This window comes from Streptomyces virginiae (assembly GCF_000720455.1).
GTDB lineage: Bacteria > Actinomycetota > Actinomycetes > Streptomycetales > Streptomycetaceae > Streptomyces > Streptomyces virginiae.
This window is the reverse complement of record NZ_JOAK01000005.1, coordinates 1-57,671: the sequence shown is the minus strand read 5'-3', so window position 1 is coordinate 57,671 and position 57,671 is coordinate 1. Positions and strand designations below refer to the sequence as shown.

Sequence of the window (57,671 nt, the reverse complement as noted above, 5' to 3'; positions counted from 1 at the left end):
CACGGCCTGAAGGCCCTCGCCGACTCCCTGCGCGGCGAGGAGCGGGCCAACGGCATCCGCGTCACCTCCGTCTACCCGGGCCGTACCGCCAGCCCCATGCAGGCCAAGGTGCACTCCCAGGAGGGCAAGGAGTACGACCCCGCCGCCTGGATCGACCCCGAGTCGGTGGCGACCACCATCGTCATGGCCGTCGACCTGCCCCGCGACGCCGAGGTCAACGACCTGTCCGTGAGGCCGGGCCGATGAGCGCGGGCGCGACCGGCGTCGGCTCGCTGCCCGGCGGCGACGCCCGCGAGGCCGCGAAGACCGCGACCGGCTCCTTCGAGGACTTCCCGTACCTGCCCGAGCTGCCCGCCCGCGGCCCCGGCGCGGACATGATCGGCCGCTCGACCGGGCTGCTCGTCGACATGTTCGCGCACGTGGAGCCCAGCGGCTGGCGGATCAGCGACCGGCCCGGACGCGACACGCGCCGGGCCCGGTCGTGGCTGGGCGAGGACCTGGACGCCCTGGAGGAGTTCACCCAGGGCTACACCGGCAGGCTCAAGGTCCAGGCGGTCGGGCCGTGGACGCTGGCCGCCGCCCTGGAGCTGCACGGCGGCGAGGCGATGCTGCAGGACGCCGGCGCCTGCCGGGACCTGGCCGGATCGCTCGCCGAGGGCCTGCGCGAGCACCTGGCCGACGTGCGCAAGCGGATCCCCGGCGCCGACGTCGTGCTGCAGCTCGACGAGCCGTCCCTGACGGCCGTCCTGCTCGGCCGGGTCCGCTCCGCGAGCGGCTACCGCACCTACCGCGCCGTGGACCGGCAGGTCGTCGAGGGCGCGCTGCGCGACCTGTTCGCCGTCCACGACGGCGAGGTGATCGTCCACTCCTGCGCGCCCGAGGTCCCCTTCGGCCTGCTGCGCCGGGCCGGCGCCACGGGGGTGTCGTTCGATTTCTCGCTGCTCACGGAGCGCGAGGACGACGCCATCGGGGAGGCCGTCGAAGGCGGTACGAAGCTGTTCGCCGGAGTGGTGCCCGGCACCGACGGCCCGTTGTCGGACCCGGGCGGTAGCGTCATGGGTGTCAGGAAGCTCTGGCGCAGGCTGGGGCTGGCCCCGGGGACTCTGGCGGAGTCCGTCGTGGTCACTCCCTCGTGCGGTCTGGCGGGCGCCTCGCCCGCCTACGCCCGCGCGGCGCAGGCGCATTGCGCCAGAGCGGCGAGGTCGCTCGCCGACAACCCTGAGTGACGGTCGAGACGGGCCACGGGAGGACACGGCATGGCAGCCGAACAGCAGGACACGGCAGTACCGGCGGCGGTGCGCGAACAGCACCAGCTGCTGGCCGAGCAGGTCGAGGAGCACCGCTTCCGGTACTACGTGAACGACCAGCCGGTCGTCAGCGACGCCGAGTTCGACAAGCTGCTGCGTTCGCTGGAGGCGCTGGAGGAGCAGTACGCCGAGCTGCGCACGCCCGACTCGCCCACCCAGAAGGTGGCCGGGGCGTACGAGACGGACTTCGCCTCCGTCGAGCACCGCGAGCGCATGCTCTCCCTCGACAACGCCTTCGACGACGAGGAACTGTCCGCCTGGGCCGAGCGGGTGGCCCGGGACACGGGCACCTCCGACTACCACTACCTGTGCGAGCTGAAGGTGGACGGCCTCGCCGTCAACCTCACCTACGAGAACGGCCGCCTCACCCGGGCGGCCACCCGCGGCGACGGCCGCACCGGTGAGGACATCACGCCCAACGTCCGCACCATCGCCGACATCCCCGACCGTCTGTCCGGCGACCGGATCCCGGCCCTCGTCGAGATCCGCGGCGAGGTCTACTTCCCGATGGAGAAGTTCGAGGAGCTGAACGCGAGACTCGTCGCGGCGGAGGGCAAGCCCTTCGCCAACCCGCGCAACGCCGCCGCCGGTTCGCTGCGCCAGAAGGACCCGAAGGTCACGGCGAGCCGCCCGCTGCACATGGTCGTCCACGGCATCGGCGCCCGCGAGGGCTTCGAGATCGAGCGCCAGTCGCAGGCCTACGAGCTGCTGCGCGAGTGGGGCCTGCCCACCGCCCGGCACAACAAGGTGCTCTCCTCCCTCGCCGAGGTCCGGGCGTTCATCGCGGAGTTCGGCGAGAACCGGCACTCGGTGGAGCACGAGATCGACGGCGTCGTCGTCAAGCTCGACGAGATCGCCCTGCAGGGGCGCCTCGGCTCCACCGCCCGCGCCCCGCGCTGGGCCATCGCCTGGAAGTACGCGCCCGAAGAGGTCAACACCAAGCTGATCGACATCAAGGTCGGCGTCGGGCGCACCGGCCGCGTGACCCCGTACGCGCAGGTGGAGCCGGTGACGGTGGCGGGCTCCGAGGTGGAGTTCGCCACCCTGCACAACCAGGAGGTCGTCAGGGCCAAGGGCGTGCTCATCGGGGACACCGTGGTCCTGCGCAAGGCGGGCGACGTCATCCCCGAGATCCTCGGGCCGGTGGTGGACCTGCGGGACGGCACCGAGCGGGAGTTCGAGATGCCGGCCGAGTGCCCCGCCTGCGGGACCGCGCTGCGGCCCATGAAGGAAGGGGACATCGACGTCCGCTGCCCCAACGCCCAGACCTGTCCCGCCCAGCTGCGCGAGCGGCTCTTCTACCTGGCCGGCCGGCAGTCCCTGGACATCGAGAACTTCGGCATGGTCGCGGCCGCCGCGCTCACCGGCCCGCTGGAGCCGGCCGAGCCGCCCCTGCTCGACGAGGGCGACCTCTTCGCCCTGACCATCGAGCAGCTGCTGCCCATCAAGGCGTACGTCCTGGACCAGGACAGCGGCCTGCCCAAGCGCGACCCGAAGACGGGCGAGGAGAAGATCGTCACGGTCTTCGCCAACCAGAAGGGCGAGCCGAAGAAGAACGCCCTGGCGATGCTGGAGAACATCGCCGCGGCCAAGGAGCGCCCGCTCGCCCGCATCATCAACGGCCTGTCCATCCGCCACGTCGGACCGGTCGCGGCCGAGGCGCTCGCCCGCGAGTTCCGCTCCATCGCGGCGATCGAGGCGGCGACCGAGGAACAGCTGACCGCCACCGACGGGGTCGGCGCGATCATCGCCGCCTCCCTCAAGGAGTGGTTCGCGGTCGACTGGCACCAGGAGATCCTGCGCAAGTGGCGGGAGGCCGGGGTGCGGATGGAGGAGGAAGGTTCCGCCGAGGAGGAGGGACCGCGGCCCCTGGAGGGCCTGACCGTCGTCGTCACCGGCACTTTGCAGAGCCACACGCGGGACGGCGCCAAGGAGGCCCTGCAGAGCCGCGGCGCCAAGGTGACCGGATCCGTCTCGAAGAAGACCTCCTTCGTCGTGGTCGGCGACAACCCCGGCTCGAAGTACGACAAGGCCGTCCAGTTGAAGCTGTCCATCCTCGACGACGCCGGTTTCGCCGTGCTGCTGGAGCAGGGCCCGGACGCGGCACGCGAAGCCGCGCTCCCGGTGGACGGCGCCGCCGAAGGGGAGTAGTACCCGTAGGGCAATCCCCGAGGGGGAGTAGCGAAGGCGAACGGATGCGTGGCGTGCGGCCGTACGGGCGGGCGCACGCCAGGCGCGGCGGACGGTGGTAAACGGCCGGTACAAGGCTGGTCGCAGGGCGGTGACCTGTCGGATCATCGGACGGGTGACTGGGGGCCCCGGTCCAAACTCACCCGTTCGGCGGATACCGTACTGATGAGGATGGCTGGGTCGCATTCGGGCAACCACTGCCGACCGCTGCCCCTGGGAGCCTCCCGCGTCCTACTGTTGAGGTGTGCGCCTGTCGTGCACGGCTGCGGGATGCGATTCCGGCCGTGGTGGCACGACATCGGGGCCATCGCGTGACATCGGCATCGCCGGCTGTGAGAGGTACGGGCATGAAACCCACCGAAAGCGCCGACCCGTCACCTGAATTCGGCGGGGAAATCCCGTCCATGCGGGCGGGCAGGCTCGGTGTCCTGGGTGTCAGGACGCCGGAGACCCGACCGGTCGACACCGGTGACGGCGGGCAGGGGCGGCGCGGCGTGCTGCCCTTCCTCGTCGTGGGTCTCGCGGTCGTGGTCCTCACCGTCGGCGTCGCGTCCGCCCTGAGCGGCCGTCACGCCCTGTTCCCCGGCGGGCCGGTCGGCTGGGCGCTGGCCCTCCTCACCGGCATCATCGTCGGCCATCTGGTCGCCCTCGGCCGCGACCGCTGGTGGGGCGGCACCGGATCGGGCGCAGCCCTCACCCTCGGCGTGCTCATCCTCTACGGCTGGGTACCCGCCGGACTGGTCTCGCTGGCCGTGGTCTCCCTGGTCGGGGCCGCACGCCGGCACCGCTGGCGGCAGGGGCTGCTCCACGGCTCCGTCGACATCCTCGGCATCGGGGCCGGGGCCCTCGTCCTCGCCGCCTTCGGTGAGACGCCCTCCGTCGAAACCCCCTGGCCGCCCACCACCTGGGGGCTGGACGCCGTACCCGAGATCGCCCTGGTCGCCGTCGCCTACCTGCTGGCCACCCGGCTCCTGCTCTGGATCGCCCTGGCCCCGCGCGGCGGCGGGCTGCCCACCGTGGCCCGGACCGCCCTGCTCCGACAGGCCTTAGTAGCGGTCGCGCTGCTCGGCATCGCCCCCCTCATCTGTGTCGTCGCGGTCAGCCAGCCGGTGCTGCTGCCGCTGTTCGCCGTACCGCTGATCGCACTGGACTCCACCCTCTGGATCGCCCGGGCGCGCGCCGAGGAGCAGCTGCGGGACCCCCTGACCGGGCTGCCGAACCGGCAGTGGCTGCTGGAGCGGGCCTGGTCCGCCCTGGACGAGGCTGAACGTTTGGGCACCCGGGCGGCCCTCGTGCTGATCGACCTGGACCGCTTCCGGGCGGTCAACGACACCCTGGGCCACCTGGCGGGCGACCGGCTGCTCCTCCAGATCGCCGACCGGCTGCGCCAGGCCCTGCCCGAGGAGGCCGAGGCCGCCCGCCTCGGCGGCGACGAGTTCGCCGTCCTGCTCCCCGTCACCGACTCCACCACCAGCGCCCAGCGCGTCGCCCGCCACCTGGTCGCGGAGCTCAGCTCCCCCCTCGACCTGGACGGCCTCACGCTCGTCCTGGAGGCCAGCGCCGGCCTCGCCGTCTTCCCCGACCACGCCCTGGACGCGGAGGGACTGCTGCGCCGCGCGGACGTGGCGATGTACCAGGCCAAGCGGGACCGCACGGGCGTGGAGGTGTACGAGTCCAAGCGCGACAGCAACACCCCCGACCGCCTGGGCCTCCTCGGTGACCTCCGCAGGGCCCTCGACGCGGGCGAAGTGGAACTGCACTACCAGCCGAAGGTCCGCTTCGACGGACAGGTCGCAGGACTCGAAGCACTGGTCCGATGGGTCCATCCGGAACGCGGGCGGGTGCCCCCGGACGAGTTCATCGCGATCGCCGAGACCTCCGGGCTGATGCCGCACCTGACGGAGTACGTGCTGGAGACCGCCCTGGCCCAGGTGGCCCGCTGGCGGGCGCAGGGCCTGAAGGTCCCGGTCGCCGTCAACGTCTCGCCGCGCGACGTCCACACCCCGGGCTTCGCCGGCGCGGTCGCCGCGCGGCTCGCCCGGCACGGGGTCCCGGCCAGCGGTCTGCAGCTGGAGATAACGGAACACGTCCTGCTGGAGGACCCCCAGCGGGCCGCGGACACCATGGCCGGCCTCACGGGGCACGGCGTGAAGATGTCCCTGGACGACTTCGGCACCGGTTACTCCTCACTGGTCCACCTGCGCCGCCTGCCGGTCAGCGAGCTGAAGATCGACCGCTCGTTCGTGGGCCGGCTGGCGGTCGACACGCAGGACGCGGAGATCGTCCGCTGCACCGTGGACCTCGCGCACTCGCTCGGCCTGCTCGTCGTGGCGGAGGGCGTCGAGGACGACGAGACCTGGGAGCGGCTGCGCGACCTGGGCTGCGACGCCGTACAGGGATGGCTGGTGGCCGCCGCGATGCCGCCGCAGGAGGCCACCGCCTGGCTGCTGGCCCGCGGCGAACGCGGCTGGCGCCGCCCGGCGGACATCACGGCGGAACTGGCGGCGGCCGAGGCCGACGCGGTCTGACCGCCGTGCGCCCTTCGGGGCCGGGTCGCCCGCGGGGCGAACCCGGCCCCGACGGCGTTCGGGGCGCGGGTCCGGGCCGCGCCCGGACGGCTCCGCGCGGCGGCCCGGGCCAAACCGTTTCGCAGGCCGGGCACCGGGCCCCATAGGATTGAGCCCGAAACTACACATCCACCCACCCCCAGAGGATCGCTGCATGCCTGGCATTACGCGCGAGGAGGTCGTCCACCTCGCACGGCTGGCGCGCCTTGAGCTGTCCAGCAACGAGCTGGATCACTTCGCCGGACAGCTCGACGACATCATCGGCGCGGTCGCCCGTGTCTCCGAGGTCGCCGACCAAGACGTCCCGCCGACCTCCCACCCGCTGCCGCTGACCAACGTCATGCGCGCGGACGAGGTCCGTCCGTCGCTCACCCCCGAGCAGGCGCTCTCCGGTGCTCCCGCCCAGGAGCAGCAGCGTTTCAAGGTGCCGCAGATCCTGGGGGAGGACTAACAGCCATGGTCGACATCATCAAGCTCACGGCCGCCGAGACCGCCGAGAAGATCGCCTCCGGCGAGCTCACGGCCGTCGAGGTGACCGAGGCCCACCTGGCCCGCATCGACGCCACCGACGAGAAGGTCCACGCCTTCCTGCACGTGGACCGCGACGGCGCGCTCGCCCAGGCCCGCGCCGTCGACGCCAAGCGGGAGGCCGGCGAGAAGCTCGGCCCGCTGGCCGGCGTGCCCCTCGCCCTCAAGGACATCTTCACCACCGTCGGGGTCCCGACCACCGTCGGCTCGAAGATCCTCGAAGGCTGGATCCCGCCCTACGACGCCACCCTGACGCGCAAGCTCAAGGAAGCCGACGTCGTCATCCTCGGCAAGACCAACATGGACGAGTTCGCCATGGGGTCCTCCACCGAGAACAGCGCCTACGGCCCCACCGGCAACCCCTGGGACCTCACCCGCATCCCCGGCGGCTCCGGCGGCGGCTCCGCCGCGGCCCTCGCCGCCTTCCAGGCCCCGCTCGCCATCGGCACGGACACCGGCGGCTCCATCCGCCAGCCCGCCGCCGTCACCGGCACGGTCGGCGTGAAGCCCACGTACGGCGGCGTCTCGCGCTACGGCATGGTCGCCTTCTCCTCCTCCCTCGACCAGGGCGGGCCCTGCGCCCGTACGGTCCTGGACGCGGCCCTGCTGCACGAGGTGATCGCCGGCCACGACCCGCTCGACTCCACCTCCATCGACGCCCCGGTCCCGCCGGTCGTCGAGGCCGCCCGCAACGGCTCCGTCGCCGGCATGCGCGTCGGTGTCGTCAAGCAGTTCGCCGGTGAGGGCTACCAGGCCGGCGTCGTCCAGCGCTTCAACGAGTCGGTCGAGCTCCTCAAGGAGCTCGGCGCCGAGATCGTCGAGCTGGACTGCCCGTCCTTCGACCTCGCGATGGCCGCGTACTACCTGATCGCGCCGTCCGAGTGCTCCTCCAACCTGGCCCGCTTCGACGCCATGCGCTACGGCCTGCGCGTCGGCGACGACGGCACCAAGTCCGCCGAGGACGTCACCGCCCTGACCCGCGAAGCCGGCTTCGGCGACGAGGTCAAGCGCCGCATCATCCTCGGTACGTACGCGCTCAGCTCCGGCTACTACGACGCGTACTACGGCTCCGCCCAGAAGGTCCGCACGCTCATCTCGCAGGACTTCGAGAAGTCCTTCGAGCAGGTCGACGTGATCGTCTCCCCGACGACCCCGACCACCGCCTTCCCCATCGGCGAGCGCACCGACGACCCGCTCGCCATGTACCTCGCGGACCTGTGCACCATCCCGACCAACCTGGCCGGCAACTCCGCCATGTCGCTCCCCTGCGGCCTGGCACCGGAGGACGGCCTCCCGGTCGGGCTGCAGATCATCGCCCCCGCCATGAAGGACGACCGCCTCTACAAGGTCGGTGCGGCAGTCGAGGCCGCCTTCGTCGCGCGCTGGGGTCACCCGCTGCTCGAGGAGGCACCGTCGCTGTGAGCACCAGTGCACTGTCCAAGGCCAAGGGCTTCAAGAAGTCCAAGACCGGCACCTACCTGTCGATCGGCACCACCGCGTTCGGCGCCATCAGCGTGTTCAAGCAGGTCAAGAAGGCCCGCAGCGAGCACGACATGCTGAAGCTGGTCGACGCCGCCGTGTCCGCCGCCGCCATCGTCACCGGCCTCGCGATCCTGTACCGCGAGCTCAAGCGTCTGGGCGACGACGACGTCCTGCTGGGCTGAGAGGGAAAGTTTCACCGTGACCACCTTCACCGAACTGCTGTCGTACGAGGACGCTCTCGCCTCGTTCGACCCCGTCATGGGCCTTGAGGTCCATGTCGAGCTCGGCACCAAGACCAAGATGTTCTGCGGCTGCTCCACCGAGCTGGGCGCCGAGCCCAACTCGCAGACCTGCCCCACCTGCCTCGGTCTGCCCGGCTCCCTGCCGGTCGTCAACGCGATCGGCGTCGAGTCGGCCATCAAGATCGGTCTCGCGCTGAACTGCGAGATCGCCGAGTGGTGCCGCTTCGCCCGGAAGAACTACTTCTATCCGGACATGCCGAAGAACTTCCAGACCTCCCAGTACGACGAGCCCATCGCCTTCAACGGCTACCTGGACGTCCAGCTGGAGGACGGCGAGATCTTCCGCGTGGAGATCGAGCGCGCCCACATGGAGGAGGACACCGGCAAGTCGCTGCACGTCGGCGGCGCCACCGGCCGTATCCACGGCGCGTCCCACTCCCTGCTGGACTACAACCGCGCCGGCATCCCGCTCATCGAGATCGTCACCAAGCCCATCGAGGGCGCGGGCGAGCGGGCCCCCGAGGTCGCCAAGGCGTACGTCGCCGAGCTGCGCGAGGTCATCAAGGCGCTCGGCGTCTCCGAGGCCCGCATGGACAAGGGCCAGATGCGCTGCGACGTGAACCTGTCGCTGCGCCCGACCCCCGAGTCCGAGTTCGGCACCCGCAGCGAGACCAAGAACGTCAACTCGCTGCGCTCCGTCGAGCGCGCGGCCCGCTTCGAGATCCAGCGCCACGCGGCGGTGCTCTCGTCGGGCGGGTCGATCGTGCAGGAGACCCGGCACTTCCACGAGGAGGACGGCTCCACCACGGCCGGCCGCATCAAGGACAACGCCGAGGACTACCGGTACTTCCCGGAGCCCGACCTGGTCCCCGTCGCCCCGGCCCGTGAGTGGGTCGAGGAGCTGCGCGGCGGTCTGCCCGAGATGCCGCGCGTGCGCCGCAACCGCCTCCGCGAGGAGTGGGGCGTCAGCGAGCACGACATGCAGTCGATCCTCAACGCGGGCGCGGTGGACTCCATCGTCGCCACCATCGAGGAGGGCGCCGACTCGGCCGCCGCCCGCAAGTGGTGGATGGGCGAGCTGGCCCGCAACGCCAACGAGCAGGGCGTCGTCGTCGACGAGCTGCCCATCACCCCGGCGCAGGTCGCGCGCGTCGCGGCCCTGGTCGCGGCGGGTGACCTGAACGACAAGCTGGCCCGCCAGGTCATCGAGGGCGTCCTCGCCGGCGAGGGCACCCCGGACGAGGTCGTCGAGAAGCGCGGCCTGAAGGTCGTCTCGGACGAGGGTGCGCTCGGCGCGGCCGTCGACGAGGCCATCGCGGGCAACGCGGCCATCGCCGACAAGATCCGCGGCGGCAAGATCGCCGCGGTCGGCGCCCTGGTCGGAGCGGTCATGAAGACCACCCGCGGCCAGGCCGACGCGGCGCGCGTCAAGGAGCTGATCCTGGAGCGCCTGGGCGTCTCCGAGGGCTGATCCCCTCACCCCCGTTCTGCCTGAACGCCCCGAGGCCCCGCACCGGTTGGTGCGGGGCCTCGGTCGTCTCCCGCACACTGGACGACTGAGGCCGCCGACGGGCAGGGGGAGTTGCGGGTGGAGATCGGTGCGATGGTCATCGCGGTCGTGGGCGTGGCGGGCACCCTGGGCGGGGCGCTGCTCACCCAGCGCGGCGCGGAGCGGGCGAAACGCCGGGAGATGGAACTCCTGCGCGAACACGAGGAGATGCGCGACCACCTGGCGCTGCGGCGGGCCTGCTACGCGGACCTCAACCGGGACGCCCGGCAGTTCACCACCGCCCTCAACCGTCATCTGCACGTCATGCGGGAGCGCACGGTCGAGGATGCGGACCGGGAGGCGCTCGACGAGGCGAAGAACGCCCAGCGCGACCGCTACTCCGAGGCGCAGATGATCGCCCCGGACGCGGTGCTCGGGCCTGCGAGCAGCGTCAACCATGCCCTGAGCAGGGTCTACGGGCAGGTCAAGCGTCTGGAGCGGGGCACCCCCGAGGAGGGCGAGACGATGGCCACCGTCTCCCGGGACCAGCAGGAGATCTGGACCCTGCTCCGGGAGATGCGCGCGGCCATGCGGGCCGACCTCGGGGTGTCGGACGGGGGCGGCTCCGTCAGCGTTTGAGGACGGGGGCCGCCAGTACGGCGTTGCCGCGGCCCTTGCAGCCCTCCTCCACCTTGATGCGCAGCCGCAGGGCGCCCTTGATGTCCAGGGACTTGGTGACGGGCTTGCCCAGGTGGACCAGTTCGGAGAACGTCGCCGGCTTGTCGTCCACCGAGATGGTCAGCCGCGCCTGTTCCACGGTCGAGCCGTCGTCGATCCCGGCGGTGAACTCCAGTGTGGACCAGGCCCGGTTGACGTCGTACTCGATGGCCGCACCGTAATAGCAGCTGCCGAGCAGCGCCGCCCCGTACTCCGTGGTGTTCAGTTTGGCGGAGCCGACCTCGAAGTTGTCGACGTCGCCCACCGAGGCCAGCACGGTCAGGTCGGCGACGTTGCTGTCCTTGACCGCCCCCGGGGCGTGCGGGCCGGCGGAGCCCTCGGGGCTCGCGGAGGCCTCGGGCGTGGACTCGTTCGTCGCCCCCGGTTCCGACGGGGTGGGCGACTCGGGGGCCGTGGCCGCCGCGGTGGCGTCCCCGCCGGCCTTGCCGTCCTTGGCGGCGTCGGCCTTGTCCTTGTTCCCCAGGAGCTGTACGCCGAGCACCGCGAGCACGGCCAGGACCACCACGGCGGCCGCCGAGCCCAGGATCACCGCGGTCCGCTTCTTCTTCGGCCTCCCGGCGGGCGGCCGCTCCGGGGCGGCCGCGGCCCCTGGGAGGCCCGGGCTCGGGTGGTACGCCGCCGGGCCGTAGCCGGCGGGCACCGCGTCGGGAACGGTGGCGGGCGGCGGCGTGGCCGGTGCGGGCGCCGCGGCCGGGGCCGGGTCGGGCGCTGTCGCCGGCGCTGTCGCCGGCGCGGTCGCCCCGTACGGCGGCGGCTGGGAGGGAGCCTCGGCGGGCCGGGCCGGCAGCGCGGCCGGCTGGGGCGGGACGACGGGCGGCGGGGGCGTCGCGGGCTTCGGTGGAGAGTCCTGCAGGGCCCGCTGCGAGGTCGTGGACGTCGTCGTGGACACCACCGCGCGGCGTAGGTCCTTCATCCACCCGGCCAGGTTCACCGGCCGCCGGGAGGGCTCCTCCGCGTAGAGGGCGGTGATCCGGGACCGCTGCTCGGCGTCCAGTACCGCGATCTGCGGCAGCTCGGCCATCGCCCGGGCCAGCTGCTGCGGAGATGCGGGCGGCGACTCCCCGCTGAGCAGGAAGTACGCGATCGCCCCGAAGGCGTACCGGTCGGTGCCCGGCGCCCGCTTGCCCTCGAACACCTCGGGCGCCGCGTAGCCCGGGGTGAACCAGACCTCCGCCGTCTGGTGGTCGGCGGTCAGTTTGCTGAGGCCGAAGTCCACCAGCGTGGCCTGGCCGTGCGCGTCGACCATCACGTTGCCGGGGGAGAGGTCACCGTGGACGACCTGGCGCCCGGAGGGCGTGGCCTTCCCCGAGTGCAGCCAGTCCAGTACCTCGGCCAGCTGCTCCAGGGTCCGCATGACCTCACGCCGCTCGGCGGCGGTGGTGAGCGTGCGCTCGGCCCGCCAGTCCCGCAGGTCGAGCCCGTCGATGTGGTTCATGACGAGGACGAGCGCCCGCCCGGTCAGGGTGGAGGACTCACCGGACCGGTGGATCGGCGGGCCCTCGAAGTGCTCCCGCACTCCCACGACACCGGGCCGGTGGACGAATCTCAGCAGTTCGGCCTGCTCGTTCCACTTCTGGCTGATGCGGTCGAAGACCTCGGGCGTGATGGTCGTCTTGGAGTCGAGCACCTTGACGACCACGGGCTCCGACCCGCCCGCGAGTTCGATCTCCGCGAGGTAGAGCACGGCCTCCCCGCCGCGCCCGATCGACCTGAGCAGGCGATAGCGATCCGCTGCCGCGTCCGGACCGATGTGCAGATTCTGGCTGGTCAATTTCCCCCCAGCGCCGGGTTGGTGAAGGGCCATCAGTCTTTCGTGACCGGAATCACGCGGTCAATCGGAACGATCGGTTTGGCGCGGCCGGGCGGCTGCCCGCCGGGCCGACCTGATTTATGTAGCGCTCGCTAAATAATCTGTGTACCGTTCAGTCCGTAACGACCGCTACAGAAGAGGTGAGGTTCCGCCATGTCCGTCGCCGAGACGACCGCCGCCCCCTACGCCCGCACCGTCCGCACCGGGAGCGGCGGCCCCGGGCTGCTGCTCGCCCACGGGGCGGGGGGCTCCGTCGAGACCAACTTCGGCACGGTCCTGGACGCGTTGGCCACCCGCTTCAGCGTCGTCGGCGTCGACTACCCCGGAACCGGGGGCACTCCCCGCGCCGACGAGCCGCTCCGGCTGGACGAGCTGGCCGACCAGCTGGTGGCCGCCGCCGACGCGGAGGGGCTGGAGACGTTCGCCGTACTCGGCTACTCGCTCGGCGGGAACGTCGCCGTCCGGATCGCCTCCCGCCACCCGGAGCGGGTCACCGCACTCGTGCTCACCGCCACCTTCGCCCGGGCCGACAACCGGCTGGAGCTGGTCGGCGGCCTCTGGAGGCAGCTCGCCGAGCGCGACGAGCGGGAGCCGATGGCCTCGCTGCTCGTTTCCCTCGCGGTGAACCCGGCGGTCCTGGAGGACCTCACCCCCGCCCAGGTGGAGCAACTGGTGCGGGACACCGCCGGGTCCGTGCCGCCCGGCACTGCGGACCACGTCGCGCTGCTCGAAGGCGCCGACCTGCGTTCCGAGATCGCGGCGCTCGACGTGCCGTCCCTCGTCGTCGCGACCACCGAGGACCTCCTCGTGCCCCTCCCGCTCCAGCGGGAGCTGGCGGACACGCTGCCGGGCGCCCGGCTCGCGGAACTGCCCACCGGGCACCTTCCGTTCGCCGAGCGCCCGGCCGAATGGGCGGCGCTGGTCAGCGACTTCCTGCGGGCGACGCCGGAGCGCTGAGGAAGGTCAGGCGGGCCGGCTTGGCCGGGAGGTAGATCTCCGGCAGGTCGACCTCCGGGAGCACGACCTCCGGGCCGAGCGTGAACCCGGAGCGCTCCAGCCGTGCGATGGCCTTGGTGTTGCGGGCGTCCGGCTCGGCGACCAGGCGCCGGGCGGCCGGGTCGGAGAACACGAAGGACAGGAAGCCCGTCATCAGCGCGCCGCTGAAGCCGGGCCGGGGCGCGCCCTCGCCGGGGCCGATCAGCAGGTGCATGCCGACGTCGCCGGGCTCGGCGTCGTAGCACTCGCTGACCCGGTCCGCCTCGCACTCGTACGTCTGGAACAGCCCGGCCGGGACACCGTCGAGGGCCACGATGAAGGCGTGGTGGGTGGTGCGGCGGTCGACGTCCTCGTATATCTCCCGCACCAGTTCGAGACTGGCCTCGCCCATGCCCCAGAAGCGGGCCCGCTCCTGCGTGACCCAGCCGTGGATCAGTCCGGCGTCGGCCGCCGGGTCGACCGGGGTGACGGTGACGGCGCCGAAACCCTCGACGAGGTGCGTGTGGACGGGCTGCCTGGGGGAGGGGGATACGGCGGGGGTCATATCGATTCCTTGGTGAGCCGGGCCCAGTCGGTGACGACGGGGACGAGTTCGCAGCGTGCCCACAAGGAGAGTTGGTCGCGGTGGTGGGCGGTTCCCGTGACGCCGTCCGCGCCCAGCGGAACCGCCCAGAGGCTGTCCTCGCGGCGGGCCAGGTCCCAGACGTAACGGGCCGCCGAGGCGCGGGCGGTGAGGTCGGTGAAGCCGGGTACGGAGGAAGTGGCGTTCACGCAGTCGTGGTCGCCGCCGAGGCCGGGCCACTCGGGGGCGTCCGGGTCGGGGACCGCCTGCCACGGAGTCAGGCGGTGGACCTCCGACCACGGGGTGTCGGGGGAGCCCGCCGCGGCCGTCTCCTCCAGGGCGGCCCGGACGTGCGCGGCACGGTCCAGCTCCGGTACGAGGGGCGTGGTGAGCAGGCCTTCGAGCGCGTAACCGATCTTGGGAAGCAGGTACAGCCACGGGTGGAACACCGCCGGTCCGGCCGGCGCCCCCGCGAGGTCCGCGAAGACGGGGTCGGCGGCGAAGCGCCGCACGGTCGCGGTACGGAAGGCCGCGAAGACGGTGGCGTCGGTGCTCTCGGCCTCCATCCGCCGGTCCCAGGCCAGCAGCCGGGTGCGCAGCTCCCGCGCGGCCGGCGTCAGCTCCTCGAAGCCGGGCAGCAGGGCGAGCAGCGGCTCGGCCGAGGCCAGGTACGTGTCCCGGTGTACGTCGGCCATCGCCTTCGGGGACCAGTCCGCGGAGCCGCTGAGCAGCTCGCGGATGCGGTCGGCGCGGTGCGGGGGAGCGAACTCCACGCCGAGCGGGGAGGCGATGCCGCGCGCGTTCGCCATCACGGCGAAGCCCTGCACCGGCTCGGCGGGGGTCGGCGCCCAGCCCCGCCAGGCGTGCTCCGGGTCCCACGCGGGCACGGGGCGCAGCCGGTTGGCGGGGTGGCGCAGCGGTACGGCGCCCGCGACGCGGTGCAGCAGGCCGCCCTCGGTGTCCGCGGCGTGCACGACGTTGACCGGCTCGGCCCAGCCGTCGAGGGCGCGGTCGATGTCGGCGACGGTACGCGCTCGCAGCAGGGCGGGGAGGGCGGCGAAGCCGAGGTCGCGCCGGACGCGGGGCGGGTAGCGCAGGGAGAGGGTCTGCGTGCTGCCGTCGGCAGGGGCGGCGCCGGTGCCGGGTTCCGCGCCGGGGTCGCCGTCCGCGTGCACGATCACCGGGCCGCGGGAGGTCTCCAGGACCTCCACCTCGACGTCGTCGCCGCCCGCCACGGTGATGGTCTCCGTGTGGCGTGCGACGGCCTCCCAGACACCGTCCGGGCCGAGCGCCTCGACGACGACGGCGCCGCCCTCGCCCTCGCCGCGGCGCAGCCGCTCCACGTACAGGTCCTGGTAGTCGGACATCGCGTTGGTGATGGCCCAGGCGGCGGAGCCGGTGTGCCCGAAGTGGGCGAGGCCGGGCACGCCGGGGACGGCGAGACCCAGGACGTCGTAGTCCGGGCAGGACAGGCGGATCTGCTGGTAGACGCCCGGGTCCTCGATGAACCGGTGCGGGTCGCCCGCGATGATCGCCGCACCCGTGGTGGTGCGGTCGCCCGGGACCATCCAGCCGTTGCTGCCGGCGATGCGGGGGCCGTCGGTCGCGAAGAGGGTGAGCGCGTCGTCGCCGAGGGCGCGGGCCACGCGCTCGCGCCACAGCTTGGTCGGGAAGCCGGCGAACAGGATGTGCGTCGCGATCCAGATCGCCAGCGGCACCCACGGCTCCCAGGGGGAGGGGGTGAGGCCGGTGCGGGCGAAGCGCTCGTCGCGGGCGGCGCCGGCGGCCAGGCCCGCGTTGACGCCGTCGACGTAGGCGCGCACCCAGGCTGCGGTCTCGGGGTCGTCGGCCTCCATGGCCTCGTAGCAGAGGCGGGCGGTGTCGGCGAGACGGCTCTGGCGGGCGAAGCGGTCCCAGACGACGGAGTCCGGGCCGAGGAAGGAGGCGCTGGAGCCGTCGGCGCGGTGCCGTTCGACCGCGAGCTGCCAGGCGCGGTCGAAGGCGGTGACCCGGCCCTGGGCGTGGGCGAGGCCGAGTTCGTCCGAAGAGCGCAGGTGGGGGATGCCCCAGGGGTCCCGGAAGACGTCGTAGGATTCCGGGGTCTGCCCGTGGGGCTCGCCCTGGGCGCCCGTGTTCGACTCCGGGTCGCTTCCGCTGCTCACACTGCTCACGCTGCTCTCTTCCCCGATGTGCATTTAGGTTAGGCTGCCCTAACTATAGAGTGTCAGGGGAGGGTTCGAACATGGCGGTCGGCAAGGGTTGGGAAGGCGTGGTCCTCAAGCTCCTTCGGGGCAAGGACTTCACGTTCACCGTGACCGGGGCGGAAGACGTCACGGAGCACTACCGCCGGGTGTACTTCACCGACGGCGGACTGCTGGCCGCGGCCGGCGAATCACTCCACCCGACGATGTGGGTGCGGGTCTGGTTCCAGAACGCGGGCCGGCCGCACCAGCGGGCGTACACCCTGGTCGACCCGGACCCGCAGACCGGCACCTTCTGCTTCGAGTTCGCGCTGCACGACGGCGTCGCCAGCGCCTGGGCGCGCGGCGCCCGGACGGGCGACACCATCGAGGCCACCGTCCAGGGCACGGGCTTCTCCGCCCCGGCGCCGGCCCCGCAACGCCTGCTGGTCATCGGCGACCCCGCGTCCCTCCCGGCGATCAACTCGCTGCTGGACGCCTTCCCCACCACCCCCGCCACCATCTGGTTCGAGACCCAGCACACCTCGGACACGGAACTGCCCGTACGCCTGGACGCGGACCGGCACGACATCCGGCGCGTGCCGCGGGACGGTACGGCACTGGCCGACCGGGTCCGGGCCGAGCTGCCGGAGCTGCTCGGGGACCCGGCGTCGGCGTACGTCTGGCTGGCCTGCGACACCGCCACGACGCGAGCCCTGACGGCCTACCTGCGCAAGGACCTCGGCCTGCCGAAGCAGCGGGTGAACGGCCTGGGCTACTGGCGGGCGGACGCCTAGGTCGTGTCCGCGCAGCCCCGCCTGCGCGGCGGGGTCCGGCACGCGCGCTTGCCGCGTTGTCGTCGGTCGCCGATGCTCCGCAGCGGCTCCCTCCTCCGCCTTGCGATCGCACGCACCGGACCCCGCCGCGCCCGCCCTCCGGGCGGCCGACGCTACTTTGCGGACACTCCCTGGGGGATGTCCTGGGCGTCTCCGGGCGGCCGGCGCTGCTTTGCGGACGCTTCCTAGGCGCCGGTGGTGCCGTCGATCGCCTCGCGCAGGAAGTCGGCGTGGCCGTTGTGCCGGGCGTACTCGTGGATGAGGTGCAGCATGACCAGGCGCAGCGAGGCCTCCTCCTTCCAGCTCGGCACGTACGCCGTCACCTCCAGGGACTCGGCCGCCGCCTCGATGCGGCGGGCGTGTTCGACCTCCTCCTGCCAGGCGGTGAAGGCCTCGGCACGGGTGGACCCGGAGGCGTCGTAGGCGGCCTGGAAGTCGTGGGTGTCCGACCACAGGTGCGCCACCTCCTCGCCGCCCAGGACACGCCGGAACCAGTGCCGCTCGACCTCGCCCATGTGCCGGACCAGCCCCAGCAGGGACAGGGTGGACGGCGGCATGGAGGCGCTCCGCAGCTGCTCGTCGTCGAGGCCCTCGCACTTCCAGGCGAGGGTGGCGCGGTGGTAGTCGAGGTAGGTCCGGAGGGTCTCGCGCTCATTGCCGGTGAGGGGCGGGCTGATGCGTTCCATGCCGGTGATCATGCCGCGCCGCGCCCACCGGTGGAACCCCGCCCCGGAAGGCCCGGACTACGGCCGGGCCGGAGTCGCCTCCTGCGGCCGCGTCCAGATGTACGGCACCGTCACACCCATGACCCCGAAGCCCAGCCGCTCCAGGATCGGACGGCTGTCCTCCGAGGCGTCCACCTGGAGGTAGGGGATGCCCAGCTCCGCCGCGATGCGGGCCCGGTGCGCGACCAGCAGGCGGTAGATGCCCCGGCCGCGCCACTGCGGGAGCGTGCCGCCGCCCCACAGGCCCGCGAAGGCCGTGCCCGGCCGCATCTCCATCCGGGCCGCGCTCACCGGGGTGTCGCCCGCCATCGCGACGACCGCGGCGATGGTCTCCGGCTCGTCGCGCAGCCGGCTCAGCAACGCCTCCCGGATGCGGGGCCGCTCCGTACCGAAGGCCCCCGCGTGGACCCGCATCATCAGGTCGACGCCGGCCTCGTCCGTCACCACGCGCAGGGTGATGCCCTCCGGCGGCTCCACCGGAAGCTGCGCGAGCTCGGCCACCCGCCCCACCATCAGCGTCTCCGGCGGTTCCGGTACGAAGCCCGCCGCCCGCAGCCGGTCCCCGAGGTCCGCCGGCCGGTCGTGCCGGTACAGCTTCCACTCGAAGTCCGGGCAGCCGCGCTCCGCGAAGAACCGCACCTGCGCCGCGATCTGCGCGTCCGCCGTCTCCTCGTCGAGGTCTGACCACAGGACGCCGTTCCACCCGAGGCCGGGCACGCTCTGCCGGACGACCCGGCCCACCCGCTCCACCAGGGCGTCCGCGCCGTCCGGTTGCGCGGCCTCGCGCACCTCGGCGTCGTACCGGGCCCGCACCTTCAGCAGCTCATCAAGATCCATCGTCATCGGGCCAGCTCACCAGTGTGGGGGCGGCCCGCACAACTGCATTAGCCTCACCCCCGTGAACGACGACCTCACCATCTACACCGGCAAGGCCGCACCCGACGCCGCCGCCGACCGCGGCTGGCTCCTCGGCCACTTCAAGGACCCGGCCGATCCCCGTCACAGCGAGGACGTGGAGATCAAATGGGGTGTCCACCCGAAGGGCGACGAACGGGAGCGCTGGGCCACCGCCGAGAAGCGCACCGCGCTGCTGGTCCTGATCAGCGGACGCTTCCGGCTGGAGTTCCCGGGGCGGACCGTCGTCCTCGCCGAGCAGGGCGACTACGTCCTCTGGGGACGCGGCGTCGACCACTCCTGGTACGCGGAGGAGGACGCGGTCGTCCTCACCGTCCGCTGGCCCTCGATCCCCGGCTACCGGGTGGACGAGCCCGAAGACCGGGCCGACGCCCTCTCCTCGGGGACCTCCGGCCTGGCCCCCGCCGCCACCTGAGTTCCCGAACACCTCCCGGTCCTCCTGTGACGATGCACACGAAAAGGGCCAACGATCACGAAACGCTGGGATCGTGGAGGTTGCATACCATCTGGGCCGAACCGCGGGGCGATCCCCCGGGCCTTCGGCCGGGCCTTCACGAGTTCACGCGTTCTTTGCGACGGGCTGTCTCCCGGTAAAGATCCGAACCCACCAGGGAGCACGTCCGTTGGCAGTCTTCGCGCGGTGGTGCATGCGCCACCGCCTCCTCGCCGTCCTGATCTGGCTGCTCGCCCTCGGCGGGACCGCGGCGGCCGCAGTGACCACCGGAGCGGCGTTCTCCAACGACTACGAGGTCCCGGGCACCGAGTCCGGCAAGGCGAACGACCTCCTGCGAGAAGGCTTCCACGGCCAGGGCGGCGACACCGACACCATCGTGTGGCGGACCCCGGACCATCAGAGCGCGCGCACCCCGGACATCGAGCAGCGCATGACCCGGGCGCTCGACGCCGTCGCCGGACTGCCCGGTGTCGGATCGGTCGCCGGACCCTACGGTCCCGGCCCCGAGAGCGCCGCGCGCATCAGCCCCGACGGACGCACCGCCTACGCCGTGGTGACCTTCGACGAGCCGGCCGACTCCGTGCCCAAGGCCCAGGCGAGGGCGGTCGTCGACGCCGTGAAGAACCCCGCCACGGAGTCCGGCGGACTCCAGGTCGAACTGGGCGGCCGCGCCATCCAGCTCACCGAGGCCCCCACCGCGCACCTCGCCGAAGTCATAGGCGTGGCCGTCGCGGCACTCGTCCTCTTCCTCGCCTTCGGCTCCCTCGCCGCGAGCCTGCTGCCCATCGCGACCGCCCTCGTCAGCGTGGGCACCGCCTATTTCGGCATCACCCTGCTCGGGCACGCGATGCCCGTCGCCGACTTCGCCCCCATGCTCGGCACCCTCATCGGCCTCGGCGTCGGCATCGACTACGCGCTGTTCATCGTCACCCGGCACCGCAAGGGCCTCGCGCGCGGCCTCCCGGTGGACGAGGCCGCCGCCGGGGCCGTCGCGACCACCGGCCGGGCCGTCGTGTTCGCCGGCGCCACCGTCTGCATCGCCCTGCTCGGCATGCTGGTGCTGCGGCTGAACTTCCTCAACGGCGTCGCGATAGCCGCCTGCGTGACCGTCGTCCTGACCGTCGCGGCCTCCGTCACGCTGCTGCCCGCACTCCTCTCCTGCATCGGCATGCGCGCCCTCTCCCGCCGCGAGCGCCGCAGGCTCGCCGCCGAGGGCCCGCAGCCCGAGCGGACCTCCGGCTTCGCCGCCCGCTGGTCCGCCTTCGTGGAGCGCCACCCCAAGCTGCTCGGCGCCGTCGCCACCGCCGTCATGGTGGTCCTGGCCCTGCCCACCTTCTCGCTCCACCTGGGCACCTCCGACCAGGGCAACAACCCCGCCACCTCCACCACCCGGCAGGCCTACGACCTGCTCGCGGAGGGCTTCGGGCCCGGCGCGAACGGCCCGCTCGCCGTCGTCGCCCGCCTGGACGGCGCCGGGGACCGGCTCGCCGTGGACCAGCTGGCGCAGGCGCTCCGTACGACACCGGGCGTCGCCTCCACCGGCCCCGCCGTCCTCAACCGCAGCGGCGACACGGCCGTCCTGACGGTCGTACCGGATTCCGCCCCGCAGTCCCGGGCCACGAGCGACCTCGTCGACACGCTCCGCCAGGACGTCATCCCGCGCGCCGGCCGGGGCAACTCCATGCAGGTCCACGTCGGCGGGGTGACGGCCGCCTACGACGACTTCGCCGAGGTCATCATCGGGAAGCTGCCGCTCTTCGTCGCCGTGGTCGTCGCCCTCGGCTGCGTGCTCCTGCTGCTGGCCTTCCGGTCCATCGGCATCCCGCTGAAGGCGGCGGCCATGAACGTCGCCGCCGTCGCCTCCTCCTTCGGCGTCGTGGTCGCGATCTTCCAGTGGGGCTGGGGCAGCGAACGGCTGGGCCTGGGCAGCGCCGGCCCCATCGAGCCCTTCCTGCCCGTGATCATGGTGTCCGTCCTCTTCGGGCTGTCGATGGACTACCAGGTCTTCCTCGTCAGCCGGATGTACGAGGAGTGGCTGGAGACCGGCGACAACCGGCGGGCCGTGCGCGTCGGCCTCGCCGAGACCAGCCGGGTCATCAACTCGGCCGCCATCATCATGATCTCCGTCTTCCTCGCCTTCGTCCTCAGCGGCGATCGGATCATCGCGATGTTCGGCATCGCCCTCGCCGCGGCCGTGGCCCTCGACGCCTTCGTGCTGCGCACCCTCCTCGTCCCGGCCCTGATGCACATGCTCGGCGGCGCCAACTGGTGGCTGCCCGCCTGGCTCGACCGACGGCTCCCCAGGATCAGCATCGAGCCCCCCGAACGCCGCCCGCATGCGAAACTTCCGGCACAGCGGTCCGGCGCGCTCCCCACCACGAGCGAGGACGACGCCGAGCCCGCCACAGCCTCCCGGTGATCCGGCCAACCGCCGCACGAGACCCAAGGAAGAAGCCGCATGTTCTCGATAGACCTCGCCGAAGGCGCCCAGCTGTTCCCGCTGGAAGCCCGGCACGCCGAGGAGTTCTTCGCGCACATCGAACGCGGACGCGAGTTCATCGGCCAGTACGTCGGCTTCCCGGACCGGTCCCCGGACGTCGACTCCGCCAGGGCCTTCCTGGCCAAGTACGCCGTGAAGGCCGGTGAGGACGGCGCCCGCTTCTTCGGCATCCGCCTCGACGGCACCCTCGTGGGCGGCGTCCTCTTCCCCAACTTCGACGCCGACGGCGGGAACTGCGAGATCGGCTGCTGGCTGGAGCCCGCCGCGGCCGGCCGCGGCCTGGTGACCAAGGCCTGCCGCGTCCTGATCGACTACGCCTTCGGCGAGCGCGGCATGCACCGCGTCGAGTGGCACGCCGCCACCGGCAACAAGAAGAGCCTCGCCGTCGCCGAACGCCTCGGCATGACCCGCGAGGGCGTCATGCGGGAGAACCACCTCCACCGCGGCGTCCGCCAGGACACCGAGGTCTGGTCGATCCTCGCCCACGAGTGGGCCGCCGCCCGCACCTCCTGAGCCGCGCCGTCCGGGCCCCGCCGGTCCCGGGGCCCGATACGGCCGCGACCACCGGATTCTCAGAGAACTCTCAGACGCGGCCCCTACGGTGCCCCGCATGGACACCACGAAGACCCCCGCCCCGAACGCCGCCGAGGCGGACACCACCCCGGTCGCCCTCGAGAAGACCGAGACCCCCCAGGACGCCGCGGCCGAGACCGAGGCGAAGACCGACGCCGACCTCGACGCCGCGGCCGACGCCGACCTCGACGACGAAGCCTTCGCCGAGGACCCGGCCGACGAGGAGCAGCCCGGCCACGTCGGCTCCGCGGCCTTCGCCATCGCCTCCGCCGGTCTGTCCGTCGTCGCCCTCAGCGGGAGCTGGGTCGCCGGCATCGTGTCCGAGCGCGCGAGCATCGCCGCTCGTCTGGAACTGAGCCAGGCCGCCGACGCCAACGCGCAGATCGCCGCCCAGTTCGTCGACCCGTGGCACACCACCGCCATGGTGAACGGCGTCTTCTCCGCCCTCGCCCTGATCATCGCCACCTTCGTGCTGGCCCTCCCCGCCTTCAGCACCCCCGAGCGCACCCTCCCCACCTGGGTGCGGTCCGTCTCCTGGGCGGGCATCGGCCTGGGCGCCCTCGGCGTACTGCTCTTCGTCCTCATGTACTTCGACCTCCTCCTGGCCATCCCGAAGGCAGCGGCCTGAGCACTGCCTTAGGCGCCTGAGGCCCCTCCCGGACGCACCACCCCGGACTAAGGCCCCCGGCACCCGGCAGATGCGGCATGCGACCGATGCGCCGGTACCCCCTGGGACGCGAATCTTGGACCACACCGAACGAGGTGCCGAGAACAGCGACCAGGGAGTACGAGATGTTCGAGCACGAGATCGCCGCGGCCGCCCGCACCACCGACCTCCTCCGGGAGGCCGCCGCGTACCGGATCGTCGGGGAAGCCCGCAAGGCCCGCCGCGCCACCTTGCGCGGCCAGGAACCCCGGGAGCGGGTGACAGGAGGCGGGACCCGCGGCGCCCGCACCGCGCCCCGGCCCGCCTGAACCCGCGCGTGACCGGGAGCGCGCCCATATCGGGTGCCGCCGGCCAAGGCCTCTGTGCGATGCTCGGCGACGTGGAGACCAGATCTGTCAGCCCGGTGTTCGTCGGCCGCGCCGACGAACTGGCCGTACTCACCGACGCCCTGACCCGCGCAGCGGGCCGGGAGCCGCAGGCGATGCTCATCGGGGGAGAGGCCGGGGTCGGCAAGACCCGCCTCACCGAGGAGTTCCTCTGCGAGGCCGACCGGCGAGGCGCCGTCGTCGCCGTCGGCGGCTGTGTGGAGATAGGGGCGGAGGGGCTTCCCTTCGCCCCGTTCTCGACGGCACTGCGCACCCTGCACCGGCTGCTCCCCGAGGAGTTGGCCGCCGCGGCCGCGGGCCAGGAGGACGAACTCGCCCGGATCCTCCCCGAACTCGGCGACACCCCGCGGGGCCCGCACGACGAGGAGAGCACCGCCCGGCTCTTCGAGCTGACGGCCCGGATGCTGGAGCGGCTCGCCGCCGACCGCACCGTCGTCCTCGTCCTGGAGGACCTGCACTGGGCGGACACCTCCACCCGGCACCTGCTCTCCTACCTCTTCCGCACCCTCGCCGGCGGCCGGCTCGTCGTCGTCGCCACCTACCGCTCGGACGACGTCCACCGCCGCCACCCGTTGCGCCCGCTCCTCGCCGAACTCGACCGGCTCCGCACCGTCCGGAAGATCGAGCTGTCCCGCTTCAACCGCGCGGAGGTACGCCGCCAGCTCGCCGGCATCCTCGCCGCGCAACCCGACGAGGACTTCGTCGACACGGTCTTCGACCGGTCCGACGGCAACGCCTTCTTCGTCGAGGAACTCGTCGCCTCCCGGGAGAGCGGCTGCCGCACCGGACTCACGGAATCCCTCCGCGACCTCCTCCTCGTCCGCGTCGAGGTCCTCCCCGACGAGACCCAGCGCCTGGTGCGCATCGTCGCCGAGGGCGGATCCACCGTCGAGTACCCGCTGCTGCGTGCCGTCGCCGGACTGACCGAGGACGAGTTGATCGAGGCGCTGAGAGCCGCGGTCGGCGCCAACATCCTCCTCGCCACCCCCGACGGAGACGGCTACCGCTTCCGGCACTCGCTGGTCCGCGAGGCCGTCAGCGACGACCTCCTGCCCGGCGAGCGCGCCCGCGTCAACCGCCGCTACGCCGAGGCCGTGGAGGCCGACGCCCACCTGATCCGCGCCGAGGAGCGCGTCATCCGGCTGGCCAGCTACTGGTACCACGCGAACGACCCCGCCAAGGCGCTGCCCGCCGTACTGGCCGCCTCCGTCTCCGCCCGCCGCCGCCACGCCTACTCCGAGCAGCTGAACCTGCTGGAGCGGGCGCTTGACCTGTGGGAAAGCGCCCCGGAAGACGTCCGTGAGGCGCTTCGCCCCGCCGACTACACCGACGTGTACCCGCCCTGCGGCTGCGACCCCGCCACCACCCCGCTCCAGCGCCTGGACCTGCTGGCCGAGGCGACCGTCGCGGCACGCTACGGAGGGGAACGCGAACGCGCCCTGAAGATCACGAAGACGGCGCTGCGCCTGCTGGAGGAGCACGGCGACCCGCTGCGCGCCGCGTGGTTCTGGACCGAACGCTCCCGCCTGATCGCCGGCCTCGGCCGCGGCGACGGCTGGGAGGAGATAGCCAGGGCGCAGGACCTCGTCCGGGGGCTGCCCCCGTCCCAGGTGCACGCCGAGGTCCTGGTCCGGGCCGCGAGCTGGGGCATGCTCCACAAGCCGGGCCCCGGCAACCTCGCCGCCGCCGAACGCGCCGTCGAGTACGCGCGGATGGTCGGCGCGGCCGAGACCGAGCTCAACGCCCGGATCACGGTCGGCGCGCTGCTCACCGACGCCGGCGACGGCCCGGGCGGCCTCGCCGAGATGCACGCGGTCAGGGAACGGGCCACAGAACTCGGCCTCGCGCTGCTCGCAGGACGTGCGCATATCAACCTCACCTCTCAACTGGAAAGCCTGGGACGGTCCCACGAGGCCGTGGAACTGTCCGAACAAGGGGCCGAACTGGCCCGGAGGTCCCGGCTGCTGGACACCGAGGCCTGGGTCTTCGGAAACATGGCCGAGAGCCTCTACAGCCTCGGCCGCTGGGACGAGGCCGCCGAGGCGGCCCGGCGCACCCTGCTGGTCGGCCAGAGCGCCGCCCCGCGCGGCTCCGCCTCCGCACGGCTCGCCTACCTGGCCCTCGCCCGGGGCGAGCTGACCGAGGCGACCCAACGGCTCGCCGCCGCCCACACCCACTTCGGGGCGCACGAGACCCAGCCCCAGCACCGGATCCCACTGCACCGCCTGGCGATCGGGATCGCCGCGGGGGAGGGCCGCATCGCCGACGTCCGCACCGAGACGGCCACCGCCGTCGACCACGGCTTCCCGCTCGGGCAGCACCGCTACGCCTGGCCGCTGCTGCTCGCGTCCGCGTCCGCCGAGGCCGACGCCCGTGGGCTCCCCGCCGCCGAAGCCGGCCGCGCCGCAGCCCTGGGCGTACTGCGCGGCGCCGCCCGCACCCTCGCCACACCGGCCCCGGTGTGGATCGCGCACGCCGAATTCCTGCGGGCCGAACTGCTGCGGGCCGAGGGCCGGGACACCGTCGCCGACTGGACCGCCGTGGAGGAGTCCGTCCGCCCGCTGGAGCGCCCGTACCTGCTGGCCCGGGCCCGTCACCGGCTCGCCGAGGCCCTGCTGGCCGCCGGCGACCGCGAACCCGCGTCCGCCCTGCTCCGCGAGGCCCACGCCACCGCCGACCGGATCGGCTCACGCCGGCTGCGTGAGGACCTGGCCCTGCTCTCCCGGCGCGCCCGGATCCCGCTGACCGACGACACACCCCCGGGGGACCCCGAACCCGAGCCGGACCCGGTCGAAGCCCTCGGCCTGACCAGCCGCGAGCAGGACGTACTGCGCCTGGTGGCGGCCGGCAGCACCAATCGCAAGATCGCCGAGGAGCTCTTCATCTCCCCGAAGACGGCGAGCGTGCACGTCTCGAACATCCTGGCCAAGCTGGGCGTCGCCGGCCGCGGGGAGGCGGCCGCCCTCGCCCACCGGCTGCGGCTCTTCACCCCGCCCGGCCCGGTCGGTCCCCCCGGTAGGCCTGCGGTCAGTGCTCGTCCGCGGTCTCCGCGTCCAGGCGTATGAGCACCTTGCCGGAGTCGAGGTCTATCGGACCCCGTCCCGGATCGTTGTCACCCACGTCGGTCCGGGACAGCTCCAGCCGCTTCTTCTCGTCGTTCGTGTGCTTGCGTCCCGGGTTGAACAGCTCCTCGATCATGTTGAACACCGTGTCCACGCCCCTCCGCCCCCGCCCGGGAGCATGCCGGTCATCGCACCGTCAGTGTCAGGATCCTGTCGTCGCCCGCTTCCGGCGACCCGCGCCCGTCCGTCTCGCTGGTGACCAGCAGCAGCCGGTCACCCCCGAGAGAGACCACCGTCCTGAGCCGGCCGTACTTGTCCCCCAGGAAGGCCTCGGGCTCGGCCACCGGCTCCGCCCCGGCCAACGGGATCCGCCACAGCCGCTCGCCCTTCAGGCCGGCCATCCACACCGACCCCTCCGCCCAGGCGATCCCGCTCGGCGAGGCCTCGTCGGTCCGCCACACGGCCACCGGATCCCGCAGACCCGGCTTGCCCGCCTTCCCCTCGGCCTCGGGCCAGCCGTAGTTCGCGCCGGGCTCGATCAGATTCAGCTCGTCCCAGGTGTTCTGGCCGAACTCGGCTGCCCACAGCCGTTTGTCCTTGTCCCAGGCGAGGCCCTGCACATTGCGGTGCCCGTAGGAGTAGACGACGGAGTCGGCCTCCGGGTTGCCGTGCACCGGATCCCCGTCCGGAGTCATCCGGAGGATCTTGCCGCCGAGCGACTTCTTGTCCTGCGCGAGCCCGGTGACACCCGTCTCGCCCGTTCCCGCATACAGCATCTTGTCCGGGCCGAAGGCGATCCGCCCGCCGTTGTGGATCAACCCCTTGGGGATGCCCCGGAACACCGTGTCCGGCGCTCCCAGTTGCTGCCCGGGCGGTCTCTGCTCGTCATAGCGAAGCCGTGCGATCCGGTTGTCCGACGCGGTCGTGAAGTAGACGTACACCAGCCGGTCCGAGGCGAAGTCCGGCGACAGCGCCAGGCCGAGCAGCCCGCCCTCGCCGCCCGGATCCACGCCCGGGACCTCCCCGATCGCCGTCACCGCGCCCGACCCCGCCGCGACCCGGCTGATCGTCCCCTTGTCCCGGGAGGCGACCAGCAGGTCACCTCCGGGCAGCGGGGCCACGCCCCAGGGCGACTCCAGGCCCTTGGCGGCCTCGCCGGTGACCGTCACCGCCCCCTTCGCGGGCGGCCCCGACGCCGGCGGCGAAGCGGCCCCGCTTCCCGAAGGGCCCGGTGACCCGGGCCCCGCCGCCGCCGTGCCAGGTGGGGAACCGCCCCGCCCGGTGTCCGGGCCGCCCCCCGGCGAGCACCCCGCCACCAGCAGCGCACCGCACCCGGCCAGCGCGACCGCCGCCAGCACGCTCAGACGCCGCGCGCCCGGCACCTCACACCCCGCCTGCCCGGGAGAACTTCCGTATCGCATCGCCCTGCTCCCTTCCGGTCCTCCGATCCTGCCCCTCACCCGTCTCAACAGCCGGGGCAGTACCCGAAGTTCCACCACTCGTACACCCGATCGAGTGGTTGTGGGCGGTCAGTCCCAGGCTCCCACGTCGACCGGAAGGTCCGCGATCTCGGCCAGGTCCGCGGCCGTGAGCCGCAGCCGCGCCGCCCCGGCGTTCTCCACCGCCCAGTGCGCGCGGTCCGCCCCCGGCACGGGCACCACCTGCGGCCCCTGGGCCAGCACCCAGGCCAGGGCCACCTGCGCGACCGTGACCTCGGGCCCGTGCCGCCGCGCCACCCGCCTCAGCCCCGCCACCAGCACCTGGTTCGAGGCCATCGCCTCCGCCGTGAACCGCGGGTGCCGGGCCCGGACGTCCTGAGGCTCGAAGCCCTCGCCCGGAGTGAGCGTCCCGGTCAGGAACCCGCTGCCCAGCGGCATCGCGGCCAGGAACCCGACCCCGCGCGCCGCGCACCACGGCAGCAGCTGCGACGCCGCCTCCGGCGACCACACCGACAACTCCGCCTGCACCGCGCTCACCGGGAAGACCTGCTGCAGCCGCTCCAGGTGCCGCAGCGTCGTCCGGTACCCGCGGTCACCGCGCCGCCCGGCACCCGGGCCGGCGGCGGCCCCCAGCGCGCAGAAGCCGAGGGCCCGCACCTTTCCCGCGCCCACCAGCTCCGCCATGGCCCCCCAGGTCTCCTCCACCGGAACCTCCGGATCCACCCGGTGCAGCTGGTAGAGGTCTATGACATCGGTGCGCAGCCGCCGCAGCGAGGCGTCGCACGCCCGCCGCAGGTAGCCGGGCCGGCCGTCGGCCACCACGTGCTGGTCGCCCGCCCGCAGCCCGACCTTGGCCGACACGAACGCGTCGGACCGCCGCTCCCGCAGCACCCGACCCAGCAGCAGCTCGTTGGTGAACGGCCCGTACACATCGGCCGTGTCCAGCAGGTTCGACCCCAGGTCCAGCGCGGCGTGCACGGCGGCCAGCGACTCGTGCCCCCGCCGCCGCGACGGCGTGTACGCCCAGCTCATCGGCATACAGCCGAGGCCGACGGCGCCCACGCTCAGCGCCCCCGCCCCGATCGACCTGCGCTCCACCCCTGCGTCCCCCTCCGCTCCGGCAACCAAACTAACGGCTTGATCAAGACGGCTTGGCATAGCCTCGTGATCATGACTGCATCGCCACGGGACGTCTGGCTCCCCTTCCCCGCCGAAGAGGTCGCCGGCCTCCCCGACTCCTTCCGGTACCGCCAGTGGGACGGCGAGGACGCCTTCCCGGCCGATCCGGCCGACTGCGTCTTCTACGTGGCCCCCTACATGAAGTCCGCCGAGGTCACCGTGCGCCCGCTCACCGCGATGCCCGCCGTACGGGTCGTCCAGACCCTGACGGCCGGCATCGACGACGTGCTGGGCCGCCTCGGGGACCTGCGTCCGGGCGTACGGCTGTGCAACGCCGCAGGGGTCCACACGGCCAGCACCGCCGAACTGGCCCTCGCGCTGACCCTCGCGTCCCTGCGCGGCATCCCCGGCATGGTCCGCGGACAGGACCGGGAGGACTGGCGCTCCGGCTTCTACGACGCCCTCGCCGACAAGTCAGTTCTGATCATCGGCTACGGATCCATCGGCTCCGCCGTCGAGGACCGCCTCGTGCCCTTCGAGTGCGAGCGGATCGAACGCGTCGCGCGTTCGGCGCGGACCACCGCACGGGGCCCTGTGCACGCCATCGCCGACCTGCCCCGGCTCCTGCCGCAGGCCGACGTGGTCATCCTCGTGACGCCCCTGACCGACGAGACCCGGGGTCTGGCGGGCGCCGGGTTCCTCGGCCGGATGAAGGACGGGGCCCTGCTCGTGAACGTCTCGCGCGGCCCCGTCGTCGACACCAAGTCCCTGCTGGCGGAGGTGGAATCGGGCCGGCTGCACGCGGCCCTCGACGTCACCGACCCGGAACCGCTGCCCGCCGGCCATCCGCTCTGGCACGCCCCGAACGTCCTGATCACGCCTCACGTCGGCGGCAGCAGCTCAGCGTTCGAGCCCCGCGCCAAGCGCCTGGTGGCCCGCCAGCTCACCCGCTTCGCCGCAGGGGAGCCCGTGGAGCACACGGTGCTGATCACCGGCTAGCCCCCGTCCCTGTACGCTCCGCAGTCGTTCGAACGCGACGGGTTGCCACAACTCCCCGTACGGTAACGGAGCGTAGAGCAACTATGTCCCTGAGTGACGAAAGTGGTGTATCGTCCGGAAGAAGGGGCTGCGCCACGAACGTCTGGCGCTGGGGAGTGATCGGACACTTTGGGGGGCGACGGGCGATGCACGGCCAATGGACGAAGGATCCGACGCGGCACAGCCGCCGGAGGCGACGCAGCCGCGACTGGGCCGCGCCGGAACCAGCCAGCGAGGGGGACCGGTGAGCACCCCGGGGGCGGCGCTCCTGGACCGGCCGTCCGTCTCGGGCGGAGGCAGGGGCCTGGCGATGCAGCTGATCCTCGCGGTCGTCAGCGGCGGGTACGCCGTCGGCGCCGCCCTCAACTGGGGCTCCGAGGAAGTCGCCGAGATCATGGGCGATTTCGGGCTCAGCGCCGCAGGACTGCTCGCCGCCGTCTCCTGCTACACCTACGCGCGCACGATCGACAGCCGGGAACGCCCCGCCTGGCTGCTCTTCGCCTTCTCCTCCCTCATGGGCGCCTGCGGCAACGCCGTCTGGGGCTGGTACGAGGTGGTCCTCGGCCAGGACGTGCCGAAGCCCTCGCTCGCCGACTTCGCCTTCCTCTGCTTCGCCCCGCCCGCCATCGTGGGCCTCCTCGTCCTCGCCAAACGCCCGGTCACCCGCGCCGGCTGGGTGTGCCTGGGACTCGACTCCTGGCTCATCGGCGGCTCCCTGCTGACCCTGTCCTGGAGCCTGGCCCTGGCCCACGCGGCGCGGACCGCGCAGTCCGGCGCCCCCGGCAGCGTCCCGCGCGCCGCGCTCTCCCTCGCCTACCCCCTGCTGGACATCGCGCTCGTCTCGATGGTCCTCGTGCTGCACTTCCGGCGGAGCGAGACCAACCGCTCCGCCGTCAACACCGCCATCGCGGCGCTGGCGCTGACCGTCCTGAGCGACGCGCTGTTCACCTCGCCCCTGCTGAGCGCCGAGTACCAGTCCGGTCAGCTGCTCGACGCCGGCTGGTTCGCCGGCTCGCTGCTGCTTGCGTACGCGCCCTGGGGCGCCCGGCGCTTTCACCAGGGCCCGGTGCCGCCCGGGCATCCGCGCAGGGACCGGCCGCACAGCCGTCCGATCACCGGATCCCTGCCCGCCCTCACGCCGTACCTCGCGGCCGCCGTGTGCACCCTCGGCATCCTCTACAACGTCGTGGACGGCCGGAAGGTCGACCGGATGGTCGTGTTCACCGGCTGCACCGTCGTGCTCGCCCTCGTCATCCGGCAGGGCATCATGCTCCTCGACAACATCGCCCTGACCCAGGAACTGGCCCAGAAGGAGAACCACTTCCGCTCCCTCGTCCAGGGCTCCAGCGACGTCATCATGATCGCCGCACCCACCGGGACCCTGCGCTACGTGAGCCCGGCCGCCGCCGGGGTGTACGGCCGCGAGGCGGAGGAGCTGGTCGGCACCGAGCTGGCCACCCTGATCCACCCCGACGACCTCGGCCGGGTGGTCCACGAGGTACGCCGCTTCCTCGCTGCACCGCCGACCGAGGAGCCCACCACCCGCATCGAATGCCGCTTCAAGTCGGGCGGCGGCGAGTGGCTGAACGTGGAGTCCACCGTCAACCGCCACCAGGGCGGACTCATCCTCAACAGCCGGGACGTCACCGAGCGCGTCCGGCTCCAGGCCCAGCTCCAGCACAGCGCCGAACACGACCCGCTGACCGACCTCCCCAACCGGGCGCTCTTCACCCGGCGCGTGCGCCAGGCCCTGACGGGCCGCCGCGCGGGCGACCACAGCACCGCCGTGCTCTTCATCGACCTCGACGGCTTCAAGGCGGTCAACGACACCATCGGCCACCAGGCCGGCGACGAACTGCTCATCGAGGCCGCCCGCAGGCTCCAGGACTCCGTCCGGGCCGGGGACACCGCCGCCCGGCTCGGCGGCGACGAGTTCGCCGCGCTGATCCTGGGCGACGGCAGCCGCGACCGCAGCGCCCGCGAGTACCAGGTCCGCGAGATCGCCGACCGGCTGCGCGCCCGGCTCTCCCAGCCGTACCGGATCGGCGGCAGCGAGGTACGGGTGGCCGCCAGCATCGGCGTGGCCTTCGCCGACCCCGGAATCACCCCCTCGGACCTGATGCGCAACGCGGACCTGGCGATGTACCGGGCCAAGGCCGGCGGCAAGGACCGCGTCGAGACCTACGCCCCGCAGATGCAGGCCGAGGTGGTCCGAAAGGCCGAGCTGGCGGGCCGGCTGCGCACCGCACTGCACGAGGGGGAGTTCGCCCTGCTGCACCAGCCCGTGGTCTCGCTGGCCACCGGCGAGATCGCTGCCGTCGCCGCGCAGGCGCGGTGGCGTTCGGCCCAGGGGATCCTCTTCACACCGGCGGAGTTCCTCCGGGTGGCCGAGTACAGCGAGGGCGCGGCGGGCGGCGGCTCCGGCTCCGGCTCCGGCGGCGGTCCCGACGCCTCGCGCACCGCCGAGCTGGGCCGCTGGCTGCTGGAGGAGGCCGTCGAGCAGGCCGCCGACCGGCAGCGGGCCGGACACGACGTGCCCGTGGCCGTGCGGATGACCGCCCAGCGGCTCCTGGACAGCGCCATGCCGCTCGGCACCGTGGAAGCCCTGCTGACCAGGCACGGCCTGCCCTCCGGGGCCCTGGTGCTGGAGCTCGCGGTGTCCGACCCCAGAGTCCCCTTCGACGACCTGGAGCGCCGCCTGGCGGCCCTGCACCGGCTCGGGGTGGGAATCGCCCTGGACGGGTTCGGCAGTGGCTACGCCGCCATCAGTGCCCTGCGCCGCCTGCCCGTGGACATGCTCAAGCTGGACCGGGGCCTGGTGGAGGGGGTCGTCGAGTCCGCCCGCCTGCACAAGATCACAGCGGGTCTCTTGCGGATCGCAAACGACCTCGGCATGCGGTCCGTGGCCGACGGCGTGGACCTGCCCGAGCAGGTGGCCGCACTGCGCGCGATGGGGTGCACGCACGGCCAGGGGATGGCCTTTTCCGGCCCGCTCGACGAGTACAGGCTGCGCCGTGCGCTGGTGCGCGGTACGTTCCCAGTACCGGGCGGAGCGGCCCAGCCCGCACTGGCGGGCGGCTCCTCCGGGGGCTCGATGGTCATCCGTAGAGGCTCACATAATGAGACGCCCGTCCCACCTACTTGACATCACCCTCCCGCCAGAGGGAGGGTCAATGCCATGCGCACCCGAATTCTCGTACTTGGAAAGCGCGTCGGCTGAAGCTGGGACCTGCATGTCCCCGCTCAACACACCCGACGCGCTCCCCTCGCTTGCCTCCTGGCACGAGGGGTTTTTTGTTGCACTGGCACAGAGTCGAATCCGCGTAAAACCCTCAGCTTCGAGAAGAGAATGCCGATGACCGAGCAGGCCACCGGGGCCCACCATCCGCAGCCGCGGCCCCGTTCCGGCGGACAGCAGTCCGCCGCAGTTGAGCACGTCACGGGTGCGCAGTCCCTCATCCGCTCTCTCGAAGAGGTGGGGTGCGACACCGTCTTCGGGATTCCGGGAGGCGCCATCCTCCCCGCGTACGACCCGATGATGGACTCCAAGAAGGTCCGTCACATCCTGGTCCGCCACGAGCAGGGGGCCGGCCACGCCGCCACCGGCTACGCCCAGGCCACCGGCAAGGTCGGCGTCTGTATGGCCACGTCCGGCCCGGGCGCCACCAACCTGGTCACCCCGATCGCCGACGCCCACATGGACTCCGTCCCGCTCGTCGCGATCACCGGCCAGGTGTCCTCCAAGGCGATCGGCACCGACGCCTTCCAGGAGGCGGACATCGTCGGCATCACCATGCCGATCACCAAGCACAACTTCCTGGTCACCAAGGCCGAGGACATCCCGAGGACGATCGCCGAGGCGTTCCACATCGCGGCCACCGGCCGTCCCGGCCCGGTCCTCGTCGACATCGCCAAGGACGCCCTGCAGGCGAAGACCACCTTCTCGTGGCCGCCCTCCCAGGACCTCCCCGGCTACCGGCCGGTCACCAAGCCGCACGCCAAGCAGATCCGTGAGGCCGCCAAGCTCATCTGCCAGGCCAAGCGCCCGGTGCTGTACGTCGGCGGCGGCGTCATGAAGTCCGGCGCCACCGCCGAGCTGAAGGTCCTGGCCGAGCTGACCGGCGTCCCGGTCTGCACCACCCTGATGGCCCTCGGCTCCTTCCCCGACAGCCACCCCCTGCACGTCGGCATGCCCGGCATGCACGGCAGCGTCACCGGCGTCACCGCGCTGCAGAAGTCGGACCTGCTGATCGCGCTCGGCACCCGCTTCGACGACCGCGTCACCGGCAAGCTGGACAGCTTCGCCCCCTTCGCCAAGATCATCCACGCGGACATCGACCCGGCCGAGATCGGCAAGAACCGCGCCGTCGACGTCCCGATCGTCGGTGACGCCCGCGAGGTCATCGCCGACCTGATCCAGGCCGTCCAGGCCGAGCACACCGAAGGCAGCGCCGGCGACTACACCGCCTGGTGGAACGACCTCAACCGCTGGCGCGAGACGTACCCGCTGGGCTACGACCTGCCCGCGGACGGCAGCCTCTCGCCGCAGCAGGTCATCGAGCGGATCGGCGCGCTCGCGCCGAAGGGCACGGTCTTCGCGGCCGGCGTCGGCCAGCACCAGATGTGGGCCTCGCACTTCGTCAAGTACGAGGAGCCCCGCACCTGGCTGAACTCCGGCGGCGCCGGAACCATGGGCTACGCGGTCCCCGCCGCGATGGGCGCCAAGGTCGGCATGCCCGAGCGCACGGTCTGGGCGATCGACGGCGACGGCTGCTTCCAGATGACCAATCAGGAACTGGTCACCTGCGCCCTGAACAACATCCCGATCAAGGTCGCGATCATCAACAACGGCGCCCTGGGCATGGTGCGTCAGTGGCAGACGCTGTTCTACAACCAGCGCTACTCCAACACCGTCCTGCACGCCGACGAGACCGGTCACGACACGGTCGGCTCCCAGCTCGGCGAGTCCATCGCGCCCCGCAAGGGCACGCGCGTCCCGGACTTCGTCAAGCTGTCGGAGGCCATGGGCTGCGTGGCGCTGCGCTGTGAGGACCCGGCCGACCTGGACAAGGTCATCGCCGAGGCCAACGCGATCAACGACCGTACCGTCGTCATCGACTTCATCGTCCACGAGGACGCCATGGTGTGGCCGATGGTCGCCGCCGGCACCTCCAACGACGAGGTCATGGCAGCCCGGGGCGTCCGTCCCGACTTCGGCGACAACGAAGACGACTGAGCCGAGAGAGCCTGAGAGAGAGAACGCCTCACATGTCCAAGCACACGCTCTCCGTCCTGGTCGAGAACACGCCCGGCATCCTCGCCCGGATCGCCGCCCTGTTCTCCCGCCGCGGGTTCAACATCGACTCCCTCGCGGTCGGCGTCACCGAGCACCCCGACATCTCCCGCATCACCATCGTCGTCAACGTCGAGGACCTCCCGCTGGAGCAGGTGACCAAGCAGCTGAACAAGCTGGTCAACGTGCTCAAGATCGTCGAGCTGGAGCCGCACAACGCCATCGAGCGCGAACTCGTCCTGGTGAAGGTCCGCGCCGACAACGAGACCCGCTCGCAGATCGTCGAGATCGTCCAGCTGTTCCGCGCCAAGACGGTCGACGTCTCCCCGGAGGCCGTCACCATCGAGGCGACCGGCGGCTCCGACAAGCTCGGCGCCATGCTCAAGATGCTGGAGCCCTTCGGCATCAAGGAGCTCGTGCAGTCCGGCACGATCGCCATAGGGCGCGGCGGACGGTCCATCACGGACCGCAGCCTGCGCGCGCTCGACCGCAGCGCCTGACCCGGCCGGCCCGGGCGGCCGCGGCACAGCGGCCGCCCCGGCCCCGGCAGACACGCTCGGCCCGCATAGCGAGACCGACAAACTCAGATTCCGTTCCCCGCCGTACGGTGGGAGCAACACCAGCGCACCAAGGAGATATCCCAGTGGCCGAGCTGTTCTACGAGAACGACGCCGACCTGTCCATCATCCAGGGCCGCAAGGTCGCGGTCATCGGTTACGGCAGCCAGGGCCACGCCCACGCGCTGTCGCTCCGTGACTCCGGCGTCGACGTCGTCGTCGGCCTGAAGGAGGGCTCGAAGTCCAAGGCCAAGGCCGAGGAGCAGGGCCTGAAGGTCGTCCCCGTGGCCGAGGCCGCCGAGTGGGCGAACGTCATCATGATCCTCACCCCGGACCCGCTGCAGGCCGAGATCTACGAGGAGTCCATCAAGGACCACCTCAAGGAGGGCGACGCGCTCTTCTTCGGCCACGGCTTCAACGTCCGCTACGGCTTCATCAAGCCCCCCACCAACGTGGACGTCGCCCTGGTCGCCCCGAAGGGCCCGGGCCACCTGGTCCGCCGCCAGTACGAGGAGGGCCGCGGCGTCCCGTGCATCGCCGCCGTCGAGCAGGACGCCACCGGCAAGGCCTTCGACCTGGCGCTCTCCTACGCGGCCGGCATCGGCGGCACCCGCGCCGGCGTCATCAAGACCACCTTCACCGAGGAGACCGAGACCGACCTGTTCGGTGAGCAGGCCGTCCTCTGCGGTGGTGCGTCCGCGCTGGTCAAGGCCGGTTTCGAGACCCTGACCGAGGCGGGCTACCAGCCGGAGATCGCCTACTTCGAGTGCCTGCACGAGCTGAAGCTCATCGTCGACCTGATGTACGAGGGCGGCCTGGAGAAGATGCGCTGGTCGGTCTCCGAGACCGCCGAGTGGGGCGACTACATCACCGGCCCGCGCGTCATCACCGACGCCACCAAGGCCGAGATGAAGAAGGTCCTCGAGGAGATCCAGAGCGGCAAGTTCGCCGAGGAGTGGATGGCCGAGTACAAGGCCGGTCTGCCCAAGTACAACGAGTACAAGAAGGCCGACTCGGAGCACCTGCTGGAGACCACCGGCAAGAAGCTGCGCAAGCTGATGAGCTGGGTCGACAACGACGAGAGCTGATCTCGCGGCGGTGGGGCCGGGACGTGTCGTCCCGGCCCCGCCGCGCTCACCGGGCGGTACGGCACATGCCGCACCGGTGACCGGAGCGCCGGGAACGGGGCCCTCAGGGGCATGGCTTGTCCAACCCGGCCAACCACGGAAGAGTGATCCTTCCGTACAGGCGGAAAACCGGTCCGTCAGCGCCACTACACTGCTCAACACATACGCGTCAGGCCCACAGTGTCGTGCGTCTTCCACGCGGCTACCCCCTCCACCGCCTGCGGCCGTCGGGACGGCCGTCCGCACTGGACTTGTGAGGATGACCCACGTGAGCTCGAAACCTGTCGTACTCATCGCCGAAGAGCTGTCGCCCGCCACCGTCGAGGCGCTCGGCCCGGACTTCGAGATCCGCCACTGCAACGGCGCCGACCGCGCCGAGCTGCTCCCCGCGATCGTCGACGTCGACGCGATCCTCGTGCGCTCCGCCACCAAGGTCGACGCCGAGGCCATCGCCGCGGCGAAGAAGCTGAAGGTCGTCGCCCGAGCCGGCGTCGGTCTGGACAACGTCGACGTCTCCGCCGCCACCAAGGCCGGCGTGATGGTCGTCAACGCCCCGACCTCGAACATCGTGACCGCGGCCGAACTCGCCTGCGGCCTGCTCGTCGCCACCGCCCGCAACATCCCGCAGGCCAACACCGCCCTGAAGAACGGCGAGTGGAAGCGGAACAAGTACACGGGCGTCGAGCTCAGCGAGAAGACCCTCGGTGTCGTCGGCCTCGGCCGCATCGGCGTCCTCGTCGCGCAGCGCATGTCGGCCTTCGGTATGAAGATCGTCGCCTACGACCCCTACGTGCAGCCCGCGCGCGCCGCCCAGATGGGCGTCAAGATGCTGACGCTGGACGAGCTCCTGGAGGTCGCCGACTTCATCACGGTGCACCTGCCCAAGACCCCCGAGACCCTCGGTCTCATCGGGGACGAGGCCCTGCACAAGGTCAAGCCGACCGTCCGCATCGTCAACGCCGCGCGCGGCGGCATCGTGGACGAGGCCGCCCTGTACTCGGCCATCAAGGAGGGCCGCGTCGCCGGCGCCGGCCTCGACGTGTACGCGAAGGAGCCCTGCACGGACTCCCCGCTCTTCGAGCTCGACCAGGTCGTCTGCACCCCGCACCTCGGCGCGTCCACGGACGAGGCCCAGGAGAAGGCCGGCGTCTCGGTCGCCAAGTCGGTGCGCCTCGCCCTCGCCGGTGAGCTCGTACCGGACGCGGTCAACGTCCAGGGCGGCGTCATCGCCGAGGACGTCCGTCCCGGCCTGCCGCTCGCCGAGAAGCTCGGCCGCATCTTCACCGCCCTCGCGGGCGAGGTCGCGGTCCGCCTCGACGTCGAGGTCTGCGGCGAGATCACCCAGCACGACGTCAAGGTGCTCGAACTGTCCGCGCTCAAGGGTGTCTTCGAGGACGTCGTCGACGAGACGGTCTCCTACGTCAACGCCCCGCTGTTCGCGCAGGAGCGCGGTGTCGAGGTGCGCCTGACCACCAGCTCGGAGTCCCCGGACCACCGCAACGTGGTGACCGTCCGCGGCACCCTGTCGGACGGCCAGGAGGTCTCGGTCTCCGGCACGCTCGCGGGCCCGAAGCACCTTCAGAAGATCGTGGGCATCGGCGAGTACGACGTGGACCTGGCGCTCGCCGACTACATGGTCGTGCTGCGCTACACCGACCGCCCCGGCGTGGTCGGCACCGTCGGCCGCGTCCTCGGCGAGGGCGGCCTGAACATCGCGGGCATGCAGGTCGCCCGTGCGGAGGAGCACGGCGAGGCCCTCGCGGTCCTCACCGTCGACGCCGAGGTGCCGGCGGGCGTCCTCGCGGACATCGCCGCCGAGATCGGCGCCGTCTCGGCGCGCACCGTCAGCCTCGCCTGACGCCGCCACGGCAGTGACATGAGGAAGGGCCCGGGGGGAGACCCCGGGCCCTTCCGCGTTCCGCCGGCCGCGCCGCGCCGTGCCGTGCCGTGTCACGCGCCGTGTCGTACCGATCAGTTGTACGCCGCTTCGTGGGACCGCGCCCCGGTGGCTCCGGCGGGCTCCGCCGCGGCCGGGGCGGGGGCTCCGATGCCCCGCAGCAGGGCCGCTGCGAGCACGGCCGCCCCGAGCAGCAGCGCCGTACCGCCCCAGGCCGCGTACTGCATGCCGTGGACGAAGGCATCCCGGGCCAGGGTCAGGACCTGCTCGCCGGCCGCCCCGCCGATCTGGTGGGCGGTGGCGACGGCGCCGCCGAGGGTCTCCCGTACGGCGGGATCGGCGTCCGCCAGGTCGCTGCGGTAGACCGCGGTGCCCAGGCTGCCGAGGACCGCCATGCCCAGGGCGCCGCCGAACTCCGTACCGGTCTCCAGCAGGGAGGCGGCGGAACCGGCCTTCTCGGCGGGGGCCGCGCCCAGGGCCATGTCGGACACCAGGGACATCACGGTGACGATGCCCGAGGCCAGGACGCCCGCGCCGGCCAGGATCAGCCACAGCGAGTCGGTGTCGACCAGGGCGATCAGCACGAAGCCGGCGGCGGCGAGGACGAACCCGCCGGCGATGACGTGGGCCCGGTCCGTCTTCTGGGCCAGGGCCGCGGAGACCGGGGCAGCCGCACCGATGACGACCGAGGGGGCGAGGCTCCACAGGGCGGCTTCCAGGGTGCCCATGCCGAGCACCGACTGCAGGTACTGGGTGGTGAAGTAGGCCGAGCCGAGCATGGCGAAGGCGGCGACGGTGTTCAGGGCGATGCCGGCGCCGAAGCCGCGGCCCCGGAACAGCGAGCGGCTGACCATGGCGTCGTCACGGCTGCGCTGGCGGCGGACGAAGACGTACCCGAAGAGCAGTCCGACGGCCAGGCAGCCCAGGTAGAGGGGCTCGAAGCCCTCGGCGGCGATCTCCTTGAGGCCGTACACGACCGGCAGTACGGCGGCCATGGACAGCGGGACGGACCACAGGTCGAAGCGGCCGGGGGCCGGGTCCTTGAACTCCGGTACCAGGACGGGGACCAGGGCCAGCAGGAGCACCATCGCGGGCACGTTGATCAGGAAGACGGAGCCCCACCAGAAGTGGTTCAGCATCACGCCGCTCAGTACGGAGCCGAGGGCGATGCCGCCGGTCATGGCTCCGGACCAGATGGCGATGGCCTTGCCGCGCTGCTTGTCGTCCTGGAAGAGGTTGCGGATGAGGGCGAGCGTGGACGGCATCAGGGTCGCGCCGCCGACGCCGAGCAGGACGCGGGCCGCGATGAGCATCTCGGCGCTGGTGGCGTAGGCGGCGCCCACCGAGGCGAGACCGAAGGCTCCGGCGCCGATCAGCAGCAGCCTGCGGCGGCCGATCCGGTCGCCGAGCGAGCCCATCGTGATCAGCAGGCCGGAGAGGGCGAAGGCGTAGCTGTCGAAGATCCAGAGCTGCTGGGTGGCGCTCGGGTCGAGCTGTTCGGTGATCGCCGGGATGGCGAAGTAGAGGACCGAGACGTCCATCGAGACCAGGAGCAGGGGCAGCAGCAGGACGGTGAAGGCGGTCCATTCGCGGCGGCCGGCGAGTCGCGCTGTGGCGGCGGGGTTCGTCATGCCGAGAAACATACACACGTCTTAAACGCTTGTCTATGACGCTTGTTTAGAACGTTCGTATGGGACTGACGTCTAGGACGGTTGTCTTGCTACGGTGAGGCCATGGGACATCGCGAAGATCTGCTCGAAGGCGCCAAGAAGTGCCTGGTGGAGAAGGGGTTCGTACGCACCACCGCGCGCGACATCGTCAGTGCGTCGGGGACGAACCTGGCCTCCATCGGCTATCACTACGGTTCGAAGGACGCACTGCTCACCGAGGCCTTCATCGGCCTGATGGAGGAGTGGGGGGCGGTCTTCCAGGACGGCCTGGACGGTGAGGGCGGGTCGCTGGAGCGCTTCCGCGCGCTCTGGGAAGGCGTCCTCGCGCAGCACGAGAAGTCCGCTCCCGTCTGGGCGGCCAGCCTGGAGGTGGCGCTCGGCCGCGACCAGCGGCCCGAGCTGCGGGCGATGCTCGCGGCCTCGCAGGCCGAGGGGCGCCGCGGGCTGATCTCGATGCTGACCGGCACTCCGGAGGACCAGCTCGACGAGCGGGACGTGCGGACCCTGGGCTCCTTCTACCAGGCGCTGCTCAACGGTCTGATGATCCAGTGGCTGTTCGACCCGGAATCGGCGGCCACGGCCGAGGAGTTCACCGAGGGCATGCGCCGGGCCGCCGAGACGATGACCCGCCCGCGGACGTAGCCGCAGCCGCTCCGGGGCCGCACCCGGCCCCGGACCCGGAGCCCGACCCGAACCCGGAGCCGCAGCCCGGCCCGGAGCCGGACCCCGGTCGGCTACAGCGTGATGACCACCTTCGCGCGGGCGTGTTCCACCTCCAGGTACCGGATGGCCTCGGGCACCTCGTGCAGGGGGTGGGTGCGGTCGACGGCCGGGGCCAGGCGGCCGGACTCGATGAGCTCGCGCAGCGCCGCCAGGTTACGGCGGTCCGGCGTCGCCGTGAGGACGAGCAGTCGGTGACGGACGAAGGGGGCGAGCGCCCTGCCCTTCACCAGCAGGGCGATCGGCCCCACCAAACTGCCCCCTTCGGACACGCCGCCGCCCGAGAGCACCAGCGTGCCCCCGGGCGTCAAGGCGCGGCGGCACTCGGTGAGGGACCGGTTGCCCACCAGGTCGAAGACGAGGTCGTAGCGCCGGCCGGTGCGGGTGAAGTCCTCGCGGGAGTAGTCGACGACGTGGTCCGCGCCCAGCGAACGCACCAGCTCCGTGTTCCTCGTGCCGCACACGCCGGTCACCTCCGCCCCGAACGCCTTGGCGATCTGAACGGCGAAGGTCCCCACCCCGCCTGACGCGCCGTTGACCAGGACCCGCTGTCCCGGCCGCACGCGCCCCAGGTCGCGCAGCCCCATGAGGGCGGTGTTCCCCGCCAGCGGGACCGCGGCCGCCTGCTCGAACGAAAGGTTCGCGGGCATCGGCTCCACCACGTCCTCCGAGGCGCACACGTACTCGGCGAAGGCCCCCTCGGCCTCGCCGAACACCTCGTCTCCCGGGCGCAGCCGGGTCACGTCCCCGCCCACCGCCTCCACCCGGCCCGCGAAGTCGGTGCCCCGGACGCGCACCTTCGGGCCGCACAGGCCCAGCGCCGCCCGGGCCAGGTAGGGATCGCCCCGCATGAGGTGCCAGTCGCGCGCGTTGACCGCGGCCGCGTGGACCCGTACGAGCACCTCCCGGTCGCCGACCCGGGGCCTTTCGACCTCCCTCAACTCCAGTACGCCGGGGGAGCCGTACCGGTCCTGGACGATCGCCTTCATCGGGCCTCCGTGGCGCACCGGCCGGTGCGGAGGGGATCCGCGGACCGGGCGGCCGGCGCTGTTCGCGACGGTAGGGGGCCGGGCGCCACCGGGACATCGGGGACAGCCCTGAGACGGGCCCGGGATTACCCTCAGGCCAGGCGGGAGGCCTTGATGGCCATGTGGAGCAGCAGGCGGTCCTCGCCCGCGTCCAGGTCGAGGCCGGTGAGCTGTTCCACGCGGCCGAGGCGGTAGTAGAGGGTCTGGCGGTGGATGCCGAGGGCGGCGGCGGCGCGGCCCGCCTGGCCGGCGCAGTCCAGGAACACCTCGGCGGTGCGGGCGAGTTCGCGGTGGGCGGGCGCGAGCAGGGTCCGGGCCGCCGGATCGTCCACCGGGTCGCAGGCCAGGCTCGCCAGCAGCCGGTACGGGCCGATCTGCGACCACTGGGCGACCGGGCCGAGCCGCGGTTCGGCGACCGCCGCCCGGGCCGCGGCGACGGCCTGCTCCCAGGCGGCGGGCAGCTCGGCGAGACCGCGGACGGGGTCGGCGACCCCCGCGGTCATCCGGTGCGCGCCTCCCTCGGGTCCGGCCGGCGCGGATCCCGCCGAGCCACCCGACCCAACTGCCCGCGCGGCCGTTCCGGCTCCGGCCGCCGCCTTGGCCCGCGGTCCGGCGGTGCCCGCGCCGGCCGCCGCGGCCGCCGCCGGTTCCGCCGTGCGCGGCAGCAGGCGTGCCACCGCCGTCAGTGCCGGAGCCAGTGCGTCCGTCGACCGAAGCCGGAGCAGTACCGCCAGGGCCGGGCCTGCGCCCGCCGGTCCGGCACCCGGCGCGTCGCCCGGCTCGCCCGCGCCGCCGCCCCGCCGGGGTACGACGCACACGGCCGCCGCGCCGGGCACGGACGCCGGAGCCTCGCCGGGCCACGGCGCCACGCACACCGCCGCGTGCAGGCCGTCCCCGGCCGGCCCGAGGGCGGCCCGCAGCGCGGCCACCGCCATGTCCTGCTGCCATCCCCGCCCGGCCGTGAGCACCGCCTGGAACTCCCGCGACAGGTCCGCCCCGGCCTTCGCCTCCTCGGCGAGCAGCACCCCGATCCGCTGGGCCACCTCCATGGCCGCGTCCAGCGCCGCCGGCTCCGGCCCCGGCGCGCCGGGCTCCTGGTCGAGCAGCCACACGTAGCCCTGCACGATGCCCCGGAACCGCACCGGCAGGCAGATCCGCCCCCGGAACACCCCCGCGTCCGGCGCCGCCGGGATGCGGACGGGGCCGGTGGCGCGGGCGATGCCGAAGCCCTCGAACCAGGACCGGACGGCCGCCGTCGACTGGCGGGTCAGGATCGAGCGGGTCCGTACCGGGTCCATCGCGAGATCGTCGTCGCTGTCGTGGGCACCGAAGGCGATGAGGCGGAAGTCCCGGTTCTCCAGGGTCGCCGGGGCGCCGAGGAGCGCCGAGATCTCGTCCACCAGGTCCTGGTAATCGCCCTTCACCCGGCCATTCTCCCACCCGCGGCCCCGCTCCTCAGACAGATGTATGAGATCGCGGACACGGATGCGTGACAGCTGTCGATGGCAGAGGATCAAAGCGATCCTTAGGTTTCACGGTGGTTTTACTTGCGCTTTTCTTCTGCCACCCGCTGGAGGTGCCCCGTGCTGGGTCCCGTGATCCTCGCCGCTTCGCGCAGCGACAAGATGCGTCGTATCGTCTCTGCCGCCCCGGTGACCAAGCCCGTGGTGAACCGGTTCATCCCCGGCGAGACCGTCGATCAGGTCATCCCGATCGTCGAGGACCTCACGCAGGCAGGACTCGAGGTCACCCTCGACGTCGTCGGCGAGGACATCACCGAGGTGGAGCAGTCCCACGCCGCCCGTGACGCCTACCTCCAGCTCATCGAGCGCCTCGCGGAGCTCGGCCTCGGCGAGAAGGCCGAGATGTCGGTGAAGCTGTCCATGTTCGGCCAGGCGCTGGAGGGCGGCCACGAGCTGGCGCTCGCCAACGTCCGTCCGGTCGTCGAGGCGGCCGCCGCGATCGGCACCACCGTGACCCTGGACGCCGAGGACCACACCACCCTCGACTCGATGTTCGCCATCCACGAGGAGCTGCGCAAGGACTTCCCGCAGACCGGCTGCGTGATCCAGGCGTACCTCTTCCGCACCGAGGCCGACGCCCGCCGCCTGGCCGACAACGGCAGCCGCGTGCGGATCGTCAAGGGCGCCTACAAGGAGCCCGCCGAGGTCGCGTACCAGGACAAGGCGGAGATCGACAAGGCGTACGTCCGCATCCTGAAGATCCTGATGGACGGCGAGGGCTACCCGATGATCGGGTCCCACGACCCGCGCCTCATCGCCATCGGCCAGGAGCTCGCCCGCAAGGCCGGGCGCAAGCTGGACGAGTACGAATTCCAGATGCTGTACGGCATCCGCAGCGAGGAGCACCTGCGGCTCGCCGCCGAAGGCCACCGCATGCGCGTCTACACCGCGTACGGGACGGACTGGTACGGCTACTTCATGCGCCGCCTCGCGGAGAAGCCGGCCAACCTGCTCTTCTTCGTCCGCTCGATGATCACCAAGAACTAGCCAAGAACCAGGTCAAGGAGTTATCAGTCCCATGGATGCTGTGACCCAGGTCCCCGCTCCGGTCAACGAGCCGGTCCACTCGTACGCCCCCGGCACCCCGGAGCGCACGCGCCTCGAAGAGCAGCTCAAGCAGCTGTCCGAGAACCCGATCGACCTTCCGATGACGATCAACGGCGTCAAGCGGATGGGCGGCGGCGAGCGTTTCGACGTGGTCCAGCCGCACGACCACAAGTCGGTGATCGGCACCTACGCCAACGCCACCGAGGCCGACGCCCAGGAAGCCGTCGACGCCGCCCTGGCCGCCGCCCCGGCCTGGCGCGCGATGTCCTTCGACGACCGCGCCGCGATCATCCTGCGCGCCGCCGAGCTGCTGTCCGGTCCGTGGCGCGAGAAGCTCGCCGCCTCCACCATGCTGGGCCAGTCGAAGACCGCCCAGCAGGCGGAGATCGACACCCCGTGCGAGCTCGTCGACTTCTGGCGCTTCAACGTCCACTTCGCCCGCCAGATCCTGGCCGAGCAGCCGGTCGCGAACTCCGCCGGCGTGTGGAACCGCAGCGACCACCGCCCGCTCGAGGGCTTCGTCTACGCGATCACGCCGTTCAACTTCACGGCCATCGCCGGCAACCTGCCGACCGCTCCCGCCCTGATGGGCAACGTGGTCCTGTGGAAGCCGTCCCCGACGCAGACCCACTCCGCGGTCCTCCTCATGGAGCTCCTGGAGGAGGCCGGCCTGCCCAAGGGCGTCATCAACCTGGTGACGGGCGACGGCATCGCCGTCTCCGAGGTGGCCCTGAACCACCCCGAGCTGGCCGGCATCCACTTCACCGGCTCGACCAAGACCTTCCAGCACCTGTGGAAGACGGTCGGCAACAACATCGAGAAGTACAAGTCCTACCCGCGCCTGGTCGGCGAGACCGGCGGCAAGGACTTCGTCGTCGCGCACCCGTCCGCGGACCGCGCGATCCTGAAGACCGCCCTGACCCGCGGCTCCTTCGAGTTCCAGGGCCAGAAGTGCTCGGCGTCCTCGCGCGCCTACGTTCCGGCCTCGATCTGGAACGACGGCTTCAAGGAGGCCTTCGCGGCCGAGGTCGACGGCATCACCATGGGCCCGGTCACCGACCTGACCAACTTCATCGGCGCCGTCATCGACGACCGGTCCTTCGCCAAGAACAAGGCCGCGATCGACCGCGCCAAGGCCGACCCGACCTGCGAGATCGTCGCCGGCGGTACGTACGACGACTCGGAGGGCTACTTCGTCCGCCCGACCGTCATCGTGTGCACCGACCCGGAGAACGAGGTCTTCACGACCGAGTACTTCGGCCCGATCCTGGCGATCCACGTCTACGAGGACGAGAACTACGAGGCGATGCTGGCGCAGATGGAGTCCGTCTCGGCGTACGCCCTGACCGGCTCGATCATCGCCGCGGACCGCTACGCGGCGGCGGACGCGATGGAGAAGCTCCGCTTCGCGGCGGGCAACTTCTACATCAACGACAAGTCCACCGGCGCCGTCGTCGGCCAGCAGCCCTTCGGTGGCGGCCGCGCCTCGGGCACCAACGACAAGGCCGGCGCCGCGTCCAACCTGCTGCGCTGGACCTCGACCCGCTCCATCAAGGAGACCCTGGTCCCGCCGACCGAGTACGGCTACCCGCACATGGGCTGACCTCCGGCCCCCGCTGAACCCCGCCCCCGCTCCGGTACCCCCAAGTCCGGAGCGGGGGCGGTATCCATTTCCCGACCGGACAACTCCTGCCGGCGGGACTCACACCTCCACGATGACCTGGTCCAGGGACTTGCGGACCAGGTCCGGGACGACGCAGTCGTCAGCCGGGTAGCCGACCGGAACGACCGCGAAGGCCTTCTCGTTCGCCGGGCGGTTCAGGACGTGGCCCAGGAAGCGCATCGGGCTCGGCGTGTGGATCAGCGCGGCGAGGCCGCTCAGGTGCAGGGCGGACAGGAGCATGCCGACCGCGATGCCGACCGACTCGTCCACGTAGTAGTGCTTGCGCTTCGTGCCGTCCGGCCCGAGCCAGTACCGCTGCTGGAACACCACGATCAGCGCGGGGGCGTCCGTCAGGTGGGTCTTCACGGCGTCCGTGCCGAGCGGGCGCAGGGCCGCCAGCCATTCGTCGCCGAGGCGGCCGTCGTAGGAGAGCTCCTCCTCCTGTTCCGCGGCCGCGCGGATCTGCCCGCGGACGGCCGGATCCTTGACCAGGACGAAGGTCCACGGCTGCTGGTGCGCCCCGGACGGCGCCGTCGACGCGCACGCGACGGCGTCCCGGACGACCTGCTCGGGCACCGGGTCGGGGGAGAAGTGGCGTACGGTCCGCCGCTCGTCCATCCTGGCCCGCAACTCGGCGGCCCGCGCGAGGGATTCGTGCTGAGGCATCCGCTCGGGCCGGTACGCGGTGGGACGGTACGGCTGGCCGTGGGTGGGGGTCCACTGCTGGGTATCGGGCGACATGGACCGAGTCTGCCGAGGCACTGGTCCAGACCGCTAGAGCCGCTTCGGCCGATGGCGGCCGGTGTGCGGCGTTCGGCGTCCGCAATGCGGTCCCGGTCCTTGGTACGTTCGCAGGATGAGCGACTGGGACGCGGAGGCCGTACGGGCGCGGCTGCGCGCGAAGACCTTCCGGTACGAGCTGAGGCCGCCGCTCCCGGAGGCGGAGGTCCGGGCCTTCGAGGAGGAGCACGGCATCCGGCTGCCCGAGGAGTACCGGACGTTCGTCACGACGGTCGGCGACGGCCCGGCGGGCCCCCGGCACGGGCTGATGCCGCTGATCACCCCGCGCCCCGAGGCCGACGACGACTGGGCGGTGGACGACGAGTGGCGCGAGGACCGCCGCCCGGGCCGGCTGGCGGCACCCTGCCCGATCCGCAGGCCCCGTCCGTTCGCAGACGACCGCCGGTTCGACGAGGCCGAGGGGCTGACCCTGGGCACGCTCATGCTGGCGGAGGAGGGCTGCGGCATGTATTCGAGGCTGGTCCTGAACGGGCCGCTGGCCGGCCAGGTCTGGCACCTGGACCAGGAATTCGGCTGCCACATGCCCGAGAGCCCGGACTTCCGCACCTGGTACACCGACTGGCTGGAGCAGTGATGGACATGCTGACCGCGCACACCTCGGAACTGACCGCCGACGAGCTCCGGGCGATCAGGTCCCTCCTCGACGACGCCTTCGAAGGGGACTTCGCCGACGAGGACTTCGAGCACGCGCTCGGCGGGATGCACGTCGTGGTCGGCGTCGACGGCCGGCTCGTCGCCCACGGCAGCGTCGTGCAGCGGCGGGTCGTGCACCGTGGACGCGCCCTGCGCACCGGTTACGTCGAGGCCGTGGCCGTACGGGCCGACCTGCGGCGCCGGGGCCTCGGCGGGCAGGTGATGGCCCGGCTGGAGGAGGTCGTCGCGGGGGCCTACGAACTCGGCGCGCTCTCGGCGTCGGAGGAGGGCGCCGGGCTCTACCTCGCCCGCGGCTGGTCGGTGTGGCCCGGCCGGGTGGGGGCGCTCTCGCCGGACGGGCCGGTGCGGCTGCCCGAGGAGGAGGGCTCCACCTACGTGTGGGCGCCGCCCGGCGGTCTCCGGCTGGACCCCGCCGCGCCGCTCGACTTCGACTGGCGCGACGGGGACGTCCTCTAGGCCACGCCTCAGCCCGAGACGCTCGCCGCGCCCGTCTCGATGTGGCCCGTGTAGCGGCGCGACCAGGTGCCGTCGGAATCGGCCAGGATCGTGAAGTCGTACCAGCCCTTGTGGTAGGCCACCGCGTTGAAGAAGTCCTCGCGGGAGGAGTTCGCCGGGACGGTGTACGTCCACGGGCCGTCCGAACGGTAGGCGTTGGAACGGATCGTGAAGGTGACGGGAGCGGCGGAGGAGTTCGTCATCTTGAACCAGATCGCCGTCTTGCCGGTACCGGACTCCACCGCGAACCGCGCCGCCACCTCGATCGCCTTCCCCGCCTTGGACGCGTCGCCGATGAAGCGGCGCAGGAAGCGGTTCGGCCCGTACATCGAGATGTCGTACTTGCCGGAGCCGTGGCCCAGCCCGATGTGGAAGTAGTCCGTCGACGTGCCGCCCGGGTCCACCGTGTACTGCCAGGCCGCGGTGTCCCGGTGCTGGTGCGGGTGGATCGAGAAGTGCGCCGGCCGCTTGGCCCGGGCGCCCTGGTTGGTCATCGAGAACCAGGCCGTGATCTGACCGACCGGCCCGAACTCGAAGCGGTCCAGATTGCCGTTGACCTGGTACGGGAGGGCGCGCGCCGGGCGGGTACCGGGCTCCTGGGCCGGGAGGGCGTTGTCCTGCGGCACCGGATTGGGCAGCGGGCCGCAGGTCGCCTGGCCGATCACCTTCGCGGTCGACGGCAGGCCCGCGGGGACCCCGTACACCGGGTGGGCGAAGTCGAAGACGCCGGTCAGGTCGCCCACCACCCTGCGGCGCCAGGCGCTGATGTTCGGGCAGGCGGCGGGGGTGCCGAGGGCGGCCGTCCAGGTCTCCATGAAGCGCAGCACCGAGGTGTGGTCGAAGACCTCCGAGCTGACCCAGCCGCCGCGCGTCCACGGGGACATGACCAGCATGGGGACCCGGAAGCCGAGCCCGATCGGGAGGCCGTCCAGGTACTCGCCGGGGGTGCCGGGTGGGGCGACGGGCGGCGGCACGTGGTCGAAGAAGCCGTCGTTCTCGTCGTAGTTGAGGAACAGGACGGTGGAGTCGAAGACCTCCGGGTTCGCGGCGAGCGCGCGGTAGACCAGGTCGACGAAGTGCGCGCCGTCGCCGGGCGGGGCGTACGGGTGCTCCGAAAAGGCCTCGCTCGCGACGACCCACGACACCTGGGGGAGGGTGCCGGCGACGACGTCGGCGCGGATCGCGGCCGCGATGTCGTCCGGGGTGGAGCCGGTGACCTTGGGGACCGAGCCCATGCCCCGGTCCCACAGCGGGTTGCCGGGCGCCGCGTCGGTGAAGTTCTTGAAGTAGGCGAGGCCGTTGTCGCCGTAGTTGTCCTGGGCGTTCTGGTACACCTTCCAGGTCATGCCGGCGCGCTGGAGGGCCTCCGCGTAGGTCTCCCAGGTCAGCCCCGACTCCTCGCCGCCGTCCTTGCTGGTGGCGTCGACCGTCCCGCTCCACAGGAAGGTGCGGTTCGGGCCGGTCGCGCTGAGGGCGGAGCAGAAGTAGGCGTCGCAGATCGTGTAGTGGTCGGCGAGGGCGTAGTGGAAGGGGATGTCGCCCCGGTCCAGGTGCCCGAGGGTCCGGGTGTTGCCGACGCCCAGGACCCAGTTGTCCATGCGGCCCTTGTTCCAGGCCGCGTGCTGCGAGGTCCAGCTGTGCGGGAGGTCGCCGGAGCACTGGGCCAGGGTCTCGCCGTCCGCGCCGCCCGCCGGCGGGGTGGCGGACAGCTTCCACGGGTACTGCCGTCCGCCCCAGTTGGGCTGGTTGAAGGTGCCCCAGCCGCCGGGGATGTTGCCGGCGGCGCGGTCACCGAACCCGCGGACGCCCTTCAGCCTGCCGAAGTAGTGGTCGAAGCTGCGGTTCTCCTGCATCAGGACCACCACGTGCTTCACGTCGGTGATGGTCCCGGTCGCGGCGGCCGCGACCGCCGACGACGGCGCCGCGACGGGCAGGGCCGCCCCCGCCACCAGCCCGGCGCCGATACCCACGAAACCTCTTCGGCTGATCGGTGTCACTGGCCCCTCGCCTCCAACTGTGGTGCCCCGTCGGCACATCGACGGCAAGGGTGGCGGTGGCGGCCGCAAAGGTCTACATCCGTGCGGTAAGAGTTCGGTGAACTTCGGGGTGGCCGGAATCAGCCGTCGATCCGCACCAGCATCTTGCCCACGTTGTCCCCGCGGAGCATGCCCCGGAAGGCGTCCACCGTGTGCTCGAACCCCTGCACAACGGTGCTATCGATACCGATCCGGCCACTGCGCAGATGGGGGACGAGGAAATCCTCCAACTCGTCCTGCAGATTGGTGTGATGGCGAACCAATACGCCCTCCAGGCGCAGCGACTTGTGCACGACCTCGAAGAGGTTGCGGGGCGCGGCGGGGGAGCGGTCGCCGTTGTAGGTCGACACGGCGCCGACCGAGGCGATCCGCCCGAACTCGCGCAGTGCCCCGATCGCACCCTCCAGGTGCTCGCCGCCCACGTTGTCCACGTAGACGTCGATGCCCCCGGGAGCGGCCTTCGCGAGCTGCTCGCCGACCGGGCCGTCGTGGTAGTCGAACGCCGCGTCGAAGCCGAGGACTTCGGTGAGGTGGCGGACCTTCGCCGCCGAGCCGGCGCTTCCGACGATCCGCCGGGCGCCCAGCAGTCGCGCGATGTGCCCGGTGGCGGTGCCCACCCCGCCCGCGGCGGCGGAGACGAACAGGTCCTCGCCCTCCCGGAGCGCCGCGGTCCGGGTGAGCGCGGCGTACGCCGTCAGGCCGGTGCCGCCGAGGATCGAGAGGTACGCCTCCAGCGGGACGCCCGTGTGGCCGCGCAGCTTGCGGGTACCGGCCTCGCCGAGGGTGACGAGGGCGTGCGTGCGCCATCCCGCGCGGTGGAAGACCAGGTCGCCCTCGCGCAGTCCCGGGTCGCGGGAGGCGATCACCCGGCCCACCGAGCGGCCCTCCAGCGGCGTGTTCAGCTCGAAGCCGTCCTCGCCGCCGTCCATCAGGCCGCGGTGGTACGGGTCCACGGAGAGCAGCAGGTTCTCCACCAGAGCGGTGCCGGGCCGCGGCTCGGGGACCGGGGAGGAGACGTAGGCGAAGTCGGAGGCGGCGGGGAAGCCGTCGGGGCGGGCGATCTGGTGGACGGCGTGAGCGGTGTGCGTGGTCATGGCCCCGACGCTAGGAAGGAATCGCGGGGCCGGGCAGAGGGTTGGGCTCATGGAAGTCACACATCCATGAACGACACTCATACGACGAGGTGGGGGCCCCGGTGTCCGATCTCCTCCCGCAGGAACTGCGGATCCTGGTCGCCGTCGCGGAAGCCGGCGGCTTCTCCGCCGCGGCCGTGGCGCTCGGCCTCACCCAGTCGGCCGTGTCCCACTCGGTGCGCGGCAGCGAGGCCAAGCTCGGCGCGGTGCTCTTCGAGCGGGGACGGTCCGGGGCCTCGCCCACACCGGCGGGGGAGCGGGCGGTCGGCCACGCCCGCCGCATCCTGCGGCTGTACGAGGCCATGCGCGCGGAGGCGCGCGGCGCGGGCCGGGACGGGGGATGCGACACCCTCCGGGGCGTGCTGCGGATCGCGGCGTTCCGCAGTGCCGCCCTGCACCTGCTGCCACCCGCCCTGGAACGGCTGACCGCCCGCCACCCGGGGATCCGCCCCGAGGTCCGCGTGGTGCGCGAGATCGGCGCAGGCACGGCCGGGGAAGTGGCGGCGGGCCGCGCGGACCTGGGCATCGCCACCCTCGGCGGTTCGCAGGACGCGGCCCCGCCCGGCCTGCTGACCGGAGTGCTCGCGCAGGAGGCCTACCACCTGGTCCACCCGGCCGGGCATCCGGACCCGAGGTCGCTGCCGCTCATGGACTGGGACGAGAACTGCGGCTCCTACACCCGCGCCTGGTGGCGGTCCCAGGACTGGATCCCGCGGGCCACGGTCAAGGCGGAGGACGACGCGATGGTGCTGACGATGGTCGGCCGCGGCCTCGGCATGGCGATCATGCCCGAACTGTCCCTGCGGGACGCGACCGAGGCGGTGGAGATCACCGGTCTGGGCCCCGGGGGGCCGATGAGGCAGGTGGGATACGTCACTACGGCGGAAGCCGCCGCAACCCACACCGTCAGGGCTCTGATCAGGGAACTTCGCTCCGCGAGGGACTGAAACGGAGCCTAGTGACGAGGCTTTTGGAGGGGATTCGCGTCTCAGATAGTAGGAAGTCCGAGTAATTGCCGAGACATACAGCGGGACCTGGCCTAGCTTTGTAGAAGCCGAACGTCTCGCCGATCAGGCGAATGGCGGTCGAGAGCGCGCGCCCCTGGCAGGCAACCCCTGCGGCGCACTGCTCCCCGCCTCTTCCGGCGCCTTGAAGGAACCCCTCATCCGTGGCCCCGCCACGCCGTGATCTCAAGGAGTCGATCACCATGACCGCAACCACCACCGCCCGCCGCGTCCGCCACGCCTCCGCCTCGGCCGACGAACGCAAGAACGCCGCCGCAGCCCTGCAGCGCGCCCTCGACCGCCGTGACAACGGCGGCTCGACCGGCCACTGAGACAGCGCAGGTCCGGGACATTTCACGTCCACATCGTGGACGTGAAATGTCTGAGGGCTGGACACGGAGTACGGTTTCGCCATGTCGACCAGCATCAATCTCGCAGTGATCCCCGGTGATGGCATCGGCCAGGAAGTCGTGGCTCAGGGACTCAAGGTCCTTACCGCGGTCCTGCCCCAGGATGTGAAGCTGGAGACCAGGCAATACGATCTCGGCGCCCAGCGCTGGCACCGCACCGGCGAGACCCTCCCGGACGCGGAACTCGAAGCCCTCAAGCACCACGACGCGATCCTGCTGGGCGCCATCGGCGACCCCTCGGTCCCGTCCGGCGTGCTGGAGCGCGGCCTGTTGCTGAAGCTGCGCTTCGCCTTCGACCACTTCATCAACCTGCGCCCGTCGAAGCTGTTCCCCAACACCGCCACCCCGCTGGCGGGCCGCCCGGACATCGACTTCGTCGTCGTCCGTGAGGGCACCGAGGGCCCGTACACCGGCAACGGCGGCAGCCTGCGCACCGGTACCCCCGCCGAGGTGGCCACCGAGGTCAGCGTCAACACCGCGTACGGTGTCGAGCGCGTCGTCCGTGACGCGTACGAGCGGGCCAACTCCCGCCCCCGCAAGAAGCTGACGCTGGTCCACAAGAACAACGTCCTCGTGTACGCGGGTCACATGTGGAAGAACATCTTCGACAAGGTCGGCCAGGAGTACCCCGAGGTCACCACCGACTACCTGCACGTCGACGCGGCGACGATCTTCTTCGTCACCCAGCCGGAGCGCTTCGACGTCATCGTCACGGACAACCTCTTCGGTGACATCCTCACCGACCTGGCCGCCGCCGTCACCGGCGGAATCGGCCTGGCCGCCTCCGGGAACATCAACCCGACCGGCGCCTTCCCGTCCATGTTCGAGCCCGTCCACGGCTCGGCCCCGGACATCGCCGGCACCGGCAAGGCCGACCCGACCGCGACGATCCTCTCCGTCGCCCTCCTGCTGAGGCACCTGGGCTACGAGGCCGAGGCCGTCCGCATCGAGGACGCGGTCTCCGCCGACCTCGCGGAACGCGACGGAAGCTTCCGCTCCACCGACGCGATCGGCGACGCCCTCGCCGCGCGAGTAGCCGGCTGACCCGGCCGCTCCACCTCAGGAAGCCGCCGGGTCACAATGGGACCTGGCGGCTTTTCCTGTGCGGCCCCGGGTGCCACCATCTCCCCTGGGCCGCAATCCCCCGCTTCTCCGAAGCCTGCCCGCGAGCGATAATCGAACGCGAGGCCGCGGAATGCGGGGAAGCTCGGACGTCCTAGTACGCCGTGAGCGCGGTCCGCCATACACAACCGGTGAAGGACAAGCACTCATGACGACGCCCACGATCGAGCTCAAGCCCTCCTCGAACCCGCTGTCCGACGCGGAGCGCGAGGCGATCCTGGCCAGCCCCGGCTTCGGCCGCCACTTCACCGACCACATGGTGACGATCAAGTGGACCGAGGGCCGCGGCTGGCACGACGCCGAACTGGTCCCGTACGCGCCGCTCTCGATCGACCCGGCGAACATGACCCTGCACTACGCGCAGACGATCTTCGAGGGCCTCAAGGCCTACCGCCAGCCCGACGGCACCGTCGCCACCTTCCGCCCCGAGGCCAACGCCGCGCGCTTCCAGGCCTCGGCGCGCCGCATGGCGATGCCGGAGCTGCCGGTCGAGCTCTTCATCGAGGCCTGCGACGCCCTGATCAAGCAGGACCGCGCCTGGGTCCCGGACTCCGGCGAGGCCTCCCTCTACCTGCGCCCGTTCATGTTCGCCTCCGAGGTCGGCCTCGGCGTCCGCCCGGCCAACGAGTTCCTCTTCATCGTCATCGCCTCGCCCGCCGGAGCGTACTTCCCCGGTGGCGTCAAGCCCGTCTCCGTCTGGCTCTCCGAGGACTACGTCCGCGCGGTCAAGGGCGGCACCGGCGCCGCCAAGACCGGGGGCAACTACGCGGCCTCGCTGGTCGCGCAGGCCCAGGCCGCCTCGCACGGCTGCGACCAGGTGGTCTGGCTCGACGCCGTCGAGCACCGCTGGATCGAGGAGATGGGCGGGATGAACCTGTACTTCGTGTACGGCGACCGCATCGTCACCCCCGAGCTCACCGGCTCGCTGCTTCCCGGCATCACCCGCGACTCCCTCCTCACCATCGCCCGCGACCTCGGCTACACCGCCGAGGAGGGCCGCCTGACCACCGAGGACTGGCAGCGCGACAACGCCAACGGCACCCTCACCGAGGTGTTCGCCTGCGGTACGGCCGCCGTCATCACGCCGGTCGGCTCGGTCAAGTCCGAGGGCGCCAACTGGATCCAGGGCGACGGCGAGCCCGGCTCCGTCACCATGCGGCTGCGCAAGGCGCTGCTGGAGCTCCAGACCGGCCAGTCCGCCGACACCCACGGCTGGATGCACCCCCTGGGCTAGTCCCGACGAGCCGTACGTACGAAGGCCCGCGCCCCGGACATCCGGAGCGCGGGCCTTCGTACGTACGGGGCTCAGGCGTTCGCGGGCTCCTCGGCGGCCGCGGCCGCCGGGGCCGGGGCGGGAGCGCGGCGGGCGGTGAGCGCGGCGTACACGAGCCCGCCGGTGAGGCCGGAGAGGACGAAGGAGCAGTCCACGCCGCCGGTGAGGGCGAGCAGCGGGCCCTCGTAGAAGGGGGTGGTCACGGCGAGGAGGCCGACGGCCGCGCCGACCGCCCAGGAGGCGGTGGCCGCGACGTTCCAGCCGGAGCGGTACCAGTAGATCCCGCCCACCGACCGGCGGTTGAAGACCTGCAGCGCGTCGGCGTCGTAGTTCCCCCGGCAGCGCACGTGGCCGATCAGGGTGATCACGGCCCACGGGGTGCCGATCGCGGTCAGCACCAGCACGAAGGAGGTCATCGCGGACTGCACGTCCCACTCGAAGGACCCGAAGAAGACGAAGGCGGTGGCGACGACCGCGGCGATCACGGTGGCCGTGGTGCGGGTCGCGCGGGGGACGATCGCGTCGAGGTCCAGGCCCATGGAGTAGAGCATCAGCCCGGCGTTGCCGACCGAGCCGGCCGCGGCGGCCGCCAGCAGCGGGAGCAGGTACCACAGCGGCGCCGCCTCGACGAGCGGACCGGCGTAGTCCAGGCCGGCCCGGGCGGCCAGTGCCGTGTAGGTGCCGAAGAGCTGCGGGATCAGCAGGCCGATCAGCAGACCGAAGGCGGTGGCCCACAGGACCTTGCGCGAGCCGTGGCGGCGCGGGGAGATGTAGCGCGTGTAGTCGCCCAGCAGGGTGATGAAGGCGACGGGCCCGCTGAGCCCGGCGGCGACGGTGGCCAGCAGCCACGTCGGCCAGAAGGAACCGAGCAGGTACGGGGTCTCGGGCGGCGCGGCCGTGGTGAAGTCCGGGGCGTAGGCGACGAAACCCGCCGCCAGCAGCACCACCATGCCGATGGACAGCACCTTGCTCATGCGCAGCAGCAGCCGGTAGCCGAAGACGGCCGCGACGACGGTACACGCGGCGAGCAGGCCGTACATCACGGCCCGGGAGAGGCCCGAGTCCGGGAGCCCGGTGAGCCGCGCGAGGGTGCCGACCATGACGTCGCCGCCGATCCACAGCGTGAGCGCCGTGTAGCCGAGCGAGAGCAGCAGGCCCACCACCGATCCCACGAGCCGTCCGCGCACGCCGAACTGCGCACCGCTGGAGGTGGAGAGGTTGGTCGCGGTGCGCAGGGAGACGAGCGCCAGCGGCGCGGTGAAGGCGATGCCGACGAGGGTGCCGGTCACGATGGCCGTGACCGAGGGCCACAGGCCCAGTCCGAAGGACGGGGGCAGCCAGCCGAAGACGATCACACCGAGGCACAGGTTGGAGCCGAGGAGGATCGACATCAGGTCACGGGGACCGCTGGTCCGCTCCTCCTCGGGGATGGTGTCGACTCCGCGCTGTTCGATGGGCATGGGGGACTCCCTTGGCAGGGCGGGGGGTGGTTGCGCTTTGTTTGAGCGACACTCAATGTGACTCAAGCCCTGCACCCAGGTCAATGATTCCCTGCAAGGAAATGAAGAGTTAGAGTGATGCTCTAACCCATCGACTCAAGAGGTGGTGGATCGGCGTGCGGCTGACCCCTACGGAGCGCGACCGGCTGCTGCTCCGCAGCGCTGCGGAACTTGCCAGGGCCCGGCGGGCCCGTGGCCTGAAGCTGAACGTCCCGGAGGCCACCGCGCTGATCGCGGACACGGTCTGCGAGGCCGCGCGCGACGGCAAACGGCTCGCCGAGGCCATCGAGGAGGCCCGCAGCGTGCTCGGCCCCGACGACGTCCTGCCCGGCGTCGCCGACGTGGTCACCGAGGTGCACGTGGAGGCCGTCTTCGACGACGGATCCCGCCTCGCCGTGGTCTCCTCCCCCGTCCGGGACGCGGTGCCGCTCGGGGACGACGCCCCGGGCGCCGTCGTCCCGGGGCCCGGCGTACCGCAGCCGGAGCCGGTGCTGCACCTGCACGTGCGCAACACCGCGGACGTGCCGGTGAGCGTGACCTCGCACTTCCACTTCTTCGAGGCGAACCCGCGCCTGGACTTCGACCGCGCCGCGGCCTACGGCATGCGCCTGTGCGTGCCGGCGGGCTCGTCCGTCCGGTTCGACCCGCACGGCGAGGGCGACGTCGGCCTCGTCCCCATCGGGGGCGACCGGATCGCGATCGGTTTCGCGGGTCTGGTCGACGGTCCGCTCGACGCCCCCGGTGCGAAGGAGGAGGCCCTGCGTCGTGCGGTGGCCTGTGGCTACCTGGGTGTCCGCACGGACGGCCGCCCGGAAGGGAGGACGGTATGAGCAGGCAGACTCCGCACACCGATCACAGTGCGCACTGTGCGCCGGGCAGCCGGCACATCGATCCGCACGAGTACGCGGCGGTGT

The 57,671-nt window shown here is 72.1% G+C and carries 48 protein-coding genes (1 of these 48 running past the window's edge); 33 read left to right on the top strand and 15 right to left on the bottom strand.

The annotated features are described in order from the left end of the window. From IG86_RS0110010 to IG86_RS0109970, 9 genes are all read left to right on the top strand, one after another. A protein-coding gene (locus IG86_RS0110010; protein ID WP_030826548.1) for an SDR family oxidoreductase crosses the window boundary here: on the top strand, nt 1–246 show its end. It extends 444 nt beyond the left edge of the window; 246 of the gene's 690 nt are visible here — the last part of the coding sequence; its start codon lies off the left edge, out of view; its stop codon occupies nt 244–246. After that, nucleotides 243–1,226, top strand: a complete 984-nt coding sequence (locus tag IG86_RS0110005; RefSeq protein ID WP_030826546.1) for a methionine synthase — start codon at nt 243–245, stop codon at nt 1,224–1,226. Before IG86_RS0110010 ends, IG86_RS0110005 begins: the two co-directional genes overlap by 4 nt. Before the next feature lie 30 nt (nt 1,227–1,256). Next, nucleotides 1,257–3,458, top strand: a complete 2,202-nt coding sequence (gene ligA / locus IG86_RS0110000) for an NAD-dependent DNA ligase LigA (RefSeq protein WP_030896340.1) — start codon at nt 1,257–1,259, stop codon at nt 3,456–3,458. Nucleotides 3,459–3,844: 386 nt separating this feature from the next. After that, a complete protein-coding gene (locus IG86_RS0109995; RefSeq protein ID WP_234316060.1) occupies nt 3,845–6,025 on the top strand; it encodes a putative bifunctional diguanylate cyclase/phosphodiesterase in 2,181 nt (726 codons plus the stop codon). 193 nt (nt 6,026–6,218) lie between these two features. Beyond that, on the top strand, nt 6,219–6,515 hold the full coding sequence (gatC, locus tag IG86_RS0109990) for an Asp-tRNA(Asn)/Glu-tRNA(Gln) amidotransferase subunit GatC (protein ID WP_030030671.1): 297 nt from the start codon (nt 6,219–6,221) through the stop codon (nt 6,513–6,515). 5 nt (nt 6,516–6,520) lie between these two features. After that, entirely contained in the window at nt 6,521–8,014 is a 1,494-nt protein-coding gene (gene gatA / locus IG86_RS0109985) for an Asp-tRNA(Asn)/Glu-tRNA(Gln) amidotransferase subunit GatA (RefSeq protein WP_030896338.1), read from the top strand. After that, on the top strand, nt 8,011–8,256 hold the full coding sequence (locus IG86_RS0109980; RefSeq protein ID WP_030030669.1) for a hypothetical protein: 246 nt from the start codon (nt 8,011–8,013) through the stop codon (nt 8,254–8,256). The genes gatA and IG86_RS0109980 overlap by 4 nt, the downstream gene beginning before the upstream one ends. 16 nt (nt 8,257–8,272) lie before the next feature. Next, on the top strand, nt 8,273–9,787 hold the full coding sequence (gene gatB / locus IG86_RS0109975; RefSeq protein WP_030826534.1) for an Asp-tRNA(Asn)/Glu-tRNA(Gln) amidotransferase subunit GatB: 1,515 nt from the start codon (nt 8,273–8,275) through the stop codon (nt 9,785–9,787). Nucleotides 9,788–9,904: 117 nt separating this feature from the next. After that, nucleotides 9,905–10,444: a hypothetical protein gene (locus tag IG86_RS0109970; RefSeq protein WP_030896335.1), complete on the top strand. Its 540-nt coding sequence runs from the start codon at nt 9,905–9,907 to the stop codon at nt 10,442–10,444. Here IG86_RS0109970 and IG86_RS0109965 read toward each other — a convergent pair. Beyond that, nucleotides 10,434–12,314 carry a protein kinase domain-containing protein gene (locus IG86_RS0109965; protein WP_030896332.1) on the bottom strand — a complete coding sequence of 627 codons (1,881 nt, stop codon included), beginning with the start codon at nt 12,312–12,314 and terminating at the stop codon, nt 10,434–10,436. The genes IG86_RS0109970 and IG86_RS0109965 overlap by 11 nt on opposite strands. Before the next feature lie 192 nt (nt 12,315–12,506). Here IG86_RS0109965 and IG86_RS0109960 point away from each other — a divergent pair, with 192 nt between their 5' ends. Continuing rightward, nucleotides 12,507–13,310, top strand: coding sequence for an alpha/beta fold hydrolase (locus IG86_RS0109960; protein ID WP_030826524.1), 804 nt, complete (start codon nt 12,507–12,509; stop codon nt 13,308–13,310). On the opposite strand, the gene IG86_RS0109955 is transcribed toward IG86_RS0109960, so the two are convergent. Continuing rightward, nucleotides 13,276–13,893 carry a GNAT family N-acetyltransferase gene (locus IG86_RS0109955; protein WP_030826523.1) on the bottom strand — a complete coding sequence of 206 codons (618 nt, stop codon included), beginning with the start codon at nt 13,891–13,893 and terminating at the stop codon, nt 13,276–13,278. The two genes, IG86_RS0109960 and IG86_RS0109955, sit on opposite strands and share 35 nt — an antisense overlap. Further along, complete coding sequence (locus tag IG86_RS0109950) at nt 13,890–16,106, bottom strand: penicillin acylase family protein (RefSeq protein WP_078905862.1); 2,217 nt, start codon at nt 16,104–16,106, stop codon at nt 13,890–13,892. Before IG86_RS0109950 ends, IG86_RS0109955 begins: the two co-directional genes overlap by 4 nt. 47 nt (nt 16,107–16,153) lie before the next feature. On the opposite strand from IG86_RS0109950, the gene IG86_RS0109945 reads away from it, so the two are divergent. Next, nucleotides 16,154–16,888: a siderophore-interacting protein gene (locus IG86_RS0109945; protein ID WP_030896326.1), complete on the top strand. Its 735-nt coding sequence runs from the start codon at nt 16,154–16,156 to the stop codon at nt 16,886–16,888. A gap of 224 nt (nt 16,889–17,112) precedes the next feature. On the opposite strand, the gene IG86_RS0109940 is transcribed toward IG86_RS0109945, so the two are convergent. Beyond that, nucleotides 17,113–17,613 (bottom strand): DinB family protein, encoded by a 501-nt coding sequence (locus IG86_RS0109940; RefSeq protein WP_385873459.1) that lies wholly within the window; start codon nt 17,611–17,613, stop codon nt 17,113–17,115. A gap of 57 nt (nt 17,614–17,670) precedes the next feature. Next, entirely contained in the window at nt 17,671–18,489 is an 819-nt protein-coding gene (locus IG86_RS0109935) for a GNAT family N-acetyltransferase (RefSeq protein ID WP_037848810.1), read from the bottom strand. 61 nt (nt 18,490–18,550) lie between these two features. Here IG86_RS0109935 and IG86_RS0109930 point away from each other — a divergent pair, with 61 nt between their 5' ends. The 6 genes from IG86_RS0109930 to IG86_RS0109905 all read left to right on the top strand — a co-directional run bounded on the left by IG86_RS0109930 (nt 18,551) and on the right by IG86_RS0109905 (nt 26,212). Then, nucleotides 18,551–18,982, top strand: a complete 432-nt coding sequence (locus IG86_RS0109930) for a cupin domain-containing protein (RefSeq protein ID WP_030896323.1) — start codon at nt 18,551–18,553, stop codon at nt 18,980–18,982. A 208-nt stretch (nt 18,983–19,190) separates the two neighbouring features. Beyond that, on the top strand, nt 19,191–21,440 hold the full coding sequence (locus IG86_RS0109925) for an MMPL family transporter (RefSeq protein WP_030896321.1): 2,250 nt from the start codon (nt 19,191–19,193) through the stop codon (nt 21,438–21,440). Nucleotides 21,441–21,479: 39 nt separating this feature from the next. Further along, nucleotides 21,480–22,034: a GNAT family N-acetyltransferase gene (locus IG86_RS0109920; protein WP_030826509.1), complete on the top strand. Its 555-nt coding sequence runs from the start codon at nt 21,480–21,482 to the stop codon at nt 22,032–22,034. Between the two features lie 97 nt (nt 22,035–22,131). Continuing rightward, a complete protein-coding gene (locus IG86_RS0109915; RefSeq protein WP_030826506.1) occupies nt 22,132–22,722 on the top strand; it encodes a hypothetical protein in 591 nt (196 codons plus the stop codon). 164 nt (nt 22,723–22,886) lie between these two features. Further along, on the top strand, nt 22,887–23,069 hold the full coding sequence (locus IG86_RS0109910; RefSeq protein WP_030826504.1) for a hypothetical protein: 183 nt from the start codon (nt 22,887–22,889) through the stop codon (nt 23,067–23,069). Nucleotides 23,070–23,128: 59 nt separating this feature from the next. Next, on the top strand, nt 23,129–26,212 hold the full coding sequence (locus tag IG86_RS0109905) for a helix-turn-helix transcriptional regulator (protein WP_051785072.1): 3,084 nt from the start codon (nt 23,129–23,131) through the stop codon (nt 26,210–26,212). Here the strand turns inward: IG86_RS0109905 and IG86_RS0109900 are convergent. From IG86_RS0109900 to IG86_RS0109890, 3 genes are all read right to left on the bottom strand, one after another. Further along, entirely contained in the window at nt 26,175–26,354 is a 180-nt protein-coding gene (locus IG86_RS0109900; RefSeq protein WP_030826497.1) for a DUF6191 domain-containing protein, read from the bottom strand. The genes IG86_RS0109905 and IG86_RS0109900 overlap by 38 nt on opposite strands. 40 nt (nt 26,355–26,394) lie before the next feature. After that, entirely contained in the window at nt 26,395–27,630 is a 1,236-nt protein-coding gene (locus tag IG86_RS0109895) for a PQQ-dependent sugar dehydrogenase (protein ID WP_173429224.1), read from the bottom strand. Nucleotides 27,631–27,738: 108 nt separating this feature from the next. Next, nucleotides 27,739–28,746 carry an aldo/keto reductase gene (locus IG86_RS0109890; RefSeq protein WP_030826491.1) on the bottom strand — a complete coding sequence of 336 codons (1,008 nt, stop codon included), beginning with the start codon at nt 28,744–28,746 and terminating at the stop codon, nt 27,739–27,741. Nucleotides 28,747–28,818: 72 nt separating this feature from the next. Here IG86_RS0109890 and IG86_RS0109885 point away from each other — a divergent pair, with 72 nt between their 5' ends. From IG86_RS0109885 to serA, 6 genes are all read left to right on the top strand, one after another. Further along, complete coding sequence (locus tag IG86_RS0109885; protein ID WP_030826488.1) at nt 28,819–29,766, top strand: 2-hydroxyacid dehydrogenase; 948 nt, start codon at nt 28,819–28,821, stop codon at nt 29,764–29,766. A gap of 283 nt (nt 29,767–30,049) precedes the next feature. Beyond that, a complete protein-coding gene (locus IG86_RS0109880; protein WP_385873455.1) occupies nt 30,050–32,950 on the top strand; it encodes a putative bifunctional diguanylate cyclase/phosphodiesterase in 2,901 nt (966 codons plus the stop codon). A gap of 204 nt (nt 32,951–33,154) precedes the next feature. Further along, entirely contained in the window at nt 33,155–35,041 is a 1,887-nt protein-coding gene (locus IG86_RS0109875; protein ID WP_030826482.1) for an acetolactate synthase large subunit, read from the top strand. Between the two features lie 32 nt (nt 35,042–35,073). Beyond that, nucleotides 35,074–35,598, top strand: coding sequence for an acetolactate synthase small subunit (gene ilvN, locus IG86_RS0109870; protein ID WP_030027475.1), 525 nt, complete (start codon nt 35,074–35,076; stop codon nt 35,596–35,598). Between the two features lie 143 nt (nt 35,599–35,741). Further along, nucleotides 35,742–36,743 (top strand): ketol-acid reductoisomerase, encoded by a 1,002-nt coding sequence (gene ilvC, locus IG86_RS0109865; protein ID WP_030664757.1) that lies wholly within the window; start codon nt 35,742–35,744, stop codon nt 36,741–36,743. 307 nt (nt 36,744–37,050) lie between these two features. Continuing rightward, on the top strand, nt 37,051–38,640 hold the full coding sequence (gene serA, locus IG86_RS0109860) for a phosphoglycerate dehydrogenase (RefSeq protein ID WP_030826475.1): 1,590 nt from the start codon (nt 37,051–37,053) through the stop codon (nt 38,638–38,640). A gap of 113 nt (nt 38,641–38,753) precedes the next feature. Here serA and IG86_RS0109855 read toward each other — a convergent pair whose 3' ends face one another. After that, nucleotides 38,754–40,310, bottom strand: coding sequence for an MFS transporter (locus tag IG86_RS0109855; protein ID WP_030896318.1), 1,557 nt, complete (start codon nt 40,308–40,310; stop codon nt 38,754–38,756). A gap of 102 nt (nt 40,311–40,412) precedes the next feature. Here IG86_RS0109855 and IG86_RS0109850 point away from each other — a divergent pair, with 102 nt between their 5' ends. Next, the gene (locus tag IG86_RS0109850) at nt 40,413–40,991 is read left to right on the top strand and encodes a TetR/AcrR family transcriptional regulator (RefSeq protein WP_030826469.1); all 579 of its coding nucleotides are present in this window, start codon (nt 40,413–40,415) and stop codon (nt 40,989–40,991) included. A 92-nt stretch (nt 40,992–41,083) separates the two neighbouring features. Here IG86_RS0109850 and IG86_RS0109845 read toward each other — a convergent pair whose 3' ends face one another. Together IG86_RS0109845 and IG86_RS0109840 are read right to left on the bottom strand one after the other, a co-directional pair. Continuing rightward, on the bottom strand, nt 41,084–42,058 hold the full coding sequence (locus IG86_RS0109845) for an NAD(P)-dependent alcohol dehydrogenase (RefSeq protein WP_030826467.1): 975 nt from the start codon (nt 42,056–42,058) through the stop codon (nt 41,084–41,086). 131 nt (nt 42,059–42,189) lie between these two features. Next, nucleotides 42,190–43,521, bottom strand: coding sequence for a PucR family transcriptional regulator (locus IG86_RS0109840; RefSeq protein WP_030826464.1), 1,332 nt, complete (start codon nt 43,519–43,521; stop codon nt 42,190–42,192). A 159-nt stretch (nt 43,522–43,680) separates the two neighbouring features. On the opposite strand from IG86_RS0109840, the gene IG86_RS0109835 reads away from it, so the two are divergent. Together IG86_RS0109835 and pruA are read left to right on the top strand one after the other, a co-directional pair. Continuing rightward, nucleotides 43,681–44,607 (top strand): proline dehydrogenase family protein, encoded by a 927-nt coding sequence (locus IG86_RS0109835; protein ID WP_030664742.1) that lies wholly within the window; start codon nt 43,681–43,683, stop codon nt 44,605–44,607. Between the two features lie 31 nt (nt 44,608–44,638). Continuing rightward, nucleotides 44,639–46,270, top strand: a complete 1,632-nt coding sequence (pruA, locus tag IG86_RS0109830; RefSeq protein WP_030826459.1) for an L-glutamate gamma-semialdehyde dehydrogenase — start codon at nt 44,639–44,641, stop codon at nt 46,268–46,270. Between the two features lie 99 nt (nt 46,271–46,369). Here the strand turns inward: pruA and IG86_RS0109825 are convergent, their stop codons facing one another. Next, nucleotides 46,370–47,071, bottom strand: coding sequence for a nitroreductase family protein (locus tag IG86_RS0109825; RefSeq protein ID WP_030826456.1), 702 nt, complete (start codon nt 47,069–47,071; stop codon nt 46,370–46,372). Nucleotides 47,072–47,186: 115 nt separating this feature from the next. Here IG86_RS0109825 and IG86_RS0109820 point away from each other — a divergent pair, with 115 nt between their 5' ends. Together IG86_RS0109820 and IG86_RS0109815 are read left to right on the top strand one after the other, a co-directional pair. Then, a complete protein-coding gene (locus tag IG86_RS0109820) occupies nt 47,187–47,705 on the top strand; it encodes an SMI1/KNR4 family protein (protein WP_030826453.1) in 519 nt (172 codons plus the stop codon). Further along, nucleotides 47,705–48,241 carry a GNAT family N-acetyltransferase gene (locus IG86_RS0109815; RefSeq protein WP_030826450.1) on the top strand — a complete coding sequence of 179 codons (537 nt, stop codon included), beginning with the start codon at nt 47,705–47,707 and terminating at the stop codon, nt 48,239–48,241. Before IG86_RS0109820 ends, IG86_RS0109815 begins: the two co-directional genes overlap by 1 nt. An 8-nt stretch (nt 48,242–48,249) precedes the next feature. On the opposite strand, the gene IG86_RS0109810 is transcribed toward IG86_RS0109815, so the two are convergent. Beyond that, nucleotides 48,250–50,277 (bottom strand): phosphocholine-specific phospholipase C, encoded by a 2,028-nt coding sequence (locus tag IG86_RS0109810; protein ID WP_030896317.1) that lies wholly within the window; start codon nt 50,275–50,277, stop codon nt 48,250–48,252. A 119-nt stretch (nt 50,278–50,396) separates the two neighbouring features. Next, nucleotides 50,397–51,410, bottom strand: coding sequence for an NADP-dependent oxidoreductase (locus IG86_RS0109805; RefSeq protein WP_030896316.1), 1,014 nt, complete (start codon nt 51,408–51,410; stop codon nt 50,397–50,399). Between the two features lie 101 nt (nt 51,411–51,511). On the opposite strand from IG86_RS0109805, the gene IG86_RS0109800 reads away from it, so the two are divergent. The 4 genes from IG86_RS0109800 (at nt 51,512) to IG86_RS0109785 (ending at nt 55,219) form a co-directional block, all read left to right on the top strand. Then, on the top strand, nt 51,512–52,396 hold the full coding sequence (locus IG86_RS0109800) for a LysR family transcriptional regulator (protein ID WP_030896315.1): 885 nt from the start codon (nt 51,512–51,514) through the stop codon (nt 52,394–52,396). 260 nt (nt 52,397–52,656) lie between these two features. After that, nucleotides 52,657–52,785, top strand: a complete 129-nt coding sequence (locus IG86_RS45015; RefSeq protein ID WP_258054012.1) for a hypothetical protein — start codon at nt 52,657–52,659, stop codon at nt 52,783–52,785. Between the two features lie 81 nt (nt 52,786–52,866). Then, nucleotides 52,867–53,907 (top strand): 3-isopropylmalate dehydrogenase, encoded by a 1,041-nt coding sequence (locus tag IG86_RS0109790; protein ID WP_030896313.1) that lies wholly within the window; start codon nt 52,867–52,869, stop codon nt 53,905–53,907. A 226-nt stretch (nt 53,908–54,133) separates the two neighbouring features. Then, nucleotides 54,134–55,219 carry a branched-chain amino acid aminotransferase gene (locus tag IG86_RS0109785; RefSeq protein ID WP_030826436.1) on the top strand — a complete coding sequence of 362 codons (1,086 nt, stop codon included), beginning with the start codon at nt 54,134–54,136 and terminating at the stop codon, nt 55,217–55,219. 71 nt (nt 55,220–55,290) lie between these two features. On the opposite strand, the gene IG86_RS0109780 is transcribed toward IG86_RS0109785, so the two are convergent. Then, nucleotides 55,291–56,718, bottom strand: coding sequence for a cytosine permease (locus tag IG86_RS0109780; RefSeq protein WP_037848786.1), 1,428 nt, complete (start codon nt 56,716–56,718; stop codon nt 55,291–55,293). A gap of 155 nt (nt 56,719–56,873) precedes the next feature. Here IG86_RS0109780 and ureA point away from each other — a divergent pair, with 155 nt between their 5' ends. Further along, nucleotides 56,874–57,587: an urease subunit gamma gene (gene ureA, locus IG86_RS0109775; RefSeq protein ID WP_030896310.1), complete on the top strand. Its 714-nt coding sequence runs from the start codon at nt 56,874–56,876 to the stop codon at nt 57,585–57,587. The last annotated feature ends 84 nt before the right edge of the window (nt 57,588–57,671 follow it).

Bases quoted from the DNA above. Each gene is read 5' to 3' on its own strand.
- IG86_RS0110005 (WP_030826546.1), top strand. From the start codon at position 243: ATGAGCGCGGGCGCGACCGGCGTCGGCTCGCTGCCCGGCGGCGACGCC.
- ligA (WP_030896340.1), top strand. From the start codon at position 1,257: ATGGCAGCCGAACAGCAGGACACGGCAGTACCGGCGGCGGTGCGCGAA.
- IG86_RS0109995 (WP_234316060.1), top strand. From the start codon at position 3,845: ATGAAACCCACCGAAAGCGCCGACCCGTCACCTGAATTCGGCGGGGAA.
- gatC (WP_030030671.1), top strand. From the start codon at position 6,219: ATGCCTGGCATTACGCGCGAGGAGGTCGTCCACCTCGCACGGCTGGCG.
- gatA (WP_030896338.1), top strand. From the start codon at position 6,521: ATGGTCGACATCATCAAGCTCACGGCCGCCGAGACCGCCGAGAAGATC.
- IG86_RS0109960 (WP_030826524.1), top strand. From the start codon at position 12,507: ATGTCCGTCGCCGAGACGACCGCCGCCCCCTACGCCCGCACCGTCCGC.
- IG86_RS0109955 (WP_030826523.1), bottom strand. From the start codon at position 13,893: ATGACCCCCGCCGTATCCCCCTCCCCCAGGCAGCCCGTCCACACGCAC.
- IG86_RS0109950 (WP_078905862.1), bottom strand. From the start codon at position 16,106: ATGCACATCGGGGAAGAGAGCAGCGTGAGCAGTGTGAGCAGCGGAAGC.
- IG86_RS0109945 (WP_030896326.1), top strand. From the start codon at position 16,154: ATGGCGGTCGGCAAGGGTTGGGAAGGCGTGGTCCTCAAGCTCCTTCGG.
- IG86_RS0109940 (WP_385873459.1), bottom strand. From the start codon at position 17,613: ATGGAACGCATCAGCCCGCCCCTCACCGGCAATGAGCGCGAGACCCTC.
- IG86_RS0109935 (WP_037848810.1), bottom strand. From the start codon at position 18,489: ATGGATCTTGATGAGCTGCTGAAGGTGCGGGCCCGGTACGACGCCGAG.
- IG86_RS0109920 (WP_030826509.1), top strand. From the start codon at position 21,480: ATGTTCTCGATAGACCTCGCCGAAGGCGCCCAGCTGTTCCCGCTGGAA.
- IG86_RS0109915 (WP_030826506.1), top strand. From the start codon at position 22,132: ATGGACACCACGAAGACCCCCGCCCCGAACGCCGCCGAGGCGGACACC.
- IG86_RS0109910 (WP_030826504.1), top strand. From the start codon at position 22,887: ATGTTCGAGCACGAGATCGCCGCGGCCGCCCGCACCACCGACCTCCTC.
- IG86_RS0109905 (WP_051785072.1), top strand. From the start codon at position 23,129: ATGCTCGGCGACGTGGAGACCAGATCTGTCAGCCCGGTGTTCGTCGGC.
- IG86_RS0109895 (WP_173429224.1), bottom strand. From the start codon at position 27,630: ATGCGATACGGAAGTTCTCCCGGGCAGGCGGGGTGTGAGGTGCCGGGC.
- IG86_RS0109885 (WP_030826488.1), top strand. From the start codon at position 28,819: ATGACTGCATCGCCACGGGACGTCTGGCTCCCCTTCCCCGCCGAAGAG.
- IG86_RS0109875 (WP_030826482.1), top strand. From the start codon at position 33,155: ATGCCGATGACCGAGCAGGCCACCGGGGCCCACCATCCGCAGCCGCGG.
- ilvN (WP_030027475.1), top strand. From the start codon at position 35,074: ATGTCCAAGCACACGCTCTCCGTCCTGGTCGAGAACACGCCCGGCATC.
- IG86_RS0109855 (WP_030896318.1), bottom strand. From the start codon at position 40,310: ATGACGAACCCCGCCGCCACAGCGCGACTCGCCGGCCGCCGCGAATGG.
- IG86_RS0109850 (WP_030826469.1), top strand. From the start codon at position 40,413: ATGGGACATCGCGAAGATCTGCTCGAAGGCGCCAAGAAGTGCCTGGTG.
- IG86_RS0109845 (WP_030826467.1), bottom strand. From the start codon at position 42,058: ATGAAGGCGATCGTCCAGGACCGGTACGGCTCCCCCGGCGTACTGGAG.
- pruA (WP_030826459.1), top strand. From the start codon at position 44,639: ATGGATGCTGTGACCCAGGTCCCCGCTCCGGTCAACGAGCCGGTCCAC.
- IG86_RS0109825 (WP_030826456.1), bottom strand. From the start codon at position 47,071: ATGTCGCCCGATACCCAGCAGTGGACCCCCACCCACGGCCAGCCGTAC.
- IG86_RS0109820 (WP_030826453.1), top strand. From the start codon at position 47,187: ATGAGCGACTGGGACGCGGAGGCCGTACGGGCGCGGCTGCGCGCGAAG.
- IG86_RS0109815 (WP_030826450.1), top strand. From the start codon at position 47,705: ATGGACATGCTGACCGCGCACACCTCGGAACTGACCGCCGACGAGCTC.
- IG86_RS0109805 (WP_030896316.1), bottom strand. From the start codon at position 51,410: ATGACCACGCACACCGCTCACGCCGTCCACCAGATCGCCCGCCCCGAC.
- IG86_RS45015 (WP_258054012.1), top strand. From the start codon at position 52,657: ATGACCGCAACCACCACCGCCCGCCGCGTCCGCCACGCCTCCGCCTCG.
- IG86_RS0109790 (WP_030896313.1), top strand. From the start codon at position 52,867: ATGTCGACCAGCATCAATCTCGCAGTGATCCCCGGTGATGGCATCGGC.
- IG86_RS0109785 (WP_030826436.1), top strand. From the start codon at position 54,134: ATGACGACGCCCACGATCGAGCTCAAGCCCTCCTCGAACCCGCTGTCC.
- IG86_RS0109780 (WP_037848786.1), bottom strand. From the start codon at position 56,718: ATGCCCATCGAACAGCGCGGAGTCGACACCATCCCCGAGGAGGAGCGG.